The sequence below is a fragment of the Paenibacillus ehimensis NBRC 15659 genome (assembly GCF_004000785.1).
GTDB classification, from domain to species: Bacteria; Bacillota; Bacilli; order Paenibacillales; family NBRC-103111; genus Paenibacillus_G; species Paenibacillus_G ehimensis.
This window is the reverse complement of record NZ_BILX01000035.1, coordinates 1-56,840: the sequence shown is the minus strand read 5'-3', so window position 1 is coordinate 56,840 and position 56,840 is coordinate 1. Positions and strand designations below refer to the sequence as shown.

At 53.0% G+C, this 56,840-nt stretch carries 54 protein-coding genes; 13 read left to right on the top strand and 41 right to left on the bottom strand.

Annotation, left to right across the window (positions count from 1 at the left end; genetic code table 11):
- The first annotated feature begins 38 nt into the window (after positions 1–38).
- From PEH01S_RS20070 to PEH01S_RS20050, 5 genes are all read left to right on the top strand, one after another.
- Entirely contained in the window at positions 39–1,889 is a 1,851-nt protein-coding gene (locus PEH01S_RS20070) for a cache domain-containing sensor histidine kinase (protein WP_246063002.1), read from the top strand.
- Positions 1,886–3,517, top strand: a complete 1,632-nt coding sequence (locus tag PEH01S_RS20065) for a response regulator (protein ID WP_127487620.1) — start codon at positions 1,886–1,888, stop codon at positions 3,515–3,517. The genes PEH01S_RS20070 and PEH01S_RS20065 overlap by 4 nt, the downstream gene beginning before the upstream one ends.
- Positions 3,514–3,945, top strand: coding sequence for a hypothetical protein (locus PEH01S_RS20060; protein ID WP_025851221.1), 432 nt, complete (start codon positions 3,514–3,516; stop codon positions 3,943–3,945). The genes PEH01S_RS20065 and PEH01S_RS20060 overlap by 4 nt, the downstream gene beginning before the upstream one ends.
- 36 nt (positions 3,946–3,981) lie before the next feature.
- On the top strand, positions 3,982–5,061 hold the full coding sequence (locus tag PEH01S_RS20055) for a phosphodiester glycosidase family protein (protein ID WP_127487618.1): 1,080 nt from the start codon (positions 3,982–3,984) through the stop codon (positions 5,059–5,061).
- Positions 5,062–5,891: 830 nt separating this feature from the next.
- A complete protein-coding gene (locus tag PEH01S_RS20050) occupies positions 5,892–7,385 on the top strand; it encodes an alpha/beta hydrolase (RefSeq protein WP_246063004.1) in 1,494 nt (497 codons plus the stop codon).
- Positions 7,386–7,486: 101 nt separating this feature from the next.
- Here the strand turns inward: PEH01S_RS20050 and PEH01S_RS20045 are convergent, their stop codons facing one another.
- Together PEH01S_RS20045 and trmL are read right to left on the bottom strand one after the other, a co-directional pair.
- On the bottom strand, positions 7,487–7,735 hold the full coding sequence (locus PEH01S_RS20045) for an AbrB/MazE/SpoVT family DNA-binding domain-containing protein (RefSeq protein ID WP_010496298.1): 249 nt from the start codon (positions 7,733–7,735) through the stop codon (positions 7,487–7,489).
- A 141-nt stretch (positions 7,736–7,876) separates the two neighbouring features.
- On the bottom strand, positions 7,877–8,341 hold the full coding sequence (gene trmL / locus PEH01S_RS20040) for a tRNA (uridine(34)/cytosine(34)/5-carboxymethylaminomethyluridine(34)-2'-O)-methyltransferase TrmL (protein WP_025851218.1): 465 nt from the start codon (positions 8,339–8,341) through the stop codon (positions 7,877–7,879).
- A gap of 125 nt (positions 8,342–8,466) precedes the next feature.
- On the opposite strand from trmL, the gene PEH01S_RS20035 reads away from it, so the two are divergent.
- Complete coding sequence (locus tag PEH01S_RS20035) at positions 8,467–9,183, top strand: response regulator transcription factor (RefSeq protein ID WP_025851217.1); 717 nt, start codon at positions 8,467–8,469, stop codon at positions 9,181–9,183.
- Positions 9,184–9,300: 117 nt separating this feature from the next.
- Here PEH01S_RS20035 and serC read toward each other — a convergent pair whose 3' ends face one another.
- Positions 9,301–10,389, bottom strand: a complete 1,089-nt coding sequence (gene serC / locus PEH01S_RS20030; protein WP_025851216.1) for a 3-phosphoserine/phosphohydroxythreonine transaminase — start codon at positions 10,387–10,389, stop codon at positions 9,301–9,303.
- Positions 10,390–10,494: 105 nt separating this feature from the next.
- Here serC and thpR point away from each other — a divergent pair, with 105 nt between their 5' ends.
- Positions 10,495–11,061, top strand: a complete 567-nt coding sequence (gene thpR / locus PEH01S_RS20025) for an RNA 2',3'-cyclic phosphodiesterase (RefSeq protein WP_127487616.1) — start codon at positions 10,495–10,497, stop codon at positions 11,059–11,061.
- Positions 11,062–11,127: 66 nt separating this feature from the next.
- Here the strand turns inward: thpR and PEH01S_RS34695 are convergent, their stop codons facing one another.
- Together PEH01S_RS34695 and PEH01S_RS20020 are read right to left on the bottom strand one after the other, a co-directional pair.
- Positions 11,128–11,283: a hypothetical protein gene (locus PEH01S_RS34695; protein ID WP_161782274.1), complete on the bottom strand. Its 156-nt coding sequence runs from the start codon at positions 11,281–11,283 to the stop codon at positions 11,128–11,130.
- Between the two features lie 171 nt (positions 11,284–11,454).
- Positions 11,455–11,796, bottom strand: coding sequence for an XRE family transcriptional regulator (locus PEH01S_RS20020; RefSeq protein WP_025851214.1), 342 nt, complete (start codon positions 11,794–11,796; stop codon positions 11,455–11,457).
- A 269-nt stretch (positions 11,797–12,065) separates the two neighbouring features.
- Between PEH01S_RS20020 and PEH01S_RS20015 the strand changes: the two genes are divergently transcribed.
- On the top strand, positions 12,066–12,437 hold the full coding sequence (locus PEH01S_RS20015; RefSeq protein WP_010496289.1) for a helix-turn-helix domain-containing protein: 372 nt from the start codon (positions 12,066–12,068) through the stop codon (positions 12,435–12,437).
- Between the two features lie 136 nt (positions 12,438–12,573).
- Here PEH01S_RS20015 and PEH01S_RS34690 read toward each other — a convergent pair whose 3' ends face one another.
- Complete coding sequence (locus tag PEH01S_RS34690; RefSeq protein WP_161782273.1) at positions 12,574–12,747, bottom strand: hypothetical protein; 174 nt, start codon at positions 12,745–12,747, stop codon at positions 12,574–12,576.
- Positions 12,748–13,237: 490 nt separating this feature from the next.
- On the opposite strand from PEH01S_RS34690, the gene PEH01S_RS20010 reads away from it, so the two are divergent.
- On the top strand, positions 13,238–13,606 hold the full coding sequence (locus tag PEH01S_RS20010; RefSeq protein WP_127487614.1) for a helix-turn-helix domain-containing protein: 369 nt from the start codon (positions 13,238–13,240) through the stop codon (positions 13,604–13,606).
- A gap of 55 nt (positions 13,607–13,661) precedes the next feature.
- Here the strand turns inward: PEH01S_RS20010 and PEH01S_RS20005 are convergent, their stop codons facing one another.
- From PEH01S_RS20005 to PEH01S_RS19905, 21 genes are all read right to left on the bottom strand, one after another.
- Positions 13,662–14,186 (bottom strand): DUF4916 domain-containing protein, encoded by a 525-nt coding sequence (locus tag PEH01S_RS20005; protein ID WP_164827950.1) that lies wholly within the window; start codon positions 14,184–14,186, stop codon positions 13,662–13,664.
- Between the two features lie 2 nt (positions 14,187–14,188).
- Positions 14,189–15,052, bottom strand: a complete 864-nt coding sequence (locus tag PEH01S_RS20000; protein WP_127487610.1) for an SGNH/GDSL hydrolase family protein — start codon at positions 15,050–15,052, stop codon at positions 14,189–14,191.
- 265 nt (positions 15,053–15,317) lie between these two features.
- On the bottom strand, positions 15,318–15,680 hold the full coding sequence (locus tag PEH01S_RS19995) for an XRE family transcriptional regulator (RefSeq protein WP_127487608.1): 363 nt from the start codon (positions 15,678–15,680) through the stop codon (positions 15,318–15,320).
- 114 nt (positions 15,681–15,794) lie between these two features.
- Positions 15,795–16,997: a glycosyltransferase gene (locus tag PEH01S_RS19990; RefSeq protein ID WP_164827948.1), complete on the bottom strand. Its 1,203-nt coding sequence runs from the start codon at positions 16,995–16,997 to the stop codon at positions 15,795–15,797.
- A 24-nt stretch (positions 16,998–17,021) separates the two neighbouring features.
- On the bottom strand, positions 17,022–18,278 hold the full coding sequence (locus tag PEH01S_RS19985) for an O-antigen ligase family protein (protein ID WP_025851209.1): 1,257 nt from the start codon (positions 18,276–18,278) through the stop codon (positions 17,022–17,024).
- Positions 18,279–18,310: 32 nt separating this feature from the next.
- Entirely contained in the window at positions 18,311–19,636 is a 1,326-nt protein-coding gene (locus PEH01S_RS19980) for a UDP-glucose dehydrogenase family protein (RefSeq protein WP_025851208.1), read from the bottom strand.
- Between the two features lie 35 nt (positions 19,637–19,671).
- A complete protein-coding gene (locus PEH01S_RS19975; protein ID WP_025851206.1) occupies positions 19,672–21,090 on the bottom strand; it encodes a sugar phosphate nucleotidyltransferase in 1,419 nt (472 codons plus the stop codon).
- A gap of 42 nt (positions 21,091–21,132) precedes the next feature.
- Entirely contained in the window at positions 21,133–21,708 is a 576-nt protein-coding gene (locus tag PEH01S_RS19970) for a WcaF family extracellular polysaccharide biosynthesis acetyltransferase (protein WP_025851205.1), read from the bottom strand.
- 24 nt (positions 21,709–21,732) lie between these two features.
- Complete coding sequence (locus PEH01S_RS19965) at positions 21,733–22,614, bottom strand: glycosyltransferase family 2 protein (RefSeq protein ID WP_025851204.1); 882 nt, start codon at positions 22,612–22,614, stop codon at positions 21,733–21,735.
- Complete coding sequence (locus PEH01S_RS19960) at positions 22,607–23,899, bottom strand: glycosyltransferase WbuB (RefSeq protein WP_218032711.1); 1,293 nt, start codon at positions 23,897–23,899, stop codon at positions 22,607–22,609. Before PEH01S_RS19960 ends, PEH01S_RS19965 begins: the two co-directional genes overlap by 8 nt.
- A gap of 15 nt (positions 23,900–23,914) precedes the next feature.
- On the bottom strand, positions 23,915–25,123 hold the full coding sequence (locus PEH01S_RS19955; RefSeq protein ID WP_025851201.1) for a glycosyltransferase: 1,209 nt from the start codon (positions 25,121–25,123) through the stop codon (positions 23,915–23,917).
- Between the two features lie 33 nt (positions 25,124–25,156).
- The gene (locus PEH01S_RS19950) at positions 25,157–26,218 is read right to left on the bottom strand and encodes an O-antigen ligase family protein (RefSeq protein WP_127487604.1); all 1,062 of its coding nucleotides are present in this window, start codon (positions 26,216–26,218) and stop codon (positions 25,157–25,159) included.
- Between the two features lie 206 nt (positions 26,219–26,424).
- Positions 26,425–28,092, bottom strand: a complete 1,668-nt coding sequence (murJ, locus tag PEH01S_RS19945) for a murein biosynthesis integral membrane protein MurJ (protein WP_025851199.1) — start codon at positions 28,090–28,092, stop codon at positions 26,425–26,427.
- A gap of 119 nt (positions 28,093–28,211) precedes the next feature.
- Positions 28,212–29,204 carry a GDP-mannose 4,6-dehydratase gene (gmd, locus tag PEH01S_RS19940; RefSeq protein ID WP_025851198.1) on the bottom strand — a complete coding sequence of 331 codons (993 nt, stop codon included), beginning with the start codon at positions 29,202–29,204 and terminating at the stop codon, positions 28,212–28,214.
- Positions 29,201–30,166 carry a GDP-L-fucose synthase gene (gene fcl / locus PEH01S_RS19935; protein ID WP_025851196.1) on the bottom strand — a complete coding sequence of 322 codons (966 nt, stop codon included), beginning with the start codon at positions 30,164–30,166 and terminating at the stop codon, positions 29,201–29,203. Before fcl ends, gmd begins: the two co-directional genes overlap by 4 nt.
- Positions 30,167–30,191: 25 nt before the next feature.
- Entirely contained in the window at positions 30,192–30,848 is a 657-nt protein-coding gene (locus tag PEH01S_RS19930) for a sugar transferase (RefSeq protein WP_036714740.1), read from the bottom strand.
- Positions 30,849–30,872: 24 nt separating this feature from the next.
- Positions 30,873–31,766, bottom strand: coding sequence for a UTP--glucose-1-phosphate uridylyltransferase GalU (gene galU, locus PEH01S_RS19925; protein ID WP_025851193.1), 894 nt, complete (start codon positions 31,764–31,766; stop codon positions 30,873–30,875).
- A gap of 237 nt (positions 31,767–32,003) precedes the next feature.
- Positions 32,004–32,690, bottom strand: coding sequence for a CpsD/CapB family tyrosine-protein kinase (locus PEH01S_RS19920; protein WP_025851192.1), 687 nt, complete (start codon positions 32,688–32,690; stop codon positions 32,004–32,006).
- Positions 32,671–33,426, bottom strand: a complete 756-nt coding sequence (locus PEH01S_RS19915; protein WP_025851190.1) for a YveK family protein — start codon at positions 33,424–33,426, stop codon at positions 32,671–32,673. The genes PEH01S_RS19920 and PEH01S_RS19915 overlap by 20 nt, the downstream gene beginning before the upstream one ends.
- Positions 33,427–33,931: 505 nt before the next feature.
- A complete protein-coding gene (locus PEH01S_RS19910) occupies positions 33,932–34,687 on the bottom strand; it encodes a tyrosine-protein phosphatase (protein ID WP_281281496.1) in 756 nt (251 codons plus the stop codon).
- An 11-nt stretch (positions 34,688–34,698) separates the two neighbouring features.
- Positions 34,699–35,142: a hypothetical protein gene (locus PEH01S_RS19905; protein ID WP_127487600.1), complete on the bottom strand. Its 444-nt coding sequence runs from the start codon at positions 35,140–35,142 to the stop codon at positions 34,699–34,701.
- A gap of 203 nt (positions 35,143–35,345) precedes the next feature.
- On the opposite strand from PEH01S_RS19905, the gene PEH01S_RS19900 reads away from it, so the two are divergent.
- Both PEH01S_RS19900 and PEH01S_RS19895 read left to right on the top strand, forming a co-directional pair.
- The gene (locus PEH01S_RS19900; RefSeq protein ID WP_025851187.1) at positions 35,346–35,627 is read left to right on the top strand and encodes a helix-turn-helix domain-containing protein; all 282 of its coding nucleotides are present in this window, start codon (positions 35,346–35,348) and stop codon (positions 35,625–35,627) included.
- A gap of 101 nt (positions 35,628–35,728) precedes the next feature.
- Positions 35,729–37,201: a glycoside hydrolase family 55 protein gene (locus tag PEH01S_RS19895; protein ID WP_246063003.1), complete on the top strand. Its 1,473-nt coding sequence runs from the start codon at positions 35,729–35,731 to the stop codon at positions 37,199–37,201.
- Positions 37,202–37,276: 75 nt separating this feature from the next.
- On the opposite strand, the gene PEH01S_RS19890 is transcribed toward PEH01S_RS19895, so the two are convergent.
- From PEH01S_RS19890 to PEH01S_RS19880, 3 genes are all read right to left on the bottom strand, one after another.
- The gene (locus tag PEH01S_RS19890) at positions 37,277–38,404 is read right to left on the bottom strand and encodes a glycosyl hydrolase family 28-related protein (RefSeq protein ID WP_025851184.1); all 1,128 of its coding nucleotides are present in this window, start codon (positions 38,402–38,404) and stop codon (positions 37,277–37,279) included.
- Positions 38,405–38,783: 379 nt separating this feature from the next.
- Positions 38,784–40,025: a DUF1501 domain-containing protein gene (locus PEH01S_RS19885; protein ID WP_127487596.1), complete on the bottom strand. Its 1,242-nt coding sequence runs from the start codon at positions 40,023–40,025 to the stop codon at positions 38,784–38,786.
- A gap of 14 nt (positions 40,026–40,039) precedes the next feature.
- Positions 40,040–41,356 (bottom strand): DUF1800 domain-containing protein, encoded by a 1,317-nt coding sequence (locus PEH01S_RS19880; RefSeq protein ID WP_127487594.1) that lies wholly within the window; start codon positions 41,354–41,356, stop codon positions 40,040–40,042.
- Between the two features lie 209 nt (positions 41,357–41,565).
- Between PEH01S_RS19880 and PEH01S_RS19875 the strand changes: the two genes are divergently transcribed.
- Complete coding sequence (locus PEH01S_RS19875; RefSeq protein ID WP_025851179.1) at positions 41,566–42,447, top strand: AraC family transcriptional regulator; 882 nt, start codon at positions 41,566–41,568, stop codon at positions 42,445–42,447.
- A gap of 27 nt (positions 42,448–42,474) precedes the next feature.
- Here PEH01S_RS19875 and PEH01S_RS19870 read toward each other — a convergent pair whose 3' ends face one another.
- Genes PEH01S_RS19870 through PEH01S_RS19860 form a run of 3 tightly spaced genes read right to left on the bottom strand, consistent with a single transcriptional unit; the run spans position 42,475 to position 45,546 of the window.
- On the bottom strand, positions 42,475–43,548 hold the full coding sequence (locus PEH01S_RS19870) for a hypothetical protein (protein ID WP_246063001.1): 1,074 nt from the start codon (positions 43,546–43,548) through the stop codon (positions 42,475–42,477).
- Between the two features lie 12 nt (positions 43,549–43,560).
- Positions 43,561–44,544 (bottom strand): Gfo/Idh/MocA family protein, encoded by a 984-nt coding sequence (locus PEH01S_RS19865; protein ID WP_127487638.1) that lies wholly within the window; start codon positions 44,542–44,544, stop codon positions 43,561–43,563.
- Between the two features lie 24 nt (positions 44,545–44,568).
- The gene (locus tag PEH01S_RS19860; RefSeq protein ID WP_025851174.1) at positions 44,569–45,546 is read right to left on the bottom strand and encodes a Gfo/Idh/MocA family protein; all 978 of its coding nucleotides are present in this window, start codon (positions 45,544–45,546) and stop codon (positions 44,569–44,571) included.
- Positions 45,547–45,789: 243 nt separating this feature from the next.
- On the opposite strand from PEH01S_RS19860, the gene PEH01S_RS19855 reads away from it, so the two are divergent.
- Positions 45,790–46,461, top strand: coding sequence for an MBL fold metallo-hydrolase (locus PEH01S_RS19855; protein WP_127487636.1), 672 nt, complete (start codon positions 45,790–45,792; stop codon positions 46,459–46,461).
- A 98-nt stretch (positions 46,462–46,559) separates the two neighbouring features.
- Here the strand turns inward: PEH01S_RS19855 and PEH01S_RS19850 are convergent, their stop codons facing one another.
- The 8 genes from PEH01S_RS19850 to PEH01S_RS19815 all read right to left on the bottom strand — a co-directional run bounded on the left by PEH01S_RS19850 (position 46,560) and on the right by PEH01S_RS19815 (position 56,526).
- Positions 46,560–47,978, bottom strand: a complete 1,419-nt coding sequence (locus PEH01S_RS19850) for an erythromycin esterase family protein (protein ID WP_127487592.1) — start codon at positions 47,976–47,978, stop codon at positions 46,560–46,562.
- Between the two features lie 209 nt (positions 47,979–48,187).
- Entirely contained in the window at positions 48,188–49,612 is a 1,425-nt protein-coding gene (gene glnA / locus PEH01S_RS19845; RefSeq protein WP_025851169.1) for a type I glutamate--ammonia ligase, read from the bottom strand.
- 261 nt (positions 49,613–49,873) lie between these two features.
- A complete protein-coding gene (gene aroF, locus PEH01S_RS19840) occupies positions 49,874–50,920 on the bottom strand; it encodes a 3-deoxy-7-phosphoheptulonate synthase (RefSeq protein ID WP_025851168.1) in 1,047 nt (348 codons plus the stop codon).
- A 128-nt stretch (positions 50,921–51,048) separates the two neighbouring features.
- On the bottom strand, positions 51,049–51,582 hold the full coding sequence (locus PEH01S_RS19835) for a DUF2062 domain-containing protein (protein WP_127487590.1): 534 nt from the start codon (positions 51,580–51,582) through the stop codon (positions 51,049–51,051).
- Between the two features lie 31 nt (positions 51,583–51,613).
- A complete protein-coding gene (locus PEH01S_RS19830; protein ID WP_127487588.1) occupies positions 51,614–52,567 on the bottom strand; it encodes a 4-hydroxy-3-methylbut-2-enyl diphosphate reductase in 954 nt (317 codons plus the stop codon).
- Positions 52,568–52,604: 37 nt separating this feature from the next.
- Positions 52,605–54,119: a sensor histidine kinase gene (locus PEH01S_RS19825; protein ID WP_127487586.1), complete on the bottom strand. Its 1,515-nt coding sequence runs from the start codon at positions 54,117–54,119 to the stop codon at positions 52,605–52,607.
- Between the two features lies 1 nt (position 54,120).
- The gene (locus PEH01S_RS19820) at positions 54,121–54,813 is read right to left on the bottom strand and encodes a response regulator transcription factor (protein WP_025851161.1); all 693 of its coding nucleotides are present in this window, start codon (positions 54,811–54,813) and stop codon (positions 54,121–54,123) included.
- Between the two features lie 114 nt (positions 54,814–54,927).
- The gene (locus PEH01S_RS19815) at positions 54,928–56,526 is read right to left on the bottom strand and encodes a S1C family serine protease (protein WP_127487584.1); all 1,599 of its coding nucleotides are present in this window, start codon (positions 56,524–56,526) and stop codon (positions 54,928–54,930) included.
- Positions 56,527–56,840 lie beyond the last annotated feature (314 nt).

Genomic DNA, 56,840 nt, shown 5'->3' with positions numbered 1-56,840 from the left:
CTCAAAAGCAAAGAACACGCATTCTGGTGACGTATCAGGTGGAATTTATTGACCTCAACTGGTACAATAATGGCGCCGACAATTGCGTGGAGGGAATCGCGATGATCCGTAACAGCATCCGGAATAAACTGATTGTGTTTCTCCTTGCGGGCACCATACTGCCGATTTCCACTTCCATCGTCATGACGTATTATTTTACGAAGCAAAATATTACCCGGGAAACGCTGCAGACGAATTCCAACTTGATCTACCAAGGCAAAACGAACATTATCAATTATTTGAACGGTATCCATCAGGCTTCGCTCTCGGTGTATAACGACATTGATTTTTACGAGGCGATCGAGGCCGGGGCCGCCGATTACATGAGCCGCAACGAAATCGTCCGGGGCCTGCAGAGCATCGCCAATACCGCGAAGGATATCCAGCAGGTCTACTTGTATATCGCCGAAACGGATAAATCGTACCTGTGGACCCAAGGGAACATTTTCCGCAACGAAACGACCGGGCCAAAATTCATCCCTCCCGTCAGCCGAAGGGAGGATGTCACTTTGGAGCCGACCCATCCGAGCCATTTGTACGGAACGAGCGGATTCGGTCCCGTGCCCCCGGCTCCCGCAATCAGCCTGCACCGGAAGGTTGTCAATGCCGTGACCATGAAAAACTTCGGCATTTTATCGATCGATTTCAACTTGGGCGTGCTTTCTTCCATCTGTGAGCAGCTTTATAAGAAGGGAGAAGAGCAGCTTTACATCTTTGACAATCAAGGCCGGGTCGTATACGGCCCCGGGCCGGTTGGAACCCGGATCGACGAGCCATGGGTGACCCATTTGCTCAGCTTGTCCGAGCCGAGCGGCAGCTTCGAATCGGACAGCGAAGAATTCCGGGGCATTCAAATGTACGAACGCATGACGACGCCATATATGGAATGGACGCTCGTTAAGCGGATTCCTTATGACCGGCTGTACAGCAACGCCAGACAGCTGACCGAAATCAACACGCTGATTCTGATCGGCTTCCTTGTGGTGGTCATTTCCGCGACGCTGTACATTTCGTTCCGCTTTACCGCGCCGATCAAAAAGCTGATCGGTTATATCGGAAAAATTCAATCCGGCAACATGCAGGTCGATATTCACGTCAAAGGAAACGACGAGTTCGGCATTCTCGCGAATCGCTTCCGCATCATGATGCAGACGATCAACAACCTGATCACGCAGGAGTACAAGCTGGAGCTGGCCAACAAGACGAATCAGCTGAAGGCGCTGCAGGCGCAGATTAATCCGCACTTCTTGTACAACTCGCTGCAGTCGATCGGAACGCTTGCCCTGCAGCATGATGCGCCGAAGATTTATTCGTTGCTGTCGTCTCTGGCCAAAATGATGCGTTACAGCATGAACACCAGCGTCGCCGTCGTCCCGTTTGACAGCGAAGTGAAGCATGTCCGCTCCTATATGGAGCTGCAGATGCAGCGCTTTGAACATCAATTAACCGTGGAGTACGACATTGACGCAGATACGCTCCAGGTCCCTGTACCTAAGATGATCCTGCAGCCGATTGTGGAAAACTACTTTAAGCACGGGTTCGACCCGGGACAAAATACGGGCAAATTGCTGATTGCAAGCAGCGTGGCGGAGGACGGACTCATGGAAGTGACGGTGGCGGACAATGGGAAAGGAATTGCGGAGGAGGAGCTGCAGCGTCTGAAAGCCAGACTCGGTTCGCCGCCCGAGCATCCGCAGGAAGAGGACAGCATCGGTCTGATCAATGTGGTATCGCGTCTGCGGCTCTATTACAACCATGAAGCGGACATGAGGATCGAGCATCATAAGCCTTACGGCGTCAAGGTAACGATTCTTATGCCCTTGCATATGAAGGAGAACGGGGAGCTATGAAAGCCATCATCGTCGATGATGAAAAGCACGTGCGGGACGCGATTAAGCTGCTCGTCCGATGGGGCGACTTCGGCATCGATCAGGTGCTGGAAGCCCAGGACGGGCTCGATGCCGTCCGGCAAATTGAGGAGCATCGGCCGCAGCTCATCTTTACGGACATGATGATGCCCGTCAAGAGCGGAATGGAGCTGATGGAATGGCTGCAGAGCCAATACCCGTCCGGCAAAACGATCGTCATCAGCGGGCACGACGAATTCGAGCTTGTCCGGCACGCGGTTCAATACGGCGGCATCGATTACATATTAAAGCCCATCGATCACGAGCAGCTCGCCGCCGCGGTGGAGAAGGCGGTATCGGCCATCCGTCGCGAGGAATCGGAACGCCGCCTGCAGCAGGCGCGAAATATCGAAATGAATCAGCTGAAGCCGGTCTACTGGGACAAAATCTTATCCAACCTGTTGACCGAGCCGAAGCTGTACTCCCAGCATGCCAAAGCCTTGGACGCGGAGTTCGGGCTCGAACCTTCGGTAAAAGAATGCCGGATCGCCATCTTAAGCCTGGATACGATGAGCCTCAGCTTCAAGGACAAGTTTATGGCCGATTACGAGCTGCTCTTTTTCTCGCTCACGAACATATGCAACGAGCTGCTGTCCGCGCGGGCGTCCGGCGGTCCCCGGCAAGGCATCGCCTACCGGTATTGGAACAGCGACAGCGAAGCGATCCTGCTGCTTTATGGCGGACTGGATCAGACGCCGGCATTGCTCGAACGCATCCGGGAAGGCATCCGGGACACGTTCCGCAGCTGCTTCGATATTGGCGTTAGCCGGGTGCATCCGTTCCCCGAAGGGCTGGCGGCCGCTTATCTTGAAGCCAAGCAGGTGCTTCGCAGACGCAATCTGCTGATCCGGGAGAAGCGCACGCTGATCGCCGGACCCGGCGCTTCCGCGCCCGGGAGCCGGCAGCTTTCTTTTACGGACTACGCCGACCCGATCCGGCTCTCGGTGCAGAGCGGCAGCGAGGAGCAGATCCGCCGCGCGGTTGCGGCATGGTTCGCGGACGTGCGCAAGCTCGATTATATCGACATGGAGCAGCTCGAGCATTGGTGGCACGAATATAATGTCGTGCGCAGCCGCTGGCTGGCCGAGCTGTTCGAGGGCGACGGGCTCCGCGGCGAGGAGGAGCACAATGCGCCGTTCGTCGTACCGCTGGACGAGGAAGGCTTTCTGTCCCTCGACCGCTGGGAGCAGCAGCTCGTCCGCAGCTTGTCCGAGCTCTCGCGGCTGCTGCTGTCCCATCAGCGGCAGGACAGCAACGTTATTTTTGAAATTGCCAAGTTTATTCAAAATCATTACCATCAGGACATTACGCTGCAGGAGATCGCCAACCATTTTTACTTGAGCCGTGAATATATTTCCCGTAAATTCAAACAGGAATTTCATGTGAATTTATCCGATTACATCAGCGGCATCCGCATCGATAAAGCAAAGCTGCTGCTTTTGAACCCGAATCTTCGCATTTCCCAGATCGCAGCCATGGTCGGCTACGACGACGAGAAATATTTCAGCAAAGTGTTCAAGAAAACGGTTGGCGTCTCTCCTAACGAGTACAGGAAGGTGAACCAACCATGAGTATGCAGATCGAGCCTGCGGGACAGCCGTCCGCTCCGCGCACCGTCAAGCCGGGGAAACCGACGAAGAAAACGTATCTGATTCTGGCACTGGTCTGGGCCGTGCTTGTCGGCTCGGGCGCATGGGGCGCCAAGCTTTATACCGATCATTTGAAGCGGCAGCTCAAGGAAGAGCTCGCCGCTCAAACGAATGAGCAGCTAGCCGCCGTTCAGGAGCAATATCAGAAGCAGGTCGCCGAGCTTAAAGACAACATGACCGGCGAAATGGCCAAGCTGCAAACGAAGGTCGATGCGGTGAACGAGCTGCTCGCCTTTACCAAAGACAGCGCCAGCAGCAAGACGGACAACAGCAACCAGCTCTATACGCAGCTCGCCGAAGTGAAGAACAAGCTCGAAGACCTGAAGAAACAGCTGGATGCGCTGCAATAGATTGCACGGACGAAAGGACAGTGAACTCCGAAAGCCATGATTCCGATTCAACATATTAACCGGACGATGCTGCTGGTGTGCGCGCCGTTTGTCGGATTAATGCTGTTCCTGCTTATCGCGGGCATATCGGTCGAGCTGCCTCGATTCGCCGGAGCTCCCGACGCTTCGTGGAAAGCCGGCGAAGCATGGCAGAACGTTCTTGTCAAGCTGGACAAAACGAAGACCGACGCGGCGCAAACCCGGTCGACGATCGAGAAATACTACGAGTTATACTCCAAAAGCTCGGCCGAAGCTGCCACGATGACGCAGACCGCGGAAGCGGCGGCCCAGCGCCCGGCAGCCATCTTCGACTCGCGGATCGGCGCGAAGCTTGGCGGCAACCTCAACCGCGCCACGACAACGTCCAACGTCGATCTGAAATTATATACGTTTACGGAACCGAGGTATAAAGGCTACGCGCTCAAAGTGGATCTGAAAACGGACAAAGGCATGAAGATGGTGCTTGGAAAAGATAAGCTCGGGGGCAGCGAAACGACGCTGGAAGCGGTACGCCGCTATGGCGCTGTCGCCGGGATCAACGCAGGAGGCTTCGCCGACGACAACAAAACCGGCAAGCGGTTCCCGCTGAGCACGACGGTGCTCGGAGGCAAGTACGTCTACGGCTTCGAGCCGACGTTCGAGGATCTGGCCTTCATCGGGATCAGCACCGACCGGAAGCTGATCGGCGGCAAATTTTCGCGTCAGGAGGATTTGGACAAGCTGAAGCCGTCCTTCGGGGCGACATTCGTGCCGATCCTGCTCCAAGACGGGAAGAAACAGAGCATTCCGAGTCAGTGGCTAACCTCCCCGGCCCGCGCGCCGCGGACGGTGGTCGGCAGCTTTAAAAACGATCAGCTGCTCTTTATGGTGACGGACGGCAATGACGAAAACGGCCATTCCGGCGCAACGCTTCCGGAGCTTCAGGACAAGCTCATCGCACTCGGCGTCAAAGACGCCTATAACCTGGACGGGGGCGGCTCGTCAAGCCTGATCTACGACGGGCAAGTGATCAACCGGCCGTCCGATGCCGGAGGCCGCCTGCGGCCGCTGGCGACACACTTCTTGTTTTTCAAGTAAAATTCACATATTTAGCGTTTTCTTTTGCCAATCGGTTGGGTATAATATAGGCGGGAGGTGCTGAGTAAATGTCAGTCACATTTTGGCTCGTTATCACTGTTTTTCTTATGTTCATTGTCTCGATGCTTACAGCCGCATACAATGATGACAAAACCAAGGGACTTTAATCATACGCTTCCCTTCGCCTACGGGTTGAAAGACTCGGCTTCCGGATCAATCCAGGACACCTGATTGCATTTGCGGCTGGCCTCTTTCAACCCGTTTTCATGTTCCTTTCACGATTTACGGATACATTTTGTATCTATCGCCATAAAAAAATAGAACCACCGGCTAACGTGTGTCTTCGTTCTCCGCAGCAGGCTGCGAATTCTGGTCAAGGGTTAACGGACTGCTGCAGAACTTTTGCCAATTGAGCGGATTGAGCCCAAGCTGCCTCATGATTTCATGGATCTCCAAATGTACAACGGTTTCATCTCCTGTAGTCATTGCGATTCGCTCCATCCTGACAAGTCCACCTCTATATGGTTTTAGTATGATTTTGTATGAGCTTGACCGAAGAGGATAAAAATCCCTTACTAGGCATTCTAGCATAGCGAGCGTTACAGAATGGTTACAAAACCGAAAGAATTCATTATTTTTTCACTTGCTTTATTAAATTTTGGCTAAACATTTGATATAATATCCAAAGACCTAGTCCTATAAGACTAATTTGAATGAAAATTTGAATCCCATAGGGGGACTTTGGACTTATGTCGTTTTTCATTTCCGCCGATTCTCTGATGTATTATGAACATTACGAGTGCCCTGTCAAGGGGGCAAAAACTTTGGTTATGATCCACGGCGCCGGATTAAATTCCACCTTCTGGCAGTCCCTTGTCCCGCTTCTCGAATCGCGTTATTCCATCCTCTTGTACGATTTAAGCGGCCACGGACAAAGCAGCGAAGGACACGCGGACCTTTCTTGGGAGCTGCTGATCGGAGAACTCCATGGGCTGCTGCGTTCGCTGAGATTGGACCGGGTCATCCTGATGGGTCACGACTTCGGGGCGCACCTCGCCGTCCAGTTTGCAGCTGCCTACGGCTCAATGGTCGAAAGCCTCATCCTGATCTCGCCATTCGCCCACATTCCGCTTACTTCGCTTCATAAGGAATACAAGCTGCGCGTCTCCCTCGCCAAGAAAGCAGCCCGTCAAACGCTCGGGGAAGCGATGGCGAAGCGCATGTCGGTCAAGCACGCGGATACGGTTTTGACCCAGCGAATCGTACAAGCCTTTGAACGGGTTCACTCTCCCACCTATGCGCGAATGCTGGAATTGGCGACAAAGCCCTTCTTTCTGAAAGATTACCTCGTTCTCCAAAAGCCTGTGCTGCTGCTTTCCGGCGAGGAGGACCCGGTCTTCACGCCGGCGCTGGCCGGTCTGACGCATGCGCAGCTGGAGACGACGGCCTTCTTGGTCGTCCCCGACGCCTCGAGCCTGGTGTTCGTTGATCAGCCGATTTATGCGTCCGATTGGATCGATTCCTTTATCCGCAAGCCGCTTCCCGGACAACGGAACAACGCCATAAACCGTGAGCTGCAGCAGCACGTGCAGCATTTGACAAAACAGGGCTACGAGCATTGGAGCGGCAACCGGATTCGCATCCGCTGCTTGGGCAAGTTCGAAGTCTGGCTAAACGACCGGATCGTGCCAGACGGCTGGGGTACCCGGTACGCCAAAAGCCTGATGATCTATCTGGCCTTTCACCCGACCGCTACGCGGGAGCAGCTGTGCGAAGCTCTCTTCCCGGAAATCGAGCACCCGAATGCGATGCGGAACTTGCGGGTCTACTTAAGCCACTTCGCCAAACTGCTGGAGACCGAGGATACGGAGAAGCCGTGCCTTACGATCGGAAGAGATGTCGTCAAGCTCAATTATCTTGTCGATTGCGATTTAATGGAATTTTTGAACGACCTGCAGCAGGTCGCCGCAGAGCAGGATAGCGAGGTGAAGTACGGGCTGTGCGAAGATTTGCTGAGCCGGCTCAGCGGCAAGCTCATGCCGGGGTGCTACGACCCGTTTGCCTTATCGTTGAAAGAAAAGGTCGAGCAGCTCTGGGAAGGCATCACCTTATGGGCGGCCGATTACTGCATGCTGACCGGAAAAAGCGGCCAAGCCATTCCTTTCCTGCTCAGCGGATTACAGCACGGCTTGGCGGACGAAACCTTGTATTATGACCGGCTGATCGCCATTTATCAGAAAAACGGCAACACCAAAGAGCTGCGCAAATGGATCCGTAAAAAAAGAAACAGCTTGTCCGCGCCTCCGGCGGAGGATAAGCTATAAAAGCGGCTTCGATCAAACGAAAAAGCACGCCCGGCGTCCCTATGCGGAACGATCCGGCCGTGCTTTTCCTTTTGCGGGGTATTGCCTGCGCCGCGCGCGGATTACCCTTTTAACTGATGCATTTCGCCAAGACATTCGGCGCAAATGTGTCTTTCCTTGAAATCGCTCACTTGCTCCATCGAGCCGCAAAATACGCAGCGGGGACGATACCTCTCCAGAATGATATGATCACCGCTTACCAATATTTCAACAGGATCGCCTTCGTTCATTTGGTATCGTTTGCGCAGCGATTTCGGGAGTACAATTCTGCCGAGCTGGTCGACTTTTCTTACTACTCCTGCCGGTTTCATCATCAATTCACCTCACTTTCGCACGATTACACTTGCCCTCCATATAGTTCGACGCTGATGTTAAAATTCCTTCCCATAATTGCGAGTTTTCTCCGTTGATTTCTAAGAAGCGTCGCACTTTCGTAACGAATGGGCCTTACTTTAGGACAATTCTGGAAATCCGGTCTGCCGGAGCGCTTCGAACAGGATGATCGCCGCGGCGTTGGATAAATTCAGCGAACGGACGGCGTCCGTCATCGGCAGCCGCATAAGCGAGTCCGGATGCTCCGCCAAGATCTCCGGGGCCAACCCCTTCGTCTCTTTGCCGAATACCAGAAAATCGCCGTCTTGAAATGTCAAATCCGTGTAAACTTTAGTGGCCTTGGTCGTTGCAAAAAAGAAGCGGCCGTCCTTGTATTTGTCCTTCACTTCCTGAAACGAATCGTGATATTCCAGCTTGACCGCGTGCCAATAGTCCAGTCCGGCCCGCTTGAGGGTCCGATCGTCGGTGTTGAAGCCGAGCGGACGAACCAAGTGCAGCCAAGTGCCGGTCGCGGCGCACGTTCTGGAGATATTCCCCGTATTGGCCGGAATTTCCGGCTCTACCAGTACGATATGAAAAGCCATGCTGCTCCGTTTTCCTCCTGTATGCCTCATTAATTTTACATACGTTTTACCTTTTCTTAATACGAAGATGATAGTGGCCTGAGATAATAAAGTCATCCAAGCGACTACAAAGGAGACTATCCGAAATGATGAAGAAGAAAATTCTTGTCGTTGACGACGAACCTTCAATTTCGATGCTCATAGAATTCAACCTGAAGCTGGTCGGCTTTGAAGTGCATTGCGTCTACGACGGTGAAGCGGTGTTCCAGGCGATCCAGCATTTCCGCCCCGATCTGATCGTGCTCGACCTGATGCTGCCTAAGATGGACGGCATTCAAGTGTGCCGCAAGCTGCGCGGCCAGAACAATCTCGTGCCGATCATTATGCTGACCGCCATGCAGGACTTGTCCGACAAAATCGCCGGGCTCGATAACGGCGCCGACGATTACATGACGAAGCCTTTCAGCCCGCAAGAGCTGATTTCGCGGATTCAAGCGATCCTCCGCCGCATCCAAACCTTGCCTTCCACAAGTCCCAACACGCCGGTCTCCATCGGTCAGATCGTCATTCAGCCCGACCAGCGCGAAGTGAAGGTTAAGGGCCAGCCGATCGAGCTGACGCCGAAAGAATTCGATCTGCTGCTCTTTTTGTGCAAGCACCGCGGCAAAGTGTTAAGCCGCCAGCAGCTGCTGCACGGCGTCTGGGATTATCATTTCCTTGGCGATACGCGGATCGTCGACGTGCATATCAGCCATTTGCGCGACAAAATCGAGACCAACGCCCGCAATCCTGAATATATCGTAACCATACGCAACGTCGGTTACAAATTGGCCGAGCCGGCCATGAAAGAATCTTACGCCTAATTCCCGATCAACGAGCGCCGCGCAAGCTTGCCGCGGCGCTCGTGGCGTATTCGCGCCGTACAAAAAGCAGCCTTCGCTCGGCTTCATGCCGTGGCGAAAGCTGCCGGACGGGTCTGACTACCCGTTGCGTTTTTGGAAATCAACCATAAATTCGGCCAGCGCTGCGCAAGCTTCGTAAGGAACCGCATTGTAGGCGGAAGCGCGAATGCCCCCTACGCTGCGGTGACCGGCCAGACCGACGAAGTTATTCTTCTCCGATTCCTTGACGAAGGCTTTCTCCAGCTCTTCGCTCGGCAGGCGGAACGTAACGTTCATGATCGAACGGCTGTCCGGGGCGATGTTTCCGGTATAGAATCCGCCCGAAGCGTCGATGACGTCGTAAAGCAGCTTCGTTTTGGCGACGTTCTGCTTCTCCATCTCCTCTACCCCGCCGTTCTCCTTCACCCATTTCAGCATCAGATTAACGACGTAGATGGAATGAACGGGAGGCGTGTTATACAGCGACTGATTTTTGGCATGCGTCGTATAACGCAGCATTACGGGAACATGCTTCGGCTCTTCCTGGAGCAGATCGTCGCGGATGACCGCAACCGTGACGCCCGCAGGACCGAGGTTTTTTTGCGCGCCCGCATAGATCATCGCAAATTTATGGGCATCGATCGGACGGCTCAAAATGCCGCTGGTCATATCGCCGATCAGCGGGATGTCCCCGGTTTCCGGAATGTCGGACCACTGCGAGCCTTCAATCGTATTGTTCGTTGTCATATGCACGTAAGCGGAGTTCGGATCGATCCGAATATCCCCGGCTTTCGGCAGACTTCTCCAGTTCGTTTCTTTATTGGAGGCGGCGATGACCGCTTCCCCGACAATTTTGGCATCCTGATACGCCTTCTCGGAAAAGCTTCCCGTGACGAGGTAGCTCCCTACCTTGCCAGGCTTCAGGAAGTTGAGCGGAATCATTGAAAATTGCATGCTGGCGCCTCCGCCCAGAAACAATACCTGATAGCCGGACGACAAACCGAGCAGCTCAAGCATCAGCTCTTGGGTTTCACGGTTCAGCGCTTCGTATTCCTTGCTGCGGTGGGAAATCTCCGTCAGCGACATGCCGATGCCGTTGTAATCGACAAACGTTTCCTGGGCTTTCTGCAGCACTTCGAGCGGGAGCGCAGCCGGGCCGGGATTGAAGTTGTAAGCGCGCTTGGACATGTTTAAAACCCCTTCGCTTTTCATATGATATGGCTATGATAGCAAAGGTTGCAGCGCCGCATCAAGTGTAAGTTTCATGAACATCCGAAAGGAGAGAAGACGCCAATGGAACTGTCAGACCGCCTGTTCGTCGCCGTCCCTGCCCCGCCGTCCGTGATCTCCACCGCCGAGTCTTGGGTCCTGCGACTAAAGGACCAGCTCGCGTTCGCCCGATGGGTCCATCCTCAGGATTTGCATCTGACTTTGCAATTTCTCGGCGACGTGGCGCGGGAACGGATCGACCGAATCGCGCAAGCGATCGGACAAGCGGCTGCAGGCGCGGCTCCCTTCTCGCTTCATTTTCAAGGCTTGGGAGTATTCGGCAAACCGAGTGCTCCCTCGGTGCTGTGGGCCGGGGTGCAGGGAGAAATGGAGAAATTAGGGCAGCTTCAACGCCGGATAGAGGACGCGATGGAAACGCTGGGATTCGCTGCGGAAAACCGTCCGTATAAACCGCATTTGACGCTGGCAAGAAAATTTACAGGTCCGGCCGGAAGTCATGCCCAAATGCTGGACGTTGCGCTGCCGGACGAATGGCGGACGCCTTGGCGGGTCGAGGAGGCCGTGCTGTATCGCAGCCGCTTGGGCAGCCGCCCGATGTACGAGCGTATCGCCTCTTTTCCTCTCGGCTGAAGGAACGCGAACCAACGGTGAGCTTGGCAGAGGCAAGGCAGCAGTACATTGTACCCTGAGGCCGGGCTAATCGCCGGTTAAGAGAGCAGCTTCGTCCGGCGGGGCCGTCCGCTCGGGCGGAAGGATGATTTCCTCCATGTCCACAAAGTCCATGGCTTTCATCGGATTCATGCCTAACTGACGCAGCATATCTCGAATATCGAGCAATATGGTTTTGTCCATAGGTACCTCTCTCTCCAATGTTATCCTCAGGGTCTCCTTATTCGTATGTTATGTATTGTAACGGAATGTACCACATTTTTGATAGTCTAAAATGGCTATTTTATCGACTCTAAAGAATTTTTTAGCGGGTCTGTCAAATCACGACAATAGGCGCACAGATGGATTATTTTGTCACTGGGCCTGGTCGTAGGTCACCGTTTGTCTCATCTTCAGCTGCATAACGATTTTGCGAAGCGATTCTTTGTTCAGGCCGAGCTCGTTCAGCTCCTGAATCAACTGAACCCATTCCTGGTCCAGCGTCTCGGGCTTGTCCCCCTGATCGTGCAAAATAAGCGTTTGTACGTTTACGCCGAGTACGGGCGCAAGCTTCCGAAGAAATTGGATGGACGGATTCGATTGCAAATCCCTTTCGATCGAACTCAAATAAGACTTGGCGACGCCGGCGCGGGCCGCAAGCTCCGTAAGCGACATTCGTTTCTGATGCCGAAGGGACTGAATTCGTGCCCCGATCATGATTAATTCCTCCTTAGTTTTCCCGAAGGCCGAGTTTTATAGTTTTCTAGTTCTATATTCATACTAATTGTATCATATATAGATACATTTTGTATCTATATTTTAAAAATTTTATTATTTTTTGCCTATTGACCGCAACTTTTTTTTGAAATATGGTTCTTCACAAACTTTGCTACGTAATGTATAATCTAGTCAAGCTTGAATTCAACAGATTTCGACAAAAGTGATACTGAGACTAGTACATCGGCAATGTTTTGGAGGGAATGGAAATGGTCAGAATCGGGGATAAAATCGCTCTGCTCCGCGAAAAGCATGCGCTCACTCAGGAAGAGCTTTCCAGTAAAATCAACATCTCGCGCGCTTCGCTCTCTCATTACGAGAAAAACCGAAGGGAGCCGGACTACGAAACCGTGGTCAAAATTGCAGATTTTTTTAAGGTGTCCATCGATTACTTATTAGGAAGAACGGAGGACCCAAGAGTCGTACTGGAGCCGGAGGTACGGGCTTTCGTGGATAGCCTGGAGCTGTCCGACGAAAAAATTATCGACCGCTTCTCCTTGACCGTAGACGGCATGAAACTGACTTTTGACGAGGCGAAACGGTTCATCGCCTTCGTAAGGGCCGAAAGATCGCTCAGATAACGCTGCGAGCCTCCCCTCCTGTCAAGCAAGCAGCCTAGCTCGATCTTCATTTCCATACAATCATCAGGTATACATGCGCCCGGTTATGGCAATAATGGGCAATTGGGTGTCCTGCACAGTTCGCGGCGGATCCTTATCATGGCTTCGTATGGCTTGGCGGTACGGACGCTTGGGCAGAGGGCAGTTCCCGGACCGGATGATTCTGCTCCGGACAACCCTTAACCTCGTCCAAAAAACGGTTGATTTTATCAGGGTGAATCCCAAGCTGCTTCATCGTGATACGAATATCAAGGGCAACGTTTCTGCTCATGACTCCAAATCTCTCCTGTGCAAGGTTTGGGTATGGGAAGCACCCTGCTTCAATAAAGGTTATTTGAAAATCAGGGATAAGTTGAAACAGCATCTTGTATACTCATTGTATCATAAAACGGATACAAATTGTAACCTAATTTTTCCCTTTTCCTTCCCATTTGGTAATAAAATTCACCCAAAACGAGGAAGAACCATCCTTCACAAATGTCGATACGTAATGTATAATTTAATTACTTCCTAACACAGTCTGGGAGCTTGACCCTTCGTTACCGCCGTTCTTTATAAAAAACAGGCCCCGCTGTGACAAAAGAAGCAAACGCATTCAATTGGTCTGGGAAGTTTGCTCCTGAAACGGTTTTCTCCGGATTGTTTTTTCGTTATCGTTTAGGCACAACGACTCATTCGCAACAAATCGAAAGACCTGGAACGAAACATTTCGTCCTATCCGGAGGACTATCGTATACTTAAGATGATCGGGGTGAGAACAGTTGGGGCAAATTGGAAACCGCATCGCTGCATTAAGGGAAAAGCAGGGATTGACTCAAGAAGAGCTTTCCTTGAAACTCGACATTTCCCGCGCCTCCCTCTCTCATTATGAGAAGAACCGCCGGGAACCCGACTACGATACCCTGGTGAAAATCGCCAATCATTTCAAAGTATCGATCGACTATTTGCTTGGTCGGACTCAGGACCCGGAGATGGTGCTGGATCAGCAGGTCAGACAATTCGTCGACAGCCTGGAGCTGTCGGACGAACGAATTTTGCAGCATTTTACGCTTACGATTGACGGAAAACAGCTCACGCCGGAGGAGGCCAGGCGGTTCATCGCCTTTGTCCGGGCAGAGCGGTCCTTTTAAGCATACACTACCGGAAAAGCTGACCTTGGGCTTGCCTCAAAGGCCAGCTTCTTTTTTATTCGCTTCTTAAGAGCTTCAAGCACCGATTAAGGACGTACTGCTGATCAAAGCCGATTTCTTCCGCAGGCGGCAGCCGTTCCGGCTTAAACCATTCAAAAGCGAGCGCCTCGTTCCGCGGCTCGATATCGCCGGCAACCTGCACGGCATAGGTAAGCCCGATCGCATGCTTTCGGGGATCGACCGCATCGAATCCTCTCACGGAAGCCGCCGAAGGGGCATACTGCGCCACATAGAGCGGCCGCCCGTCTTGGACTGGACTCGTGACGGTCAGACGTTCCCCCAGTGTCTCGCTTAACTGCCGTCGGATGCCGCTTCCGATGGTTTCCCCATAATGCAATCTGCCGCCAACAGTACACCATTTGTTGCCTTGATGGGGCGTTTCTCTCCAAATTAATCCGATGCGGAGCAGGGTGCCCGCTTCGTCAAATTCGCCAAGCAACACGTCGGTACAGACAATAGGAACCAAGGATTGGACCTGATCCCATATCTGCTTTTCCATCCATGGAGCCAAGTCTTTCACGCTCATTTCTTCTGTTCAAAATAGGCTTTCATAATATCGAACCAAACTTTGTAGCCGACATCGTTAGGATGAACGCCATCGGTGAGGAGAGCGTTGACGTTCGAATTCGCCTCCTTCATCCGGCTGTAAATATCGATGTAGTCCAACTGGTTTGCGGCGGCAAACTCCTCGGACAAAGCGACATAATCTTTGTAGTAAGCGCCTGTGCTGTTCTTGGTGTCGTCTTTCTTCGGATTCGGGGATAGCACGATAACCTTGGCCTGCGGCAAGGCCTCTTTGATTTTTTGAAGCATGGTCTCCAGGTTCTCCCTCGTCTTCTTGAGCGGAATGGATTGTCCATGATCGTTAAGCACGAACGTTTCCAACAAAATAATGTCCGGCTTATCCGCGATGACATGGTTCACATAATTTTGAAGCATGACCATCTCGGTAGAATGACCGGGAAAACCGTTCGACAGCAGCACCGTATTCCGCAGACCGTCGATCCCCTGTATGTAACGAATGAACAGATTGGCCCATTTGTACTCCGAGCTGCTGGCTCCGTCCCCGTTCGTTACACTGCTGCCGAAGGTCGCTATTTTCACTTCCCCTTTGGTCAGCGTCAAATAATACAAGTCGTCGATGACGGATCTGGGATTCCCGTTCGGCTTGTATTTATTAATCTCGGCGATTTTTCTCTCTTCGCGGCGTATCAACTCTTGTTCCCATGCCGATTTGGCTTCCTTGGCCTGAATGGCGCCCAAGGCTTCCAGATGCTTTTGCCCGTAGTATAAGACCCCAACGATCATCCCGCAACTGAATACGCTTATGGAGAAAAATGTCGTCGTTACTTTCAAGGCATGTCTTATCTTTTTCCCCCCAACCAAAACCGTACACCTCCGTCGTGTGTCCGAATGCAAAGAAGTGGGCAGGGTGTTCGGAAAGCACCTCTTCGCCTCGTCAGGCTATCCCACTGATACATATTGTAACATAAAACAACAACAAACGAAACAATTCGTATATAAATTTTTCATAAAATGGACTAGTCGGTACGTATATCGCGAGCGTCGGAAACAATCGGGGAAAGAGGTCGTGAACCCTACGGAAGGAAGCTGTGCGGACAGGCGAGGCGGCGACGGTTCGTGGATCCCCTCACTGCTTACAGGTCTCGTTGTTCATCTTTTCGTTCGTTTGCCCGATCAACTTGCATTTCTCCACATAATGGCGGACGTCGTGGATGCTGATTCCGGCGTTATCCGCTTCTCTCGCGAACTGAAGCCATTCGAGGTCGTTCAAGGACAGCTGGTAGCCGTAAGGGGGAACGTCATGAATCAAGACCTCGACCTCCACGCCAAGCACGGCGGCGATCTTGTTTAAAAATTCAATGGACGGATTTTTTTGAATGTTTCTCTCAATCGAGCTCAAATAAGATTTGGCCACGCCGGCCCGATTGGCCAGCTCGGTCAAAGATATGCGCTTTTGCTTGCGATAATGCTGAATGCGCTTACCAATCATGAAACCACCTTCGTTCGCCCGCTTCAGGGGACGTATGTGATACCTCATCTATGGTTAATTCCGTACCGGGGACGAAACGAGGCCCCCGGTACGTGAGTTCATTTCGGACCTACATTAAATAACAGCTTCCATGACGTTCATTCTCGATTTGGTTGTGTTAATAATTTTTTTGTACTCTTCTTCCAGCACAACGCCGATTTGGCTCCAACTGTAATATTCGGCGACAAACTGTTTGCCCAGTTCTCCCATCTTTTCGCAAAGATTCAGATCTGAGAGCAGCGATGCCATTTCTTTGGCGAATTGATCCGAATCGCAGGGCGCTACTCTACCCGCTTGATGAGCGGCTACCTCTCTCCAAATGTTCACTTTGTCCGAGATTAACACCGGGGTACCGCAGATGAGCGCTTCGATGACCGAGATGCCGAAGTTTTCGGAATACGACGGAAGCACGAAGAGGTCCGCTTCCTGCAATACGGCCAGCTTTTGCTGTCCGGTCACCATTCCCGTAAATAACACCTTATCCGTCAAATGCCGCTCCCCGATCCACTCCTTGACTTTGCTGCCGTAATTCTCGTTATCCGGTCCGGCAATAACCAGATGCGCGTCGGGATGGACATCCTTTATTTTGTCGAAGGCTTCGATGAGTATATCCAGTCCTTTTTTGAAATTCAGACGGCTGAAAAACAACACGATTTTTTTGCCGGCCAGCTCCGGATAGAGCTCCCGGAATGTGCCCTTGGGAGGCAGCGTCTTGTATTCCGACAGATCGACCCCGTTCGGGACCACGAATCCTTGACTGTCGAAAGTGTAGGGTTTGGCCAGAATCATTTCCTCTTCCGTTGTATAATGCAGCGCCGAGGCCCGCTTGATGTTCCGGTGCTCGAACAACCATTCCATCACCCGTTTGCGCCCCCGGTTCCGTTGATAAATATAAGGGTCCAGCGTCCCGTGGGGACGAACGATGTAGGGGACGCCGAACTTCCGGCAGTAATGGCCGCTAACCAAGTTGTGAAACAGGTATAGCGAGTGCGTATGCACGATGTCGTAATTAGGAATGTGCTCTTCGAGCGCTTTGGCCAGTCCGAAGGAGGTCCCCCAAAATTTAGGCTGCTGGATTGGAAAATACCGAATTTCCACGCCATCCTTATGCATCGGTTCGTACAAAGGGACGTCAAGCGTTCCGGGCCCGTCCTGATTCGTCGTGAAGATCGTCACTTGATGTCCCCGTTCGGCCAACGATCGGGTCATCCCCATGATTGCCTTTGCCGGTCCTCCGTATCTTGGCGCCAAATTCGCAATCACGTGCAGGATTTTCATAATTTCCATCCCTTTCTAATGAAACTACATAAAAGTGGGTCTCCGGTTCAGCTTCACCCGCTGAAACGTACTGGGCTCCACAGCTTGCGCAACCTCCGGATCTTTTGCGCGCCGGGCCGTCAGACTCCGGTTCAGGTGGATGCCGATGGAGCACCATAGGAAGAAGCTGACGGCATTCCCCAGCGTGAACAGAATGCTCTCCGTGAAGGAGTAGAACATCAGAACGATAAAGATGGACAGCAGAATTTCCAGCGAAACGGAGCTCTCCCGGATATATTTTTTAAGCAGAAAATACAGGGCCGATACCGCCATAATCAGAAAGCAGATTAACCCCAGTATGCCGGTATTCAACAGGACGACCAAGTAATAGTTGTCTCTCGAAACGGTCGATTTCACCATGCCTTGGCCGAATATATATTCGTTGATCGTATCGTTGGCAGCCAAAAAGTTCGACCAGATCGTCAGCCGGTTGCTGAGAAGCTTATCCGCAGCGGCGATCAGGCTTTCCACATCGACGAACTGTACGGCGCAGATCACAATCACGAGCAGGGCGCACAGGCTGATGACCGACGTTCGGATCGCCCAATGAAGCAGCCGGAACACGTACTTGCGGACCAGATACACGGCGAGCAGCAGCACGACGCACAGCAGCGCCGTCCGGCTTACGCTTAAGTAAATCAAGTACGCGAAGAGCGGCACCGTGAGCAGGTAGCCCTTCTTTTTCGTCATACCGTAAACCAGCATCGATACCGCAAAGCCAAAGAAGGCATATAGTCCCATAAAGTTGGGGTGTCGGAAAAAGCCCAAGTACCGGTTACGCAAGCTGAACGGATCCAAATGAAACGCCTTCGGATCGGACAGCCCAAGCACGACTGCAAGCGCCATGCAGCAAACGATTGTAAAATAAGCGACTTTGACGAAGCTGACGTACTCGATCTGATGCAGGCGCATATAATTGGGAAGCAAAATCATGCTGTAGAAAAAAAGCAGGATGTACGTTCCGATCGACAGTAGGCTGTCCCACGTCTGCGTGTACGTCGTGCTGTTGGTCAGACCGATGCACATAACGATGGTCCAGCAATGAAAGACGGCGATCAAGTATTTCGTCACCGGCGTGATCGTAACCGGCTGCTTGATCATATACAGCAGCAGAATCAAGAAGTGGATGGTAACAAAGGTGAATTTGAGCGTATAGATCAAGTCGCCGCTAAATTTCATGAAAGAAAGAATATTGCTGGCGATGATCAATATAACCGGGACATGAAACGCTATGCTTCTCATTATGACACAACCTTTATGCGAGCTTGTGGCGCCTATCCTACGGGCTGGACCGTTTTCCGGACAGCAGGTCTCCCCACCGATACGTAATCGAGACCGGCCGACTCCGCAGCAGACAGCTTGAAGCAGTTTCTTCCGTCAAACATCGCCGGACGCTTCATCAGCGAACGAAGCTTGCGCAAATCGATTTGCTTGAACTCCTCCCAGTCGGTCAGCAGGAATACGCCGTCGGCATCCTGAATCGCTTCCTCCCACGACCCGGCATACTGCGTCGCCGGATGAAGCCATTGCGGCGCTTTATCCATCGCAACCGGATCGTAAGCGACGACCTCCGCTTCTTCGTTCACCAGCTGTTCGATGACCCGAATGGACGGCGCCTCGCGCATATCGTCGGTATTCGGCTTGAATGCAAGCCCCAACACCGCGAATTTCAGCCCCTGCAAGCTTCCATAGTACGCTTTCGCCTTCCGGAGGATGCCCGTCTGCTGCTTCTCGTTCACTTTAACGACGGAGCGCAGCAGCTCGAAGTCGTACTGCATATTGCCTGCAATTTGAATCAGCGCATTCGTATCTTTAGGGAAGCACGAGCCTCCATAACCGATGCCGGCCTTTAGAAATTGATTGCCGATCCGTTTATCGAGCCCCATCCCTTCGGATACGTTCTCCACGTTTGCGTCAAGCATTTCGCACAGATTCGCGATTTCGTTAATAAAGCTGATTTTCGTAGCCAAAAAAGCATTGGAAGCATACTTGATCATTTCGGAGCTTCGCCGGTCGGTCATGACGATCGGGATCCCGAGCGGCTCGTGAAGCCGGCGGACCGTTTCACCCGCGCTGTCCCGATTGGCCCCGATGACGATCCGGTCCCCGTGGAACGTATCGTAAATGGCCGTGCCTTCCCTTAAAAATTCCGGGTTCGAGACGACTTCAATCCCGTAGTCCGGCGAAATCCGGTCGCGGATCAGCGCTTCCACATGATCTCCCGTTCCGACAGGTACGGTGCTTTTGATGACGAGGACCGCTTGCTTTTTCAAGTAAGGTATGGAGGATAAAGCGGCGCCTTCCACAAAGGAGATGTCCGCCATTCCGTTCGCTTGGCTCGGCGTCCCGACCGCTATAACGATCACGTCCGCCATCGGAATGGCTTCCTCGTACGAATCGGTGAATTTGAGCCGGCCGCCGGTAATATGTTTTTCGAGCAGCTCTTCCAACCCCGGCTCGTAAATCGGCGAAACGAATCGGTTTAATTTCTGAATTTTATCCGGGTCCAGATCAAGACCGACAACCTGATGCCCGATTTCCGCATAACAAACCGAACTGATGAGTCCGACATAACCTGCACCGATTACAGCGATATTCATAAGTTTTCTCCTCCCGTTTCCGCGGCAGCTCGAAATCAAGCGCCCTCCATCAGATTATCGTCTTTTTTTGGGGAGCCCGAGTAAGTCTCAAAATGCTGTTCAATCTCGGCCCATTGGGTAAGCAGGCGGGTCGTGTTCTCGGTATGGAGCTCGCGTCCCCTATGCACCTCAAGCCACTGCATATCCGTCAGCGCCTTTAAGCTGTGCGGCGCTCCGGCCGGGATTTGCAGCATGTCGCCGGCGCAGACGCGGACGATTTTCCCGTCTAAGGCGAATTGTCCGGTTCCCGATACGATCGTCCAGCATTCGCTATAATGCTCGTGCGAATGATAGCTGAGACATTGTCCTTCCGTCATTTGAACGAGACGGGTCAGCACCTCGCTGCCGTCCTCCAGCTTTTTGAAATCCAGGACTTTATATTCCCCCCATCGCTTCTCTTCGTACATCGGAGGCTGATCCGTATGCTTCAGAAGTTCTTTAAGGCGCGGGCTGGAAGCTTTGTCCGCGACCAGAATGCCGTCCGGGCTTGCCGCCACAACGATGTCCTTCAAGCCGATGACGGTTACCGGCACATCCAATTCGTTGACCACGTGCGTATTGGAGGAGCGTTCGCAGATCACGGCTTTGCCGATGGTATTCTGGCTCATCTCTTCCGTGAGCGTATTCCAGGTACCCAGATCCTTCCAATACCCTTCGTACGGAACGACAACCACACGCTCGGCCTTTTCCACTACTTCGTAATCGAAGCTGATGTTTGGCGTTTTATGATACTGCTTGAGCATTTCCTCGTATTGAATGGGCAGTCCCTTTTCCATCAGCAGGTTGATCACGTAATTGAGCTTGAATGCAAATACGCCGCAATTCCACAGCGCTTGCTGCGCGATAAGGCCTTCGGCTTCCTGCTCGCTCGGCTTTTCCGTGAAGCGGTGAACCGGCTGGTACCAAGCATCCGCTTGTCCTCCGCCCTGCTTCGGAATGATATAGCCGTATTTGCCGGAAGGATAGGTCGGCTTCACCCCGATTAAAGCGAGATCCGCCCCCGATTCCCCAATGCAGCGTTCAAGCCGCTTTATATAATGAAAGAAATCATTTTCCACGTAAGGGTCGACCGGCAGTACCGCCACGACCTCGTTTAATCCTGTACCGGCAATCGAATACAGGTAGGTTGCCGCCAGGGCGATGGCCGGGAACGTATCCCGACGTTCGGGCTCGACGACGATTCTGGCCAAATGGCGAAGCTGCCGCTGCAAAATTTCGGTCTGGCTCTTCCCGGTAGCGACAAGCACATCGTCGGACAAGCCTACGGATTCGAGCTGCCGCCATACACGCTGGACCATCGATTCTTTTTCGCCTTTGTCGTTTTGAAGAACTTGAAGGAATTGCTTGGATCGCGCATCGTTGGATAAAGGCCACAGCCGTTTGCCGGAGCCTCCGGATAATAGAACCAGCTTCATGTTCTCCACTCCTTTTTATCTATGGTTCGAACCCGCACAGCTTTAAATCATGTGCAGCCGCGCTTTTTCCTGAAACCGCTCTTTGACAAACTTGGCCGGCGTGCCGGCGAACACCTGGTTGGCGGGCACGTCCTTGACGACCGTGCTTCGGGCGGCTACCACGCCCATAACTCCTACCGTTACGCCCGGGTAGACGAAGACATCGCTGGCAATCCAGGCGCCGTCCCGGATAACGATCGGTCGGGTCACCAGGCCGAAGGCCTCGTCGGTCATATCATGGCTCCCCGTGCATAAATAGCAGTGCTGGGAAACGACGCAGTGCTCGCCCACTTCGATCCGGTCCAGACTGTAAAATTCTACATTGTCTCCGATCCAGGAATAATCCCCGATGGTTACTTTCCACGGATACGTAAATTTCGCCGTGGCGCGAACCTGTACGCCCCGTCCGATCTTGGCTCCGAACAATCGGAGCAGGAACCGCCTCCACCCGTACATATTGTGAAGCGAGAAGCGAAACAATGTCCCCTGCACGAACCACCACAGCAGCACGACGGCATTGCTCCGGCCACGGGAATACCAGTCCTGATTGTAAAGATCAAGCCGAATCCTGTTCTTCATCGCGAATGACTCCAATTCGAAAGATTAGGCTTTCGCATTCGTTTGCTGTACGAACGGAGCGGACGCCTGATTCGATTTGCGCCGAAGCTCGGTCATCTTGATCTCGACCTGCCAGTAATACACGGCGCGGGCAAACGCAAAATGAAATCCGGCTGAGCCGTCCAGAAAGCCCAGTTTAAAGAAATAAGAATGCAGGAAAGCGAAAGCCCATTTCATCGGAAGCGCGTTGAACACTTTTTTCTGCAGCGCCCGCGATGCTTTCTGGGATTCCTGCGGATTGCTCAGCAGCCCCTTCAGGCGAACCGTCGCTTCCCAGTCGGAATAGCGGTTATGCCGGGCGAAATAGTCGAATATTGCGTCATGGTCGAAGTGCAGCATCTTGTGGCGAAGCAGCTCCACCTTCCCGTTAATTTGCGGCTGATAATGCCCTTCCACCTCCCACATGTTGGCAGCGCCCAAATCGTCATAATCGAGAAACCGGCCTTCGTGCCGGTTAAACAGCACGAGCTTGTGCACTTGATGACCGTGCTTCAGCACCTTGTTCATAAACACATAGTCGTAGCCGACAAAGTATCCGTTGTGGGACGGCGTCTTCTCCATCACGGCGGCAATTTCGTCGGAAAGGCCCGGCGTCACTTCCTCGTCGGCGTCGACATACAGAACCCAATCATTGCTGAAGGGCAGGTTTTCCAAGGACCACTGCTTTTTCTTCGGGTATTTGCCATCCCAGGTAAAGTTCACGACCTTGGCGCCCAAGCTTTCGGCGATCTCGACGGTTTTATCCGTACTGTTCGAATCGACGACGAAAATTTCGTTGAAATGGCGAACGGAACGAATACATTTGGCAATGTTTTTCTCTTCGTTTTTTGTCATAATAATGACCGATACGGGAATGAGCTTAGCCATGCACCTTGATACCACCTTCATGAACGTTTTCTGTTTTTTGAAGCAGCTCCTTGAACGCCACATCCAAGTCTCGCATGATGGATTCGATGCTCAGCCGATTCTCGGCATAAATTCGCGCATTATTGCCGAGAATCGCCCGGCGTTCCCGCTCAATCGACAGCGTATACACGGCATCCGCCAGCTTCTCCGCCTGCTCGGCCGGAACGGTAATGCCGGCTTTGGATTCCGTGATAACCGCATGTACAGACGTACCTTCGTCAGCCGTTGCAAGGACCGGTTTCCCGCTGGCCAGCATACCCGTCAGCTTCGATGGCATGACCAGATCGGAGGCGCTGCTCTTTTGAATCAGCAGATGAACATCGGCCGTATTGAGCAGCGCGTTGAGCCGTTCCGTCGGCTGTAGGGGAAGAAAATAGATATTATCCAATTCCCGTTCCTTGGCCAGCCGGACAAGCTCCGCTTTGGCGACGCCGTCTCCGCACATCATATACTTGATTTTCGTAACCGCCTTTGTGCGTTCAGCTGCATCCAGCACGATTTCGAGGCCCTGCTTCGCTCCCATATTGCCCGAATACAGGAAAACGACGTCCTCCGAAGCAATGCCGAGCTGCTTCCGGTAATCGTCCACCGGTTCGGAAAGCGGATAAATGGCGGACGTGTCGACCCAGTTCGGAAAAAACCTCACTTTTTTCTCCGTGACGCCCTTGCTGAGCAATTTCTCCGTCATTTTGGGAGAGATGGACGACACCGCGTCGAATCGTTTCATCAGCCACCGCTCCATACCCAGCACCGCTTTTTTCAGCGCCGGCTTTTGCGGAAGCAGTCCCAAATCGAACGCGGCATCGACCTCGAAATCCTGAACATGCAGCCAAGTCTTGGTCCGAAACAGCTTCGAAAGCAGGACGGATGCCGGCGAAATAACCAAGGGCGGCTCCACCGCAAGCAAGATATCCGGCCGCCGGAACAGCTGCGCGATCAAAACCGGAAGGCTGGAGACCGCAAACGAGGCCAAGTGAATTAATCGTTTGACGCCCGAGGCTTTAGCCGGAACCCAGACCGGGCAACGCCATACCTTGACGCCCGGAGCCCAATCTTCCTTCATGTATTTGGACCCGGAGTAGCCTTCCTTCACTTTCCACTGGGGATAATAAGGCGGAGCGGTTATGACCCGGACGTCATAGCCTTGCCCGGCAAGCCATTCGGCCATTTCCCCATTGTATTTGCCGATCCCGGTCAGCTCGGGGGCAAAGTTGATGCTGTAGAGCAGGATCTTCACAGGTCTCATCGTTCTCCTCCTTTCTTATGGGGTTGAGGTGGCTTTTACCAAGAAGTTCCTCGCCTCTCCCGTCTGAATGATATGGCGGTATTCGCTTTCGAGCGATTGCCCGATATGATCCCAGTGGTACTGCTTCCGGACCATTTCGATGCCGTTGCGCCCCATCGCTTCCCGCTTTCCGGGATCGTTCAGCAGTGCAACGATCTGCTCGGCGACCGAAGCCGTCTCGCACTTGCATACGAGGCCTGCTCCGTGGGAAACGACTTCCCGCCAAATGTTTACTTTGTCCGAAACGACTACCGGCGTGCCACAGACGAGCGCTTCGATCACGGCGATGCCGAAATTTTCGGAGTATGAGGGCAGCACGAACAAATCGGCGTCCTGCAGCACCGCCAGTTTGTCTTTCCCGGTCAGCATCCCGGTGAACAGCACATGCTGCGTCAAATGTTCCTCCCGAACCCACTGCCGCACCTGCTCCCCATATTGATCGTTATCGGGTCCGGTCAACACCAACATCGCATCCGGATGCGCCTGCAGAACGGACCGGAACGATTTGATCAGCAAATCGAGCCCTTTCTTGAAATTCAACCTGCCGAAAAACAGGATTATTTTTTTGTCCTTCAGCTCGGGATAACGCGCCCGGAACGCCCCTTTGTCCGGCATGTCGGCAAATTCCGTCAGGTCGAGGCCGATCGGAACGACGATCCCCTGTTGATCGAAGGAGACCGGCTTGGCAAGATGCATTTCCTCTTCGGTAATAAAATGCAAAGCCGCCGCATTCCGGAAGTTGCGGTTCTCGAACAGCACCTCCATCAGCCGTTTGCGATTGCGATGGCGTTGATAAATGAACGGATCCAGCGTGCCATGCGGACAAACGATATAAGGCACTTTATATTTTCTGCTGTAATAGCCCGCTACCAGGTTGTGGAACAAATACAGCGCATGAAGATGCACGATGTCATATTTGGGAATTTCCCTTTTTAATGCCACTGCCATCGGCAAGGACGTACCCCAAAAGCCCGGCTTTTGAATTGGGAAATACGTAATTTCCACTCCGTTTTTCAGGACAGGTTCACCCAACGGAACGTCAAGCCGGTCTGGCCCGTCTTGATCGGTTGTAAAGATGCTGACCTGATGACCCAGCTTCGCCAACGCTTCTGACATCTCCATAGCCGCTTTTGCCGGTCCCCCGTACCGGGGAGCCAAGTTGGCAATCACATGAAGAATTTTCATGAATTCATCTTCTTTCTCATGATTGGATATGTTTTAAGTGACTGTGATAGCATACGGCGGTTGGGTCCGGCCGCTTTCCTGCGTTCGCCGGATGATTCGAACGTCCTGAAAACAAATGCCGACAGAGGACCAGAGGAAAATACTTGCCGCATTGCCAAGTGTGAACATAACGCTTTCGGTAAACGAATACAGCGCAAGCGCAACCATCATGGCGATAATCATGCCCAGCGTCTTCGAGGGCGTTTCGTTAAACTGCTTAAGCAAGCCATAGAAGGTGTTCATCAGCATGAACACGAACATCGCAAGCCCCAAAAAACCGGTGCTGGTCATGACGACCAAATAATAGTTATCCATTATTTCGTCGGTTTTCAGCGTTCCCTGCCCGATGATAAAATGCAGGAGGCTCTCGTTTCTGTCCAGAAGGTCGCTCCATACCGTAATCCGGTTGCTTAGCGCTTTATCGACCGTATCGAGCAACGTGTCCCGGTCCACGGCCGCCAAAATTCCGAATAAGAGGCAGGCCAGCAACGGGAAGAAGACGTAAGGGTATTTCAGCATCTGCAGCATCCCCAGATACAGAATCCGCTTGAACATAAAAATCAGCAGCATCGCGATGACGGTATACAAAGCCGTTCGGCTTCCGCTCATCACGATCAGCGTAAGGTAGAGCGGGACCGTGAGCAGATACAGCCGGCTGCGGCCGACGGACTGCATGATGATGGAAACGACGATCCCCAAAAACGCGTAGAGCCCGAGCGAATTCGGATGCTGGAAGTAGGCCATATACCGGTTGCGCAAGCTGTACGGATCGAGGTGAAACGATTCCGGGTCACCGAAGCCGGCGAGAATCGACACGCCGATCGAAAACAGGACCGCAAAATAGAATACCCGAACGATCTCGGCATATTTCATCTTTTTGTACCTGACATAGTTGGGCAGCAGGACGATGGCAAAGCCAAACAGCATAATGTAAGAAAAAATAGTCATGCCCATGGACACGATATCGCTGATCGAAGTGCTGTTCGTTAAGCCCAAACACATGACGACCACCCAAAGGTAGAAGATGAGCGACGTCATTCGCGAATGCGGGGTCATCCGTATTTTCTTTTTTTTGATTAACAGGTAGATCAGAAAGAACGCTGCGCAAGATAAAAAAAGTACGAATTTGGCAATGTAAAATACATTGGCGGCACTGAATCTCATGAACGCAAGAACATTACAAGAAACCAGTAAAAACATCAAACTGTTAAAGGTTATGTTTCTCACTCGATCCAACCCTTGTTTCACTTTTGTCATTCTTGCTACATGTTCCTTTTCGGGACCCGGTTCATTCGGGCTTTGGCCATGACGTAGCCGGACAGCTTACTCGGCAAAAACTTGCTTCCCATATGGAGAGCCGTCTTTAAGCAAAACTGCAATTCATCCGATTTGAGCACGAACGAAATGACGAGATAGGCAAGGCCCGATGCGATTACGATCAAGCCAAGGTCGAGGGCAAGCGCAAAACTGGACTGGACGGTTCGATCGAACAAGTGAAGATCCAGCAGATTGGACATTCCAAAAATGACGGCGACCATGGCCCCCACGGAGACGAGTGACTTCCAAACCGGAAAATGCGCCGCTTTGACGCCCGTTTTTTTGTACATTCTTCTTCGCAGGACGTTATATAGAACAAAAAAGCTAACCATCTCGGAAATCGCGGTGCTTAAAGCGAGTCCCTTAATCCCGAATATCGGGACGGAGATCGAATTCAGCGTCACGTTGATGCCGATCTGCATCGTCGTGTTCAGCACGGGTGTCCTTGAATCTTTCATCGCGTAAAACGAGCGCAGAATGAATTCCTTCCAGGACAGGAAAGGAAGCCCTATGGAGTAAAAGCATACGATCGACGCGGTAATTAGCGTCGCCGTTTGGTTGAACGCTCCGCGCTCGTACAGGAATTGCGTAATCGGGATCGCCATGAGCACGAGAATGGCGGCAATCGGAAGCATGAAGAAGGATAAAATGCCCAATCCTTTACGGATCAGATGCATAAATTCCTCTTCCTTGCCGAGGCCAACCTTCTCGGACAGCTTCGGAAATAGCACGACCAGAATCGGCATTTGGACGACACCAACAAACAGGCTGAAAATCCGCTGGCCGTACCCGAGAGCGGCCACGCTGCCCACCGCCAGACCGGAAGAGAAGAAGCGGTCGACGATGACGTTGATTTGTCCGCCCATGCCGGTAGCGATGGTGGACGGCGCCATGGTGATAATCTTTTTGAAATCTTTATCTTTAAGATGGATGAACCACTTGTACCCCGTCGTTTTAAACACGGGAAGCTGAATCAAAAATTGAGCGGCGACACCGAGCACATAGCACACCGTAACCCACTCGATTCCGCCCAAAAACCCTGCGGCAAACATCCCTGCAATAACGACCGCGTTATTTGGTATGTTGCTTAGAGCCGAATAGCCAAACTTGTTTTGCGATTGAAGCACCGTCGTCGCCCAACCCGCAAGCCCGAGGAAAATCGTGACGGGCATCATCATGCGCGTCAGATGGATGGCCAGCTCCGCCTGATGCCCGGTAAATCCCGGAGCAATCGTATGGATCAGCAGCGGGGCCATGCTATAGCCTACGAGCGTAAAGCCGACCAGCACGATGACGACGACATGCAGCAAGCTTAAGCTGACGTTCCGGAAAGCTTCCACTCTGCGGTCTGCATGCAGCACGGAAAGCACTGGAATGCCTGCCGTACCGATCGCCGGACCCAGGAAGCTGAACAGAATGTAAGTCACCGTCTGGGCCATAATAAAGGCATCGACTTCCGGACCTACTCCGAAAAATGCGGCCAAGGTCGATTCCCTGACAAACCCGAGCATACGCCCCAGTATGGTTGCTCCGAAAATCCAAATCGCCGGTTTGCTTAATCTCTCGATCGCTTGGCTCGATGGGCCTTCATGTTTTTGTACGGATTCCGACAATATGGTTTCCCCCATAAAACACCGTTAAGGCTGCCTGTGATTTGCACAGCCTTAACGGCTCGTTAGTAACAACGAAGTCCGGTAATGGCGGGCCGCTCCGACCGTTATGTGATGGACGATCAGATGACCGATGTGAGGACCTTGTTCTTCATCTCTTGCTCTACCCGGGCCAAATCCGTCTCCACCATCATATGAATCATCTCGCGGAAGCTGACTTTTTGCTCCCAGCCAAGTTTGTTTTTCGCCTTCGTGCAATCGCCGAGCAGCAGATCGACTTCGGCCGGACGGAAAAATTTCGGATCGATCACGACGTGATCCTCATAATTCAGGTCAACGTGCGAGAAGGCGATCTCCAGCAGCTCCCGCACCGTATGCGTTTCATTCGTTGCAATGACGTAATCGTCCGGCTGCTCTTGCTGCAGCATCAGCCACATCGCTTTGACGTAATCGCCGGCAAACCCCCAGTCGCGCTTGGCGTCGAGATTGCCCATGCGCAGCTCGCTCTGCAGCCCCAGCTTAATGCGGGCTACTCCGTCCGTTACTTTGCGGGTGACGAACTCGATGCCGCGTCTCGGCGATTCGTGATTGAACAGAATGCCCGAGCAAGCAAACATGTCGAAGCTTTCGCGGTAATTGACGGTAATCCAGTGGCCGTACACTTTGGAGACGCCGTACGGGCTGCGCGGATAGAACGGCGTCGTTTCCTTCTGCGGCGTTTCGACGACCTTGCCGAACATCTCGCTGCTGGACGCTTGGTAGAACCGGGCATCCGGGCTTACAAGCCGCACGGCCTCCAACATGTTGGTCACGCCGAGTGCCGTAATTTGACCGGTCAGAAGCGGCTGAGGCCAGGACGTCTCAACGAAGGACTGTGCCGCAAGGTTGTAAATTTCTTCCGGCTGGCTGGCGCGCACGGCCAGAATTAAGGAAGCGAGGTCAGTCAAATCGCCCGAAACCCACTCGATTTCGTTGCGGATATGCGCGATATTTTCATAATTCGGAGTGCTGGTCCGGCGGCGAAGGCCGTATACCTTGTATCCTTTTTCCAGCAGCAGTTCAGCAAGATACGATCCGTCTTGGCCGGTTACACCTGTAATGAGAGCTCTCTTCATACGATCCTCCTGTAATTGGCGGCGGTTTTTAATTGTCCTTGGTTTTCTTGATACCAGGCGTACGTTTGGCGCAAGCCTTCCTCCAAGGAAATGTTCGCTTTCCAGCCGATTCCGTTTAGTTTGGTTACATCCACGAGCTTTCTCGGAGTGCCGTCCGGCTTCGTCGGATCGAAGGCAATTTCCCCCCGGTAGCCGACAATATCCTTGATTTTCTCCGCCAGCTCCCGGATCGAGATATCTTCGCCGACTCCGATATTGATGATTTCATCGCTTTCGTAATGTTTCATCAGATATATGCACGCATCCGCCAAGTCATCCGCATGCAGGAACTCGCGCTTCGGCCGGCCCGTGCCCCAAATTTCCACGTAGGGCGCATCTGCCAGCTTTGCTTCATGGAACTTCCGGATCATCGCCGGGAGCACATGGGAATTTTGCAGATCGAAGTTGTCGTTAGGCCCATACAGATTGGTTGGCATGACCGAAATATACTTGGTACCGTATTGGCGGTTATACGACTGGCACATTTTGATGCCCGCAATTTTAGCGACCGCATAAGGTTCGTTGGTCGGCTCAAGTCCGCCGCCGAGCAAATATTCTTCTTTCATCGGCTGAGGGGCGTATTTCGGGTAAATGCAGGTGCTTCCTAAAAACAGCAGCCGTTTTACACCGTAACGATAAGCGGCATCGATAACATTCGTTTGAATCAGCAGATTGTCGCGAATAAAATCGGCAGGGTATTCGTTATTGGCAACAATACCGCCTACCCGGGCGGCGGCCAGGAAGACGACGTCGATTTGCTGTTCTTGAAAGAAGGCGTCTACCTTACGGGCGTCCCGAAGGTCGAGTTCGAGTGACGTTTTGCACACGATATTCTCGTATCCTTCGCTTTGCAGCTTTCTAACGATCGCGGAGCCCGCCAAGCCCCGGTGACCGGCAACATAAATCCTGGACGTTGTTTGCATCGTTGTGGTATTCACCTTCCTGTGGCTAATAAGCGTTTTTCGAGCCGAGCAGCATACTCACCGTTTTTAAAATGATTTTCAGGTCGAGAAGGAAGCTGCGGTGTACAATATATTGGATATCCAGCTCGATCATTTGCTCGAAGTTCAAGCTGTTCCTGCCGCTAACCTGCCATAACCCGGTGCATCCCGGCGTCACCTGAAGACGCTGCATATGATAGGAAGAGTATTCCTTCACTTCTCTGGGCAGCGGAGGACGGGGGCCGACCAGACTCATATGTCCTTTGAGCACGTTGAACAATTGAGGCAGCTCATCGATACTCGTTTTGCGAATAAATTTTCCCACTTTCGTGATGCGGGGATCGTGCTTCATTTTAAACATGTGGCCCTCAATCTCGTTTTGACTGAGCAGCTGAGGCAGCAGCTCCTCCGCGTTGGAAATCATCGAGCGAAATTTATACATTCGGAAATGCTTACCGTTTTTGCCCACCCTGATCTGATGAAAGAACACAGGGCCCTTCGGATCCTCCATTTTTATAAGAAGCGCTACGATAACGAATACGGGCAGCAGAACGACAATTCCACAAACAGCGCCAAGAATATCCAGCATTCGTTTCGCAATCAAGTACGTTTGGCGGGCCTCGTCCAATGAATGGTTTGTTGAATTGTCCAAACGGGCATTCATATCCGAATTCATTGCCTTTCTCCCCTAACCGTGCAGACTAATGGCTTTTTCCCGATCTACGATTTCTTGAAGCGCATGAAGCAGCGGAGACCGCAGCTCTTGGTTCATTAAAGCAAAATCGAGCGAAGTAAGAATGAATCCGAGCTTTTCGCCCACATCGTAACGAACGCCTTCAAAATGATAGGCGAATACGTTCTGAAGCTCATTCAGCTTCTGAATCGCGTCCGTCAGTTGAATCTCCCCGCCGGCGCCCGCCTCCTGCTCCTCGAGAATGTTGAAAATTTCGGGAGTCAGGATGTAACGGCCCATGATCGCCAGATTGGAGGGCGCTTTGCCTCTCGGCGGCTTCTCGACAAACTGTCTGACTTTATAAAGCCGTCCCTGCTTATCGATCGGATCGATGATGCCATAACGGTTCGTTTCCTCTTGGGAAACCGGTTGGACGCCGATCACGGAGCTCTCTGTTTTCTCGTAATACTGAATCATCTGCTTCAGGCATGGAGTCTCCCCGTGCACGATATCGTCGCCGAGCAGTACAGCAAACGGCTCGTCTCCAATAAATTTGCGCGCGCACCAGACGGCATGTCCAAGACCTTTCGGTTCTTTTTGACGTATATAGTGAATGTCGACAATTTTCGATGGGTGCTGAACCTTCTGCAGCAGCTCAAGCTTCCCTTTCTCAAGCAAGCTGTGCTCAAGCTCGAACGCATTGTCGAAATGATCTTCGATTGCACGTTTTCCTTTACCCGTTACAATAATGATGTCGGTAATGCCGGATTGCACCGCTTCTTCGACAATATACTGGATCGTCGGCTTATCGACGATCGGAAGCATTTCCTTGGGCATCGCTTTCGTAGCCGGTAAAAAACGAGTACCTAACCCGGCTGCGGGAATAATGGCTTTTCTTACTTTTCTCATACACTACCTCCCCGAACTCCATGTATTTCTGTATCTCATCTCGCAGCCTGATTATCGGCGTACAAATCCTGTACAAATGATTTGGGCATCTAACCCTCCCTCACAACATACCAGCGACGATAAACGTCTAAGGCGCTGCTGCCCACAGTATGCCCGAGTGCCTACAGTGGTAAAGGTGCAGTAGACATTACCTGAAAGCATATTCGGTTGCAGGGAACTTTCCGATTCGCTTCACGATTACTTGGAGGCTCCGTAATAGGTGTACGTCTCTTCGTTGTTGTTATTGGGTTTGTTATTCAGAACGACGCCAAGGATTTTGGCATTGACATGCTGCAAGCGGGCTAACGCCTTGCTTGCCCGGTCTCGCTTCACTTTACCCGACCCGAGGACAAATACGACGCCGTCGCATTTGGTCGCTACGATTTGAGCATCCGTAACCGCCAGAATCGGCGGAGAGTCCAGCAGGACAACGTCAAACGTTTGAAGAAGATCTTCCAGCAGTTGATCCATCCTTTTGGAAGCGAGCATCTCCGCCGGATTGGGAGGAATGGGGCCCGAGGTGAGTACCGTTAAATGCTCGATATGGGTTTCGCTGAGCGCTTGTTTGACATTCAACTGGCCGGCGAGCAGATTCGACAGCCCTTGCCGGTTCGACTTCATGAAATAATGATGCAGGCTCGGGTTTCGCATATCCGCATCGATGAGGACGACGTTTTTGCCTTCCTGCGCAAACGCGACGGCGAGATTCGAGATGGTGGTCGATTTTCCTTCGCCCGGTTCCGAGGAAGAAACCAGAATCGTGCGAATTTGATGGTCGATTTCAGAGAACTGGATGTTCGTTCGCAGCATTCGATAAGATTCGGAAATATAGGACCGGGGATTCTCGTGAGTAATCAACTTGAGATTATTGGCCGACGCTGGCATATTCCGCCTCACCTACCTGCTTCATTTTTTTGTCGAGTCGATGTCTTTTGAAGTTATCTTTCGTCGTTTTGTTGATCGTCACCAACACCGGCAGCCCAAGGTAGTTCTGCACGTCCTGCTCGGTTTTGATCGTATCGTCCAGATATTCCAGCAGGAAGGCCAGACCGACGGAAACGACGAAGGAGACGACAAAAGCAATAATGAGATTAATCAGCGGTTTCGGCCGGACAGGCTCCGGATTCTCGTCGACCTTGGCTTCGTTAAGAATCATCACATTGTCGACTTTCATAATGAGCGGGATTTGAGTCTTGAACACATCCGCGATGGCATTCACGATGCGGATCGCACGGGCTTGAGAGCCGTCTTCGATGCTGACGCTGATCACCTGCGTCTCGTTAACGGAACTGACCTTGACCTTCTTGATCAGCTGCTGTGTCGTCAACCCAAGATCCGGATTCTGATCAAGCACTTTATCCATAATGGCCGGGGATTTGATGATTTCCTTGTACGTGTTGACCAGCAAGAGGTTCGAGCGGACCGAGTCGGGATTCAGGTAGTCCTTCTCGCTGGAAATACTCGATTTGTTGACGATCAATTTGGAATTGGCTACGTACACCGGTTTGATAACGTAGAAGCTAAGCAGACTTGTTACGACGCATGAAATGAGAATAATGACGACGATCATCCAAATTCTTTTTCTTATGACACCGAAGTATTCTTTCAGTTCCAGTTCCATTTCTTCTCTCTCCCTGCCACCGCAAACTTTAATAGCTGGTTCGTTCTGATGATTAGCAAGAATAGGTTTTATTATCCCCCTTCCACGAAATGTATGAACTGCTGTTCTTTACTAAGAACAAATTCAAAATTTTGATACAATTCGTATCATTTTCTAACAATCATTACTGTAAGATACTTCTTGAAAATTGTCAACCCTTTTTTCAAAACGTTTAATGATTGAAAATCCGGAAGGATACTCCAGAGGGATAAGTGGGGGAAAATGGGGAGTGGACAAGCCGTCCCGGATCGCTGTTTCTTCGCGAAACCCTAGCTGGAACAGCACTTTAAAGCATCCACTCAACTTTGCTTCGATTCGGAAGTGTAACCGCTCATCGACGCATCTTTCATTTTGCGCGGCAAAATGAAAGACGGCTCGACCGATATATTTATTCTACTTTATGATACAATATGTAACTTATCAATAGAACATTCAACATCCAAAAAAACAATATACGGGGGTGCCTTCAAAAAAATAACCATCGGCGTTTTTTCGGGGCTTCAAAATTTTGAATCGGCATCGAATGAATGACGGCATGGGCATTATCCTGAAAGTACAGCGCCATCGGCTTCCCATAGCGCCGCTCGATCAGCTTGTAAGCTTTGGCCAAATGGTCGATTCCCCGAATCCGGTTATGGGCGTCAGAGGCAATAAACTGCACCATGGATTCGCGGCAAAACAGGAAGCTGAGCTTCTGAATCGTACGTCCGTGCTTGCCAAGCAAAGAGCCCGCGGTTAATTGAAATAAGGCGCCCAGCTCTTTTAACCTCCCTACAATGCGAGGGTTTTGGATGATCTCGACGTTTCGCTCGGGATGAGCAATAACGGGAACCAGGCTGCGCAGACGAAGTTCGTGGAACAGGTCTTCGATCCGGTCGGGAACGTACTTATGCGGAAACTCCAACAGAATATACTGGGAGTCGTTCAAGGTAATTAGTTTGTTCTCGTCCAATTCCTCCAGCAGTTGGTCGTTTACGCGAATTTCCTGTCCCGGCAAAAGAAGAAGCTCGGATTGCCGCTCCCGTAATTGCGCATTCGTCCTGTCCACGAGCTCTCTGATCGAAACCGCCTCGTTCTCATATTGCCCGTCGGCATGGTGCGGCGTCGCAATGACGGTGCGGATTCCATGCTGCTTGGCCATTTGCGCCATGTCCATCGTATCATCCATAGTCTGGCAACCATCATCCAGCCCTGGTAGTATGTGACAATGGAGATCGATCATAAGTTCCTCCGTTACGTTTGATAATTAATCTGCGGCAGCTCGTACGCGGAAGGTTGGGAGAAGGCATAGCGCTCCAGCGCTTTTTCGATATAGACTTCTTCCGTGACGAGATACAGCATGGATAAAAGCATGCTCCGATCGCTGCGGCTCATCTCGTATTTCAGGCGGTACTGAAACTGACCGTTGTTCGGTTCACAGTATAACCGGTCGCCAGACAACCGGAGTAGGCCGCTTTGAAAAATCAGCTCCAAAGATACGGTTACCCGCTTGTCGACCGGAATGCGAAGAGAAGAGATAAACCCGATCTCCTTCGCGTTCAAATGGGTGACGCGAACCGGGGCATAACCGGAATAAACAGCTTTTCCGCCTACCATGCTGATCGACAGTCGGCATTCCGATAGCGCGCTTAACGCCGGATATCCCAAGCTATTTGGGATATAATGGATTTTGTTCATTTCTCATCTTCCCATACTCCAGATTTTTAGGTAAAATCACAGTGATGATACAAATTGTATTGAATATCACAAAATTTTTAGGTATATTTTTAAAATACTATACTATTTGTATCATTGTAAATAGATGGAAAACGCTTTCGTCAGCATTTTTTTCAATTTCTTGATCTTTCGTCATTTTTTTATTCGAGCTGGAGGTACCATTGATGAAATATGGAGAGCGGATTGCATTACTACGTGAGAAGTATTCCATGACGCAAGAGGAGTTATCCTTGAAGCTCGGGATTACTCGCGCCTCTCTGTCACACTATGAGAACAACCGAAGAGAGCCTAGCTACAATACGATCACCAGCATTGCCAATTTCTTCAACGTTTCGATCGATTATATGATCGGCCGGACCGAAAATCCCCATCGGATAGTGGAGCAGATGCAGACGGCCCATGAATACGAGGAAAAGATCGAGCCGTCCGGAGACAAAGTCATCTAAACGAAAAACCTGTGTATACGGTACACTTGTTCCTGTAAACTCCATGTTCGTCTGCATATAATGTAAAAAACGGAAATGAAGGTGGTGATTTTTTGACTGAGATGTCAAGTGTCCACGACATCGTGAAAGATTTTGGAGCGGATCCGCAAGGGGTGACTGATAGTACAACCGCGATTCAAAATGCTGTAAATGCCGCTTCCAACGCTAAGGGAGGCACGGTCTACGTCCCTGTCGGCACTTTCTTGGTTAGTTCGCCCATCGTCATCGAGGAGAACAATGTCGGATTTGTCGGGACGGGCTACGGCAGCATTCTCAAAGCCAACGCTTCCCTCGAGTTTGTGATGAAAATTACAGGGAATAGCGCATTCGGCAACCGCGGAGCGCCGGTAAAGGACTTCTTCTTGAATTGTCAAAGAAAGGCGACCAACGGTCTGCTGGTCGGCTCCACGTCGAATGGCACGGTCGTTAACCGGTATTTTCGCAACATCAATGTCAGCTATGCGCTAAACTGGGGGCTTGTGATCGATGCGGCGCAGAACAATCTGTTTACGCTGCTCGATCTCGAATACAACGGCGGACAGCTGAAAATGATCAACGGCGCGGGGAATAATGTCTTTTTGCGGTGCGAATTCAATCAAAGTACAATCTTGCCTCATGCCCTGTTCGGCGCTGATGCGAATTATCCAGGGTATAACCGGAACGACTTCGGCAACGCGCCGCAAAATAACCAGTTCATCGGGTGCATTTTCGAAAGAGGCGGCGGCCCGTATTCCAATAACGTGAAGCTTGAACTTGGCAGAAACATTTTTTTCGAAAGCTGCGATTTCGCCACTCAGAACTCCACCAACGCAGGCGTGGAAATTTCCGCTCAGGTCGCGTTCACCTACTTCAACGTGTGCCGGTTTAGCGGCTTGACAACCAATCCTAACGTCGCGATTAACAATAACGGTTACCGGACCTACGTGCATCAATGTACATTCGAGAACTACAGGGATGCCGATATTCTCACCTCGAACTATATCCACATTAACCATAATACGTCCAACAAGACAAGCGGGGTCACGCTTATCCGTAATACAGGCGGCAACATCGCGGCCAATATCAAGGACGCTTCGGCCCCTTACTACATCGACGGCACGGATCCCGCCACCCTTTCCTTCTATCCGTCCCAATTCGTTTATAACGACGATTCCCTATGGTTTCAAAGCAAGGCTAACTTGTATAAAATATTTTTTAACGACAGTACGTCCGGCTCTGCCGTCACAACCGGGACGAATCATACCGTCACGTTCCGGCTGCCTTCGAGCGGAAGCTGGCTCGTCGATATTTATTCGGCCAACGGCGACTATAACCACGGACGGGCGGCTACGTTTATCGCCAGATTCCGGGACAATTCCGTCCACGATATGCAAACCATGCATAAAATGACGCCTGCCGACGCCACCTCCGGCCAATTGGTTACGGCTCTGAACGCTACCGTCAATGCGCAGGGAACGGTCACCGTAGCGATTACGACTTCGAACAGCCAAACCGTCAATACGATATATCGGGGCATCAAGCTGAATTCGTTTTGACGGTCTTCCTGCAGCCTGATAAAAAATCGCCTTCCCGGCCCGGAAACGGCGATTTTTTATCAGGCGCAGGAAAGCTTAGTCGGCATTGTACAGCACCATGTTATATTTAGGATCGCCTTCGACGCTAACGATTTGATAGGAAGGATCGCCAAAGTGAGGGTGTTCGACGATCGTACGGCCGGACAGCTGCATCACTTGCGCGCCTTTTTGATAGCTTTCGAAGCAGCATTGCTTGAAATAGTTTTTGTGGCCTTTTTGGATAACAGCGGGATTGCCCTTGAGTCCGCCGGGAAAATTGCATCTTTCAAAATAGTTCAGGTTCCCGTCCTTCTCGATCTTGACGATGGACTCACCGGCATCGACGCCCAGAACGATATCGCAATCCCGGAACGTATTTTTGTTACCGTATTTGATATAGATGCCGTGCACAGCTTTTCCTCTTTCGATGACCGCCTTCTGGAAGCTGTTGTTCGTCGGATTGTTGGCGAAGCCGTTGTTATTGTAGCCCGGCAGCGACGGATTTACGTCCATCAAGACTCCGTATTTGTTGATTTTCTCAATTTCAATCCGCGAGAACATATTGTTGCCCGCTCCGTTGTAAAGCGCCATGCCGATCACCGCATTTTCAATATGAATGCTTTGAAAATTGCAGTTTTGCGTAGCGTCCATTTGAAGAGCCGTACCGTTCACATTAAAAATCTGCACGTCGTAGAAGCTTCGTCCAACCACGACATTATTCAATACGATACCGGCCGTCGCCTTCCATGCTCCATCCAAGGACAAATCCCGGATAACGCCGTATCGATTGCCGAATTGGTTGGAGGAGGAGAGCACGAGCATAGGAACGGGCGTCAAACATTTGATTTTGGAGCCGTTTCCTTCGCCTATAAGCGAGGAATACACGGGTACGTTAATCGTGGAAGAGATGAGATAAGTTCCTGCCGGGAAAAACACGCTTTTATTCGGAGTTTTCGCAAGAGCTGTTTGAATCGCAAGCGTATCGTCTGTCTTACCGTCACCTAAAGCCCCGAATTCTTTCACGTTAACCCATGGCGATACCGGCGCTCCGGCGGTAGTACTGTCAGCTGCTTCCGCATACGTGCTGCCGAGCTTCCCTGCCGTTCCTCCCGCCAGCATTCCAACCCCGAATGCACCCAAAAACTTCATGAATTTTCGTCGGCTTAGCTCTCTTGTTGTCTTCATATTACCGCTCCTTTGAACAGGGTTTCAATGGGAGGTTGTCCGAAAATTTAGGTGATTTTCAGGCAAAACGATGCTGTTTGTCCCATTATAATTGTTATCGACAGGATTTTCCAAACTCATAAGTCCTATTTTGCATCATTCCCAAAAATGGGCATTAAGTATGGCAATTTTCAAGATTTTTTTGATTTGGTGCCAAAAAAACGCCTGTTGTCTGCTGTCGAACCGGGAAAGGGCAGGACTTTGAATGCGCTTTATCCGGCATCGCCATAGGAAAAATCAGCCAGGTAAAAAGTCCTTCTCATTACATGCCGCAGCTGACAAAAAAAGGACCGGACTACGTTCGTAGCGGTCCCTTATTCCTGTGATGCCCCGGGCATCCTTATACAAACCCGAGCCGTTCGTATGTTTTTCCGAGCGCGCCGGCCGCGTCGCCTTTGAGCCATTGATCGATGACGGTGTAGTACACGGAACGGAAATCGACCTGGTATTTCAGATCGCCGTTGTCGAGGTCCGTCAAGCTCGGCATCACGCCGTACAGTCCTCCCTTGATTTTGCCGCCGAGCACAAAGACGGGAGCCGCGGTTCCATGGTCCGTGCCTCCGTTGCCGTTCTCCTTCACCCGCCGCCCGAATTCCGAAAAAGCCATCGTCGCGACGCGATTCTCAAGACCTTGCGCTTCCAGATCCTCGTAAAAGGCGCCGAGCGCTTCGTCCAGCTGCTTCAGCAGACGGGCATGCTGCTCTTTCTCTTGGACGTGATCGTCGAAGCCGCCGAGCTGCAAATAAAAGACGCGCGTGCCGGACTTGCCTGCAAGCATTTTGACGACAAGCTGGAGGTCTCTGGCAATGGCCGTCTTCGGATACTCCACCTTCGCCTGGTAGCCGCCCCCCAGCTGATGCACCGCCTCGACGCTGTCATAAGCGTCCCGGCCGCGCTCGCAGGTGACCCGGATGACGGTGCCCTGCCCCTTCGGATCGTACATATCGAGGAACGCCTTGGCGAGCCGGTTTTGTTCGGTCTTCGGCATTTTCGGGTCCAGGAAGGAGTACGTCTCCAGCGACTGGATGAGCGGCACATTGACCGTTTCCGCTTGAAACGCCAGCCCGCCGGCGGCACTGCCGATCTGCAGCGCCTTGAGCGGATTGCCGTCCCGGCTTAGCGACGCTGCCGCATACCGGCCGAGCCAGCCGGTGCGTCCCATCTTCTCCGGCTCTGCGGTCTGCCATATTTCCATCGAGCGGAAATGGGAACGGTCCGGCTTCGGATAGCCGACGCCCTGGACGATCGCCAGCTTGCCTCTCTGGTACAAAGCGTGCAGCCGGGTCAGACTCGGATGCAGCCCGACCTGGTTATCGATCGCCAGCACTTCGCTCTGCGTCAATTTCAGCGTCGGCCGCGCGTCGAAATAGCCGCCCAGCCCGTAGGGGATAACCGTATTGAGCCCGTCGTTGCCGCCCGACAGCTGAATGACGACGAGCACCGACGAATCGGAGCCGCCATTCTCCGCCTCTTGCGGCCGGAGCGGCGAGCCGTTCTCGGCGAAGATCATCGGTCCCCCAAGTCCGAGCGTCGCCAGCAGAGCCGTGCCCTTGATTAAAAAATCTCTTCTCGTCAGCTTCATCGGCGTCTTCCCTCCTATTTCATCTGCGCTTCCGGACTGATCAGCACAAGCTGAAGCAGGCCGCGCATCCCGTTCGTTTTCTGGGCCGCATGGAGGAACGTTTCATCCGCATAATTTGCCAGCACCGCAGATGTCTGCTCTCCCAGCTCCCTGACCCCGACGTTCAGCCCGAACTGCTTCACCCACTGCTGCGGGGAGGCGGAAGCCCCCTGCACGTAATCCTTCGAACTAAAGTGGGCCGGGTTCAGCCGCTTGACGGCCGATTCCGCAAACTGGCAGCGCGCCAGCAGGTTGGCGGTCGTCAGCCAGGCCGTCCCGCCGCGCCAGCCGGCAACACTGGGCGGAAGGTACAGCTCCTGCCCCATCTTGCGCAGCGAATGCGCGTAGCCTCTGGTGAGCGGCAGCTCCAGCGCTTTGGCGATGCCGGCAACGTATTCCGCCGGCGACTTGACCAGGCTCCCCCGCAGCTCCGGCGCGTAGAAGGCGTCGGAGAGAAAAAGCGACCGCAGCGTATCGCCGATGTGGAAGCTTTTCGCAAACACCGCCGCCAACCCGTTCACCCACTCGTCCGACGGCTCGGCCGCCGCGAACCAAGTGAGCAGCTTTCGCGCCACCCAACGCGGGAGCGCGTCCTGCTTGAACAGCGCCTCCACAAAGCCATCCGCATCGAGAGGGCCGGTATGTCCGAGCACCGTCTTGCTGCCGCCGTCATGCTGCTTGGCGTTGAATTTGACTTGATCCGTCTTCTTATCGTAGCCCCATCCGGTCAGCGCCCGCGCCGCTTCCTTGACGTCTTCTTCCGTATAGTTTCCGATCCCGAGGGTGAACAGCTCCATCGCCTCTCTGGCGTAGTTTTCGTTCGGCTTGCCCTTGCGGCTGTAATTCGTATCCAAATACACCATCATCGCCGGATCTTTGCCAATCTCCCGCACCAAATCGCGAAAGCTGCCAAGCGCGTGGCTGCGCAGCAGCTCGTTTTGCCGCACAATTAACGGCATCTCGCTCACCTTCTGGTACGAGGTGGTAAAATGACCGTGCCAGAACAGCGTCATTTTTTCGATTAAAGGAGCCTGCGTGTTGATCATCCGGTACAGCCAATAGGTCTGTTGATCGATGATCGGCTCTTTGCTCAGCGCTTTGCCGTCGGCGGAGATGCGCTCGATCGGCTCCGGCGAAAACGTCCGGCCCGTCAACGATTCTCCGGCGACAAGCCGCCGCACGGTCTCCTCCTTCCCCAGTTGAAGCGCCGCTGTCACTTCCTGCCTCCCGGCAAAAAACGTCGCCCGGCTGAGCAGATGCGCCGCATCCTTTTCCATCCATTCTGCACTCATTCGCAGCACCGCCCTGCATGTCTTTATTCCTAATATATTGTAATTATATAGGACAAATGTTACAAAAGTATTTGGTTGATCGTTCCAAATAAAAAAAACACAAACAAAAAACGCTTCAAATCGAAGCGTCCGTTCGGTACAATATAATGAAGTTTCGAATCCGCTTCAAAGCGACTGTCGGATTCGGCTGCAGCCAAGAGGTGATTCGCATGCGCTCTGATCTGATCATACGGGAACTGCCTATCGTCAAACAAGTGTTCCCTTACAAAGTACTGCCGCAAAAGAGTCCTTCCCAGTTTTATTCCCACTATCACGATGACGTGTTCGAGATTCTTCTGGTGCTGCAGGGAAGCGCCGAATTCCGCATTGGCGGGCAGCGCTTAACGGCCGTGCCCGGCGATATTTTCCTGATCAACGAAGGAGAAATTCACGAAGGCGGCACGCTGGACGACGGTGCGGAATACTGCGCATTCCTGTTTGACCGGACCCGGGTCGTTCATTCGCATGTCGCCCAATCCGATTACGCCGCCTCCTTAACCGAGCCGTTGTCCGTTCCGGTGCGTCTGAGCCCCGCCGACGAGCATTATGAATCCGTCGCAGCCCTGCTCCACCGCATTGCGGACGAGTACGGCCGCAAGGAGACCGGCTTCGAGGTCGTCATCCAATCGTACATCACCGTGCTGATCACCGTGCTGGCCCGTCTCTATGCAAGCCCCGGCCGCAGCAATCAGGGAGACGCCGCAGGGAAGCGAAAGCTGGAGAAGCTGAAAGAAGTGCTCACCTTCGTCGAAACGCATTACCGCGAAAAATTAACGATCGAACGCGCCGCGCAGGTGGCCAACATGAGCAACCATCACTTCTGCCGCGTGTTCCGCGCAGCCGTCGGGAGAACGTTCCTGGAATATGTCCACCTGCTGCGCATCAACAAAGCGGAAGAGCTCATTCGCGATACGGATTGGTCCATGACGACGATTGCCGAGGAAGTCGGCATTTGCGATGTCAATTATTTCGGACGGCTGTTTCGCAAATACAAGCGCTGCAGTCCGGCCCAGCTCCGCAAAAGCCGTTATGCCGGCCAGCCGCCGGGATAACCAACCAAGCGCTCGCTGCGCCGTATGTCACGATAGACGAAACTGCTCCAAAGCGGCGATATATAGGGGAATTCGCTCCTCTACTGCAGCTTTGTCCCCATAGCGCAGCCTCGCTTCCTCCGTCATATCGTGCTCCAGCAGCCCGATATGGTCGCAGGTCAGGTCCAGCAGCATCAGAAATTGCTCCACGCGCAAAGCGCAGACAATCTCGGGATCGCCTTGCGCATACCCTTCGAGAAACCCGTCGGCGAACGAGCGGAGCAAGGGCCGGTACCGGTCGAACCCGTGACGCTCATACCGCGGAGAGCCGTAAAACGACGGAAACAACGTGTTGAAATTGTTCAACACGTTGCCGGCGAACGCAAAGCCGTCATAGAGGATCGGCACCGGATCGATCAAACGGACCCCCGACTCGCAAATAATGAGGTTTTCCGGCGATACGTCCCGGTTCGTCAAGCTTAACTCAGGCGTACGCCGCAAGCGGAACCGGACGATTTCGTCCAGCATTCGCTTCACGCACCCGGCTTCGCTGACGTATCCCGCACGCTGCAGCCGTTCCCACGACTCCAGATAGCCCTCCGTATCCTCTACCCAATACGCGAGATAATCCTGTTGATGGTCGCCGGCCAGCTTTCCGTCCTTCCAGTCCAGAAACCCGAAGCCTTCCAGCTCGACGCTCACCTGATCCATGCTTCGGAAAAACCGTCCGCACTCCGCTCCCCATCGGGCGGCTTCGGCTTCGTCCGCTGTTGCCAGCGACATCACGGGCCCGCTGTAGGTTTCGATCGTAAAGCTAAGCTCCGGACTGACGGAGTATGTATAATACGGAGGGCAAATGCCCTCGCTCACCCCGTTCGCCAACCGGTAATACAACCCTCGGCCGCCGTATTCGGCTTTCAGCTCCCGTTCGTTATACAAGAACGGCTTCCCGTAGGAAAAAGGCTTCGGAAACCGCGCCACCAGCGGCCCGGCTTCCGCCGTAGAGATCAGGTAAGCCTCATGCCAAGCGCCCTCCGCCAAATACGAAGCCTGCAGCCCGTTTTTTCCGAGCCCGGCCAGCTCAAGCGCGGCCTCGATTCTTGCCTTGATTCTCCCTTCCACTGCAGCTCCTCCTTACAGCCGGACGGGCTGCCCTTGTGCTGCGGATTCGTAGGCGGCAAGGGCAACGGCCGCGGCTTTCATCCCGTCTTCGCCCGTAATCGGGACCGGCGTGCCGCGACTCAGCGCCTCGACGAACGATCGAACCAAATAGGCGTCCATATCGTCCCCCCAATAGCTCCATACCCCTTTGCCTGCCCGGACGCTGTACACGTCGTTCTTCTGGGCAAACGCATCGACGGAAAGGACTCCCCGCGTGCCGACGATTTCCATCGTCACGTCCCCCCACGTCGGGAAGCTCCGATTGCGCGACCAGCTCGGGTCCAGGACGGCAAAAACGCCGTTATCGAACTTGACGTGCACCATGCCGGCGTCATCGATCTCCTTCTCTTGGAATACCGTCGCCGCGTAAGCGTACACTTCCTGCACTTCCGCACCGAGAAACCAGTGCATCAAGTCCATGACATGCACCGTATGGTCCAGCACCGCGCCGCCGCCGGACAGCGACTTGTCCGCAAACCATCCGCCCGGAAAGCTGCCGCGGTTCGTGCCTTTGATCGCCACGATCTCGCCGATCTCTCCGCGCCCGACCGCCTGCTTCGCTTGCACGACCGCCGGCAGATAGCGGCATGGAAAGGCGGTCATCAGCTGTACCCCGTTTTCCTTGCAGGCGGCAATCATCTCCTCCATTTCCCGCTTGGAGACGCCTAACGGCTTTTCGCACAGAACGTGCTTTCCGGCCCGCGCCGCAGCGATGGTCAGTTCCGCATGCCGGACATTCTCCGAGCAGATGACGACGGCATCGATCTCCATCGAGAGCAGCTCCCGATAATCTTCAAAATAAGGGATACCGTGCTTCTCCGCCACGGCCTCCACGCGGGATTTTACTTCGTCCGCGATTCCTGCCACTTCGACCCCGGTCATCGAAACGAGCGCGTTCAAGTAGCTGAACGCATGACCGTGCGCGAAGCTGATCATTCCTATTTTTATTTTGTTCATCATAGCGTTCCTCCTCACGTGGAATTAGAGCTGCACGGCAGCGCCCGTTTTGGCTGATTCGATGGCGGCAAGCGCAATTTCAACCGCCTTGTACGCATCGGCCGGCGTCACGATCGACTCGCGGTTTTCGCGGATGCACCGGACGAAATGACGCAATTCGTAATAATACGGATCGTGATAGCCCGGGCTGCCCGGCACTTCCACGGCGGCAGGGCCGTCCTTGCCCTCGGACGTCCGGACCATTTGCAGCGACTGCGCCTCCAGGCTGCTGTTGCGCACGATGCCATCCGACCCGGCGATTTCCGCCTTCGTATGGAACGGTCCGGGATATCCCCAGAACGCTTCCAGATTGGCGACGGCTCCTTGCTCGAACACGAGCGTCGCCAGCGCATAATCCATCTCTTGATCGCGCCGGTTAAGCGCATACACCGATTTCACTTCGCCGAGCGCCCAGCGCATAAAGTCGATATCGTGAACCATCAGGTCGAGGATCACGCCGCCGCTTTGCTCAAAATTGCCGAACCATTCTTTCACCTTCGCCGGATGGCTGCCGGACCGTTTCGCATGCGCCACCCCGAGCTTGCCCAATTCCCCGGCCTCGACCTTCCGTTTGATATCGGCATACTCCGGGAAGAAGCGGACGACATGGCCGACGAACAAACGGACGCCCGCCTGCTCGCAGGAGCGGATCATCTCCGCCGCATCCTCCAGTGTCAGAGCCATCGGCTTCTCGCACACGACGTGCGCGCCAAGCGCCGCTGTCTTCACCGTGTATTCTTTATGTAAATAAGTAGGCAGCGCAATGCTGACCAGATCGGGCTTAACGGCGGACATCATCTCTTCGTAGGAAGCAAAAGCGCGGCAATTCGTTTCATCCGCCAGCCGCTCGGCAAGATGAACCTCGATATCGCATACTCCGATCAGCTCAACTTCAGGCATGGACGCATAATGGATAGCGTGAATCCGCCCCATTCCCCCGCAACCAACAACGACGACTTTCATGAATAACCCTCCTTGACGGTATTCCGAAGCTGCTCGGATGCTTCCGATTATACCCTACGGGAAGCGTGCCGTCTCGGCATGGAATTGCTCATTTTTAGCACGATATTGATCGTTTCTATCAAAACAGCAGCAGAGAACCGTTCCGTTATGTCGAGCGATTTATAGAGAAGATGTTGACAACAACTAAACCTACATAATAATATTACTTTGCGTAAAAATTTAATTTTACGGAGGCCCGATATGATGGAAATTTCAAAGGGAGTAGAAATGCTTCATCTCGATTTTCATGGGACTATTATTCACCCCATTCTTTTGCGGGATCGAGAAATGGCGGTTTTAATAGACACAGGATTCCCGGGGCAAATGGAAGATTTACGCGTGGCCATGGAAAAGGCAGGAGTGCCGTTCGACAAACTAAAAGTTGTGATTTTGACGCATCAGGATGTGGATCATATAGGCAGTCTTCCTGAGATTTTGCAGGAGCTTGGTCATAATGTTAAAGTTTATGCACACGAACTGGATAAGCCGTACATTCAAGGGGAGATACCGCTTTTAAAAGACGGGCACCTTGAACATCCCCCGAAAGGCCGAGTGGACGATACCTTGATTGACGGTCAGGAACTGCCGTTTTGCGGCGGGATTCGCGTCATCCATACGCCTGGGCATACTCCCGGTCATATCAGCCTTTATTTAAGGCAAAGTAAGACGCTCATTGCCGGGGATTCGATGTACAGTGTAAACGGGGTTCTCGGGGGCATTCACGTTCCGACCACGCCGGATAGAAATGCAGCTCGTCGCTCTCTCAAAAAGTATCTAGACCTCGACATTGCATCCGTGGTTTGTTATCACGGGGGATTAAGTAATGTAAATGTGAATGATCAGATAGTAGGACTTTGCCAAGGTTTAGATCCATGAATTGCTTCATTCTGACGTTAGAAGACCGGGACTCCTTTTACCATAAGGGGTTCCGGTCCTTTACTTTATTCACTGAACAGAAAGAACGGGGCAAAAGCTTAAGGCTTCGTTCTTATATACGCCGGCGGGTGAACCTTGTCGATCAGCAGCAGGCCGTCGAATTGTTCCCGCGGAATCATGCTTTCCGGCATCATCCCCCAATCGAGCGAAACGCGGGGCTGGAACATCCACGAGGTGCCTTTCTTGTTCTTCCAATATTTCAAATCGACAAACGTATACGAATGCCCGGCCTGCTTCAAAATGTGTTCCAGGCTGCCGGGCTCGTGCGTACCAATCATGTACGTTTGTCCCATATTGTTGGCTGCCTCGCCTTCATACATGTACAATCCGATCGTATAGCTTTGCTTTTTCAGCTTCTCAGGCATGAGCTCGCCCATCAGCTTTAGGCCGGAGTACGGAGAGTTCATGACCCGCGAATTGTTTTTGCGGACGTGATCGTTATGGCCCCAGACGATGATTTTCTTATCCGGATAAATATGATCCGCGAGCCAAGTCAGGTTGTCAGCCATCATTTCGTCGCGCATGCGCATCGTTTGCAGAAAAGGCTCGTAATCCCCTTGCTCCGTAGCGGTATTGCTGCGAATGACGACCTCCGTGTACTCCTTCACGACACGGATCCGATCGTCCATGACCCGCTGGGTCATTTCGACCAGATGCTTGTTCTTCGGATACTGCGTTTGCAGCTCGGCCGCATGGTCCGCCAGAAAAGCTTTCGTGTCTTCGTAGGTCTTGAGCAGTCGAGGCTTCGCCTGAGCGTAAGCGGCGGCATCCTTGCTCGCGCCCCAGTCGGCAAGCTCATTCTCGGCCTTGACAAACGCGTCCGCCAGCCCGGTATCCTTCGTTCCGATCCATTCCTTCATAAAAGAAGCGTAAGGGAATTGAACCTGCATATCGAAGCCGCTGACCGCAAGCGGACGCTCCGTCCCCGCGCTTTGCTTGATATAGTCGAATAAAGGCAGCGTCTCCTTGCTCCACCATACCCCAAAGATCGTATCCTTCATCAGCTCCTCCGGCGAACGGGACCCGACGCGGGCATAGGCGCCTGCCGCATTCCCCATCCCCGATTCAAAGGCGATCACATCAAAGCCGAGCTCCTCGTGCAAATATTGAATCAGCCGGGTTTTCACCTGATTGTACTCCGCGACGCCATGGGAGTTTTCCCCCAAGTACACGATCCGCTTATCCATCAATAGCGGCTTAAGAAAGGTTAAATCTTGGAAACGCTCTTTCTCGATCGAACCGTTCGTTACCGGTTCCGGCTCAATCGACTCAAGCGCGTACGCATGGGACTTGATCCATTTCGCCCAAGTAAGATTATATTCTTCGACCGAGCCCCTGAGCGGAGCGTTCACTTCCGTCGTTTCCTTGACTTCGGCATACGCTGCCTGCGGGATCAGGCAGACGGCTGCCACCGCAACAATAACGGCTTGCTTCATTGTCCATTTCAGCTTGTGCATCATTTCGTTCTCCTTTTATCCGGTACATTGGTGTAGAAACCGCCATTCGTCCAGCGCGGTACCCGGCTTCCATCCTATCAACCACAGATTAAATTCGAAGAACGATTTTGTTTAAATTTTGGTTAAAGACCCTGCGCATCCAGGCAAAAAAGAAGCCCCCTGCTTTAAGCAAGGAGCTTCTTCGTACGAATCTATTATAAGGCCGAGGCTTACAGATCGAAGTACAAGGAGTACTCGTGCGGATGGATGCGGATCGATACCGCTTTGGCTTCTTCGCGCTTCAGCGCAACGTAGTTGTCGATGAAGTCTTTCGTGAACACGCCGCCTTCGGTCAGGAACTCGCAGTCCGCTTCCAGTGCGTCGAGCGCTTCGTCCAGCGTACCTGGAACGCTGCGGATTTCTTTCTTCTCTTCTTCCGGCAGCTCGTAAATGTTTTTGTCGAGCGGGCCGTAGCCAAGTGCGCGCGGATCGATTTTTTTCTTGATGCCATCGAGACCGGCGAGCAGCATCGCTGCGAAAGCCAAGTACGGGTTAGCCGTGGAGTCCGGCGTACGGAACTCGATGCGGCAGCCCTTCGGCGTTACGGCAGCAACCGGAATACGAACGGCTGCGGAACGGTTGCCCTTCGAGAACACGAGGTTAACCGGCGCTTCGTAGCCAGGAACCAGACGTTTGAACGAGTTCGTGCTCGGGTTGGTCAAGGCGATCAACGCCGGAGCATGGTACAGGATACCGCCGATGTAGTGCAGAGCCATTTCGCTCAGGTTGGCGTAGCCGCCTTTTTCATAGAACAGCGGAGTATCGCCGTTGAAGATCGATTGGTGAACGTGCATCCCGCTGCCGTTGTCGCCGAACAGCGGCTTCGGCATGAAGGTCGCCACTTTGCCGTATTGACGGGCGGTGTTTTGCACGATGTATTTGTATTTCATCAGGTTGTCGGCTGTTTTGGTCAGCGTGTCGAAGCGGAAGTTGATCTCGCCTTGGCCTGCGGTAGCCACCTCATGGTGATGGCGCTCGATGCGGAGGCCGGATTCGATCAGCAGCCGGCACATTTCACTGCGGATGTCTTGCTGCGTATCTGTCGGACCAACTGGCACATAGCCGCCTTTGTGGCCGACTTTGAAGCCCAGGTTGCCGCCTTCTTCCTTGCGGTTCGTGTTCCAGTGCGCTTCTTCGGAATCTACGAAGTACGAAGAAGAGTTTTGCTTGCTTTCGAAGCGAACTTCGTCGAAGATGAAAAATTCGGATTCCGGTGCGAAGAATGCAGCCGTACCTACGCCGGACGTTTGCAAATATTCTTCAGCCTTCTGGGCGATGCTGCGCGGATCGCGCTCGTAGCGTTCGCCGTCAGGCAAATGGATGTTGCTCATGATCACCAGTGTCGGATGAGCGGTGAACGGATCAATGTAGCTGGTTTCCGGGTCCGGCATCATAACCATGTCGGACTCCTCAATGCCTCTGAAACCGGGGATGGAAGAACCGTCGAACGCTACGCCGTTCACGAAGGTTTCTTCTTCCACCTCGGATGCCGGTAAAGAAATGTGATGCGCTCTGCCGTTCAGATCGACAAAACGGAAATCTACCCACTCGATGCCTTTTTCCTTGATGGTGTTTAATACGTTTTGTACTGACATTGACTCGCCAACCTCCTAATTTCCGAACATTTTCATCATTTTGTTCGCTCATTGTTCAAGTTTTCGTTGATCATGGACTTATTATAAATCGTCATCGCAACAATCGTCAATACTTATGTCAGGTATTTTTTACGAGGGTGTAAGGTATGCTCACACAACGTCGAATTTCGTCACATTTTGGACAAAAAAAGGGCTTGATTTCCTGAAAAGCAGGAAAATCAAGCCTCTTTCTATAAGGAATCTACCTTGAAAAACCGATCATTACCGCGCCAGAACCGCTTCCTTCTTCGTATCGAATCGTTTTCCGCACAGCGGCGCCAATTGTTCCAAATCTAACATGAGTTTGGCGAATTGGTCCGGGAACAGCGATTGTACGCCGTCTCCGGTCATCGAGTTGTCGGGGTCCGTATGCATTTCGACGATGAGACCGTTCGCTCCGGCTGCTATGGAAGCTTTGCACATCGGCTCCACCAGCTCGCGGCGCCCCGTGCCATGGCTAGGGTCCGAAATAACCGGCAAATGGCTGAGCGTCTGCAGCGCCGGAATGGCCGCCAGGTCGAGCGTGTTTCTCGTGTAAGGTTCGAATGTTCGGATTCCGCGTTCGCAGAGCATGACGTTCGGATTACCGCCGGCCAAAATGTATTCCGCCGCATTCAAAAATTCGTCGTACGTCGCACTGAAGCCGCGCTTGAGGAGCACCGGCGTCTGGATCGTGCCAAGCTTGCGGAGCAAATCGAAGTTCTGCATGTTCCGGGTGCCGACCTGCAATATATCGGCGTACTCCGCGCACACATCGACGTACTCCGGCGTCATCACTTCCGTGATGGTCAGCAGCCCGTGCTTTTTGCCGGCTTCCGCCATCATCACCAGCCCCTCGACGCCGACGCCCTGGAAGCTGTAAGGCCCGGTTCTCGGCTTGAAGGCGCCGCCGCGCAACACCTGGGCGCCGGAAGCTTTGACCAAGCGCGCGATTTCATCGATTTGCTCCGGCGACTCGACCGCGCAAGGTCCGCCCATAATGACCAGTTCGTCGCCGCCGATTGATACGTCGCCGATGCGGATCACCGTATTGTCCGGGTGAAAATCGCGGCTGGCCAATTTATAAGACTTTGAGATTTTGACGACCTGCTCTACGCCGGACAACTGGCGAAGCTGCTCGGCCAGCGCCGGGGTCGCTTTGCCGATAATGCCGATGACCGTCCGGTCTACGCCTTTGGACACATGAGCCGCTACCTCGTGCTTCTCGATATGGTGAACGATTTCGGCAATGCGCTCTTCCGTAACTTTGTTGGATAAAATAACGATCATAACAATCCACGCTCCTCAAGGACATGTTCATACTTAGACGCTTCGACGCTTATACGCTTTTAAGTGTTAAAGTAACTATACAACGAGAAGCCGCTCCCCGTCAAGAACGAAGCGAAAAAGATTATTTTTCAGTCTTCGGACCCCGAGGAGAGCAGCACCTGTTCCTTGCGTCTTCTCCGCTTTTCCTTACGCTTGCTGTCATACCATTCCAGCAGCCATTTAATAGGATAAAAGGCGATGAGCCCCAAGACAGCTCCATCGATGACCCCGCCGACAAGCAGCTTCAAGTTGAACTTGATAAACGTATCGAGCCAATCCGGCAGCACGGATAATAAATGCCCCCGGATGCCGCGCGGAAGCACCCAGCCTCCCACCTGCCGGTTCAGGAAGGACATCGGAATGTAGATCACTTTGCCGAATACGAATCCGATCAAAGCGGCAGCCATATTGGCCCGGAATACGTAGACCAAAGGAAAGATAAGAAAAAAAGCAAGCCCTGCCGTAGGCAGGGTGAACATTTCTACAAACAGACCGACGGAGAAGCCGAGCGCGACGATGGCCGGCCCTCCTTTGGCTCTTGTCAGCAGCAAATATTTGTATTTAAACCAACGTCCCACATTGCGAAGTTGAAAAGGCTTTTTGCCGGTTGCCTGTTTACCCATGACTGTACGTCCCTTTCCTTCCGTGAGCAGTCTACTCCGCGCTTGCTTTTTGCTTGGCGACCGGGATTAAGCGGTCCATATTGACCGTGCGCCGCAGCTCCCAGGTCGCGGGATCGGCCGCATCGTATTGTTCCAGATACGCGATGACTTCCTTGGTAATCGGCGTGGGCGTCGAGGCCCCGGAGGTGACGCCTACGCGGCGCACTGGCTTCAGCCACTCGGGGTTCAGCTCGGAAAGGTCGGCAATGCGGTACGCCTTGACTCCCGCGATCTCCTCGGACACCTGCGCAAGACGGTTCGAGTTGTTGCTTCGCGGGTCGCCGACGACGATGACGAGATCGGCCTCCTTCGCCTGCTCCGCGACCGCTTCCTGCCTGACTTGGGTGGCAAGGCAAATCTCGTTATGAATCTCCGCATGCGGGAACCGCTCCAGCAGCCGGTTCATAATGTGCTTGATATCCCATTGGCTCATCGTCGTCTGGTTCGTAATCAGGATACGCTCCGACGCAACGTCAAGCTTGTCGATTTCTTCCGTATTCTCGATCAGATGCACGCGGTCCGGCGCGACGCCCACGGCGCCTTCCGGCTCGGGGTGCCCTTTCTTGCCGATATAGATGATCGTATAGCCCTCGGCCGTCTTCTCGCGGATCAAATCATGCGTCTTCGTCACGTCGGGACACGTCGCATCCACGACCGTCAAGCCCTTGTCCCTCGCCCGGCGGCGTACCTCAGGCGATACCCCGTGGGCGGTGAAAATAACGGTCCCCTTGTCCACCTGCTCCAAAATCTCCAGACGGTTCGGGCCGTCGAGCGTAATGACGCCTTCCTTTTCGAAATAGTCGGTGACATGCGCATTGTGCACGATCATGCCCAATATATAGATGGGTCTCGGCAGATTCAAATTTTTGGCGGTCTGCATCGCCAGCGCCATCGCGTCGACGACGCCGTAGCAATAGCCGCGGGGGGATATTTTGATAACGTCCATGCTGCACCTGCCTGTCGAATTTTCGCTTATTCCTTCATTATACCTGATTCCTCGGCTGGAGGGAATGATCCTCGGCTTGCGCCGCCCGTCTGTTCAATTCGGCTGCGATCGGAAACCAGATGATGAAGGTCGTTCCCTCGTCTTTTCGCGTCTTGACTTCGACGGAGCCCTGATGCTCGTCGATAATCCATTTGGCAATCGACAGGCCCAGCCCCGTTCCGGACTTGCGGCCCCGCGACGGGTCCGCCCGGTAGAACCGGTCGAAAATGTGCGGTATCTCGGATTTGTCCATGCCGATGCCCGTATCCTCGATCCGGATGCCGATCTGTCCGCCGTGCCGCAGCGTGTCAAGCCGGACGTAGCCCTGCTCCGTGTACTTGAACGCATTTTCGAGGAAAATGAACAGCAGCTGCCTTAAATAATCTTCGTTGCCGTAGACACAAATGCCCTCGGCCGCCTTCGTCTGTCCGACGATCCATTCGGCCGTTTTCGGGAGCAGCTGCGCTTTCCGCGCGATCTCATCGAGCAGCGGCTGCAGCTCGACTTTGTCCTTGGTCATCTGGAATCCGGCGTCGGCGCGGGCCAACGACAGCAGGTCGTTCACAAGCCGCGACATGCGCTCAGCTTCGCCGGAAATATCGTGCATCGCTTCCAGCGTCATCTCCATCTTCCCATGATCCTGCTCCCCGGAGGTGAGCGCCGTTTGTTTCCACATTTTTTCCAGTAACTCCATGTTGCCGCGTATCGTCGTCAAAGGAGTCCGCAGCTCGTGCGACGCATCCGACACGAACCGGCGCTGTGCGCCGTAAGCCTCTTCCAGCTCGGTATATGCGTTCTGCAGCCGTCCGAGCATGCCGTTAATCGTCTGCGTCAGCTCGCCGATCTCGTCATTCGGCCCGGTGTATTCGATCCGCTTGTCGAGATCCACCCCTTTTTCGATCCGGTTTGTGGCCGCAATGACCTGCTCGATCGGCCGCAGCGCTTTACGCGCGAGAAACCAGCCGACCGAGGCGGCGATCAGCACGCTGATCAGCCCGATCACCGTCAAGATGAGGCGCAGGAGCGCCAACAAATTCTCGTACTGCTCAATCGAGTAAGCGGCCTGCATGATTCCCAATACGTTGCGGGTGTACTGCTGAACAAGCGGCACATAATAAACCATGAACGAGTAGCCTTGGATGCTTATCCTCTCGAACTGACATTCGCCTTTTAAAATGCATTGAACCTTCTCATCGGTCATATTGGGAATTTTGATCCCCGTCTGTTCGGAGTCGGGCAACTCGATGACCTGCCACGTACTCAAACTTGTCACTTGGTAAAAGACGTTGTTCGTTTTCGGCAAGTCGCGAATGTTCGGAATGAGAACGAACTCCCCGTTTACGATCTGAGGCTTGATGCGGGAGGCCACACCCCCTGCTTGCTGCTCGATTTCGGACTTTAAATTATCGTAATAAAAATAATGCAAAAAAAAGTAAAGTCCCAGCCCGAGCAGCAGCAGGGTTGCGGACAAAATCGCCGTATACCACAGCGTCAAGCGCAAGCGAATGGACATGTCAGCCTTCCCCTCTCAGCACATAGCCGGCGCCGCGAACGGTCTGAATCATCCGTTTGTGCCCATGCTCCTCCGTTTTCTGGCGTAAGAGAGCGATATAAACCTCAAGCACATTCGATTCTCCGCTGTAATCGTAGCCCCAAATTTTCTCCATAATGACATCCCGCGAAAGGACCCTTCTCGGATTCTGCAAAAACAAATGCAGCAGCTCGAATTCCTTGGTCGTCAGCTCGATCAACTGTCCGCCGCGGTACACCTCGCGCGTATCCAGATCCATAAAGATGTCCTGGTACTGCAGCTTGTTGGAAGGCTGCTCCGTTTTGTCCGCCGCTTTGCGGCGCAGCAGAACGCGCACCCGGGCAAGCAGCTCCTCCAGTGCAAACGGCTTAACAAGATAGTCGTCCGCGCCGAGATCAAGTCCCTTCACCCGGTCGGACACCTCGTCCTTGGCCGTCAGCATGAGCACCGGCACGTCCGAGCCGCCTTCGCGGATCCGGCGCACGACCTCCCAGCCGTCGAGTTGCGGCATCATGACATCCAGAATGACCGTATCCGGTTCGTTCTCAAGAATTTGCTTTAACCCGTCCATCCCATGGTTCGCCGTAAATACCGTGTACCCTTCGAACGCCAAGCTCCGGCGCAGCATGGACGTAATTTTTTCATCGTCGTCAATGACTAGTATTTTCTCTCTCATAAAATCGTATCCACCTGCCTTTCCTATCTCCATTGTACCAAAATAATGAGGCTAGCAAAAAAAAGAAGCGGAGCTTTCGCTTGTCGTCCGCTCTGCTTCTTTTCCTTTATCGCTTTATTGCTGCTTCTGCGAGTCGATCGTGTTGCGGTCGCCGATCGTAACCTCGATGTTCTGCTTCTTCCCGTCACGCATAATGCCAAGCGTTACTTTGTCGCCGACCTTTAATTTTTTGACGGCCGCGCTGACCTCGTTAGAGTTTTTCACCTTAGCGCCGTTAACCTCGGTGATCACATCGTAAGGACGGATACCTGCTTTGAAGGCCGGGCTTTTGCGCTCAACTTCAGCGACGATCGCCCCTTCCGTGTTCTCGAGCTTAAGCTCCGACACCCAATCCTTATCGATATTTTGCATCTGCACACCGATGTACGGAATCGGCTCTTTCGGAATTTTCACGTTGTTTTTCAGGTTATCCAGCACCGCGGAGATCGTACTGGTCGGAATCGCGAAGCCGATGCCCTGCGCTTGCGCGCTGACGGCCGTATTGATGCCGATGACCTCGCCGTTCAGATTCAGCAGCGGACCGCCGGAGTTCCCCGGGTTGATCGAAGCGTCGGTTTGCAGCAAATGCTTGTATTGGCGCGTTCCGTTCTTGTCCGGGATATCGATCGGACGCTCTTTGGCGCTCAGCACCCCGACGGTTACCGTATGATCGAAGCCGTACGGGTTCCCGATGGCCACCACCCAATCGCCCACGTTCAAGCTGTCCGCGCTGCCGATCGGCAGCGTCGGGAATTCTTGGCCGTTTTCCGGCTCGATCTTCAGCGCGGCCAAGTCAAGATCATAACTATTGCCGAGCAATTGGGCTTTATATTCCTTCTCGGAGCCGTTGTTATTTACCTTCACCCAAATTTCGTCCGCGCCTTCGATGACGTGTTCGTTGGTCAAAATATAGCCGGTCTTCTCGAAAATAAAGCCGGTCCCCATCCCGCCGGGCTGCAGCTGCCCGTCGTTGCCTTTCGGCTGCTGCTGGCTGCCGCCGAAATCGTCGCCGAAAAAGTGGCGGAAGAACGGGTCGTCAAACAACGGATTGCTGGAGCGTCCGGAGCTTCTCGTCTTGACTTTCGTCTCGATCTTGACGACCGCCGGACTTGCCTGCTGCACAATCCCCGATATATTCGTCGGACGGGCCAGATCGAGCGAGGAAGGCTTCACGTTCCCGTTATTATTGGCTGCCTGCGCCGGAGCAGCCGCCGAACTCTGGTTGCTGTTGCCGGTCATCATGCCTTTCGCGCCGGTGAACAGGTTCATTTTGTCCGAAGCGAACATCAGCGAGCCAACCACGACTACGCCGGCCATAAACGCGGCGAACATGCTGCGGAACCCGCTCGACTTCTTCGGCGCCGCGCCGAGCTGCCAATTCCCCATCGGGCCTTGCTGCTGCTCCCCGGAATTAAGGCCGTACGTGCGCAGCGGCTTCGGCGGCGTGACTTCCACCGGAGCGGAGCCTTGACTGTCGCTGACCGTCGTGTCCGAGGTGCCGGATTTGTAAGGACCGTAGGAAAAGTAATGGGAGCTTTGCTCACGGCTCGCCGCCGCTTCCTCTTTCCCGGCCGACTGCCGGTTATCCCCCTCGGACTCGCTATGTTTCAACTCGTCGTTCGGGCGACGAAAAAGATCATTTACGTTGTTGTTATTATTGTTGTTGTGATCCATCAGAAAAACCTCCGTTTCGATAAGGCTTCAAGATGATTGCTGTTCTTGCTTTGTTGTTGTTCTTGTCTTTATATTGCACGCGCAACCTTAAAGAAACCTTAAAGAAAAATAAAATGGAGGTAAAATAAAGAACCATCCCCCTAAATCCCCCTTAGTAAGGGGGACCCCAGGAGCTGCGCCCCTGGACCCGCAAGTTTGTCTAGGGAGTAAGTATGCCGCATTTTTGTTACTATAGATGAAGGAACGCGTCTATCCGGCGAGCCACGGCTCGCCGGATACGCTTACATTTTAACGCGGCAAAGTCCCGCGCAGGC

What these genes read in the sequence shown, in the direction of transcription:
- PEH01S_RS20065 (WP_127487620.1), top strand. Translation starts at nt 1,886, where the DNA reads ATGAAAGCCATCATCGTCGATGATGAAAAGCACGTGCGGGACGCGATT.
- PEH01S_RS20060 (WP_025851221.1), top strand. Translation starts at nt 3,514, where the DNA reads ATGAGTATGCAGATCGAGCCTGCGGGACAGCCGTCCGCTCCGCGCACC.
- PEH01S_RS20055 (WP_127487618.1), top strand. Translation starts at nt 3,982, where the DNA reads ATGATTCCGATTCAACATATTAACCGGACGATGCTGCTGGTGTGCGCG.
- PEH01S_RS20050 (WP_246063004.1), top strand. Translation starts at nt 5,892, where the DNA reads ATGATCCACGGCGCCGGATTAAATTCCACCTTCTGGCAGTCCCTTGTC.
- PEH01S_RS20045 (WP_010496298.1), bottom strand. Translation starts at nt 7,735, where the DNA reads ATGAAACCGGCAGGAGTAGTAAGAAAAGTCGACCAGCTCGGCAGAATT.
- trmL (WP_025851218.1), bottom strand. Translation starts at nt 8,341, where the DNA reads ATGGCTTTTCATATCGTACTGGTAGAGCCGGAAATTCCGGCCAATACG.
- PEH01S_RS20035 (WP_025851217.1), top strand. Translation starts at nt 8,467, where the DNA reads ATGATGAAGAAGAAAATTCTTGTCGTTGACGACGAACCTTCAATTTCG.
- serC (WP_025851216.1), bottom strand. Translation starts at nt 10,389, where the DNA reads ATGTCCAAGCGCGCTTACAACTTCAATCCCGGCCCGGCTGCGCTCCCG.
- thpR (WP_127487616.1), top strand. Translation starts at nt 10,495, where the DNA reads ATGGAACTGTCAGACCGCCTGTTCGTCGCCGTCCCTGCCCCGCCGTCC.
- PEH01S_RS34695 (WP_161782274.1), bottom strand. Translation starts at nt 11,283, where the DNA reads ATGGACAAAACCATATTGCTCGATATTCGAGATATGCTGCGTCAGTTA.
- PEH01S_RS20020 (WP_025851214.1), bottom strand. Translation starts at nt 11,796, where the DNA reads ATGATCGGGGCACGAATTCAGTCCCTTCGGCATCAGAAACGAATGTCG.
- PEH01S_RS20015 (WP_010496289.1), top strand. Translation starts at nt 12,066, where the DNA reads ATGGTCAGAATCGGGGATAAAATCGCTCTGCTCCGCGAAAAGCATGCG.
- PEH01S_RS34690 (WP_161782273.1), bottom strand. Translation starts at nt 12,747, where the DNA reads ATGAGCAGAAACGTTGCCCTTGATATTCGTATCACGATGAAGCAGCTT.
- PEH01S_RS19995 (WP_127487608.1), bottom strand. Translation starts at nt 15,680, where the DNA reads ATGATTGGTAAGCGCATTCAGCATTATCGCAAGCAAAAGCGCATATCT.
- PEH01S_RS19990 (WP_164827948.1), bottom strand. Translation starts at nt 16,997, where the DNA reads ATGAAAATCCTGCACGTGATTGCGAATTTGGCGCCAAGATACGGAGGA.
- PEH01S_RS19985 (WP_025851209.1), bottom strand. Translation starts at nt 18,278, where the DNA reads ATGAGAAGCATAGCGTTTCATGTCCCGGTTATATTGATCATCGCCAGC.
- PEH01S_RS19980 (WP_025851208.1), bottom strand. Translation starts at nt 19,636, where the DNA reads ATGAATATCGCTGTAATCGGTGCAGGTTATGTCGGACTCATCAGTTCG.
- PEH01S_RS19975 (WP_025851206.1), bottom strand. Translation starts at nt 21,090, where the DNA reads ATGAAGCTGGTTCTATTATCCGGAGGCTCCGGCAAACGGCTGTGGCCT.
- PEH01S_RS19970 (WP_025851205.1), bottom strand. Translation starts at nt 21,708, where the DNA reads ATGAAGAACAGGATTCGGCTTGATCTTTACAATCAGGACTGGTATTCC.
- PEH01S_RS19965 (WP_025851204.1), bottom strand. Translation starts at nt 22,614, where the DNA reads ATGGCTAAGCTCATTCCCGTATCGGTCATTATTATGACAAAAAACGAA.
- PEH01S_RS19960 (WP_218032711.1), bottom strand. Translation starts at nt 23,899, where the DNA reads ATGAGACCTGTGAAGATCCTGCTCTACAGCATCAACTTTGCCCCCGAG.
- PEH01S_RS19955 (WP_025851201.1), bottom strand. Translation starts at nt 25,123, where the DNA reads ATGAAAATTCTTCATGTGATTGCCAACTTGGCTCCCCGGTACGGGGGA.
- PEH01S_RS19950 (WP_127487604.1), bottom strand. Translation starts at nt 26,218, where the DNA reads ATGACCCCGCATTCGCGAATGACGTCGCTCATCTTCTACCTTTGGGTG.
- gmd (WP_025851198.1), bottom strand. Translation starts at nt 29,204, where the DNA reads ATGAAGAGAGCTCTCATTACAGGTGTAACCGGCCAAGACGGATCGTAT.
- fcl (WP_025851196.1), bottom strand. Translation starts at nt 30,166, where the DNA reads ATGCAAACAACGTCCAGGATTTATGTTGCCGGTCACCGGGGCTTGGCG.
- PEH01S_RS19930 (WP_036714740.1), bottom strand. Translation starts at nt 30,848, where the DNA reads ATGAATGCCCGTTTGGACAATTCAACAAACCATTCATTGGACGAGGCC.
- galU (WP_025851193.1), bottom strand. Translation starts at nt 31,766, where the DNA reads ATGAGAAAAGTAAGAAAAGCCATTATTCCCGCAGCCGGGTTAGGTACT.
- PEH01S_RS19920 (WP_025851192.1), bottom strand. Translation starts at nt 32,690, where the DNA reads ATGCCAGCGTCGGCCAATAATCTCAAGTTGATTACTCACGAGAATCCC.
- PEH01S_RS19915 (WP_025851190.1), bottom strand. Translation starts at nt 33,426, where the DNA reads ATGGAACTGGAACTGAAAGAATACTTCGGTGTCATAAGAAAAAGAATT.
- PEH01S_RS19910 (WP_281281496.1), bottom strand. Translation starts at nt 34,687, where the DNA reads ATGATCGATCTCCATTGTCACATACTACCAGGGCTGGATGATGGTTGC.
- PEH01S_RS19905 (WP_127487600.1), bottom strand. Translation starts at nt 35,142, where the DNA reads ATGAACAAAATCCATTATATCCCAAATAGCTTGGGATATCCGGCGTTA.
- PEH01S_RS19900 (WP_025851187.1), top strand. Translation starts at nt 35,346, where the DNA reads ATGAAATATGGAGAGCGGATTGCATTACTACGTGAGAAGTATTCCATG.
- PEH01S_RS19895 (WP_246063003.1), top strand. Translation starts at nt 35,729, where the DNA reads ATGTCAAGTGTCCACGACATCGTGAAAGATTTTGGAGCGGATCCGCAA.
- PEH01S_RS19890 (WP_025851184.1), bottom strand. Translation starts at nt 38,404, where the DNA reads ATGAAGACAACAAGAGAGCTAAGCCGACGAAAATTCATGAAGTTTTTG.
- PEH01S_RS19885 (WP_127487596.1), bottom strand. Translation starts at nt 40,025, where the DNA reads ATGAAGCTGACGAGAAGAGATTTTTTAATCAAGGGCACGGCTCTGCTG.
- PEH01S_RS19880 (WP_127487594.1), bottom strand. Translation starts at nt 41,356, where the DNA reads ATGAGTGCAGAATGGATGGAAAAGGATGCGGCGCATCTGCTCAGCCGG.
- PEH01S_RS19875 (WP_025851179.1), top strand. Translation starts at nt 41,566, where the DNA reads ATGCGCTCTGATCTGATCATACGGGAACTGCCTATCGTCAAACAAGTG.
- PEH01S_RS19865 (WP_127487638.1), bottom strand. Translation starts at nt 44,544, where the DNA reads ATGAACAAAATAAAAATAGGAATGATCAGCTTCGCGCACGGTCATGCG.
- PEH01S_RS19860 (WP_025851174.1), bottom strand. Translation starts at nt 45,546, where the DNA reads ATGAAAGTCGTCGTTGTTGGTTGCGGGGGAATGGGGCGGATTCACGCT.
- PEH01S_RS19855 (WP_127487636.1), top strand. Translation starts at nt 45,790, where the DNA reads ATGGAAATTTCAAAGGGAGTAGAAATGCTTCATCTCGATTTTCATGGG.
- PEH01S_RS19850 (WP_127487592.1), bottom strand. Translation starts at nt 47,978, where the DNA reads ATGCACAAGCTGAAATGGACAATGAAGCAAGCCGTTATTGTTGCGGTG.
- glnA (WP_025851169.1), bottom strand. Translation starts at nt 49,612, where the DNA reads ATGTCAGTACAAAACGTATTAAACACCATCAAGGAAAAAGGCATCGAG.
- aroF (WP_025851168.1), bottom strand. Translation starts at nt 50,920, where the DNA reads ATGATCGTTATTTTATCCAACAAAGTTACGGAAGAGCGCATTGCCGAA.
- PEH01S_RS19835 (WP_127487590.1), bottom strand. Translation starts at nt 51,582, where the DNA reads ATGGGTAAACAGGCAACCGGCAAAAAGCCTTTTCAACTTCGCAATGTG.
- PEH01S_RS19830 (WP_127487588.1), bottom strand. Translation starts at nt 52,567, where the DNA reads ATGGACGTTATCAAAATATCCCCCCGCGGCTATTGCTACGGCGTCGTC.
- PEH01S_RS19825 (WP_127487586.1), bottom strand. Translation starts at nt 54,119, where the DNA reads ATGTCCATTCGCTTGCGCTTGACGCTGTGGTATACGGCGATTTTGTCC.
- PEH01S_RS19820 (WP_025851161.1), bottom strand. Translation starts at nt 54,813, where the DNA reads ATGAGAGAGAAAATACTAGTCATTGACGACGATGAAAAAATTACGTCC.
- PEH01S_RS19815 (WP_127487584.1), bottom strand. Translation starts at nt 56,526, where the DNA reads ATGGATCACAACAACAATAATAACAACAACGTAAATGATCTTTTTCGT.